This is a genomic window from Escherichia sp. 20412-1, from assembly GCF_003027595.1.
Classification (GTDB): domain Bacteria; phylum Pseudomonadota; class Gammaproteobacteria; order Enterobacterales; family Enterobacteriaceae; genus Escherichia; species Escherichia marmotae.
In genome coordinates this window covers 1-57,671 of record NZ_PYQM01000017.1, presented here as the reverse complement: position 1 = coordinate 57,671, position 57,671 = coordinate 1, and the positions used below count along the sequence as shown (strand labels likewise).

Genomic DNA, 57,671 nt, shown 5'->3' with positions numbered 1-57,671 from the left:
CCCTTTAAGCTCTTTCATTATTCTTTCTCCAGTTCCTGTAGGACATTTTTAATAGAAATTTGCATGGTGTTATGCTCGGCCTCATTGGTGAATGAAGCAGCATGAGGTGTAATAGAATAATTTTTTAGTTCTTTAATTTTTGCTGAACGTTCCTTCAACTCAATATCTTCGCTGGCAAAGGCTATTTTCTGATTAATAAGTGCGCTATATAAAGATTCTTCATCAACCAATCCCCCCCTTGCTGTGTTAATTAAAATGGCCGAGGGTTTTATTTTATCGAATACCGTCTCGTTGATCAGATTACGAGTATTATCCAGTAACGGCAAATGTAGAGAAAGGATGTCGCTATGATGATAAATATCATCCAGTGATTTAAGCTCTATATAAGATGGAACTTTATTTTTATCGAGATAGGGATCATAGGCGGTGATAATCATTCCAAGAGAATGAGCAATATGGGCAACATGCTGACCAATTGCACCAAGCCCAATTAATCCCAGCGTTTTTTGATATAGCTCATGACCGACAAGCCTGACATCCTGACCATTTCTGGCTTGATTCTCGGTTTCGACATATTTTCGGCAACTGGAGAGCATCATCAGGATGGCCATCTCTGCAACGGAAATAGAATTGGCATTGAGAGCTTTGTGCACTACGATGCCTTTTCTATTCGCGTAATCGACATCTATATTGTCTAACCCTACACCATATTTCGATATAACCTTCAAGTTTTTGGCCTGATCAATCACTTCTCTGTCTAAAGGATCGTTGCCGGTAATAATGGCATCTGCATATTTAATTTTCTCGATGAGTTCTTCCTTGCTATATCGACCTCCACTGGTATTACATTCAACGTCATAACCTGCAGATTGTAGTTTTTCAATATAGACTTTGCCTTTATCAACAAAAGGTCTTGGCGTGATAGTTATCTTTTTCATTTTATAAAACTCCAAAGAAAGAAAACGCCAGGCTTAAAAACAGAATAGTTACCAGAATGCGTAAGAAATGTGGGCCACACTTTTGTATGTAAAAATAAATACCCAACACGGCAATAAGCGGAAACATGTTAGGTACAATTTTATCCAGCATATCCTGCAAGACGATGGTATTACCGCCACCGGTTGTAATGTGCAATGGCGTCTTAATTTTTACATATGTTGCTGAAAGCGCCCCCATCATCAACAACCCGAACATTCCTGCGCCTTCAATGATTCGATGAATGCTACCAGAATGCAGGATTTCCAGGATTGATTCTTTCCCTTTTTTATAGCCGATATTGAGTGCAAATCGACTGGCGAAAAACATGTAAACAACCTGGTAAATCAGGGGGAGAAGTGCGGCAATAACGTATCCCTGAATAACAAACGGGATACAGACACCAATAACAATGGGGCGCAATGTACCAAAGTCTAACGTGTCACCAATACCTGATACAGGCCCCATAAGACCCGTTTTTAAACCCGTAACGAGCTGCGTTGTTGCTTCACGTTGTTCTTCTGGTTCCTGGGCTGCTTTTTCCTCCAGCGCAATACTAATACCAGCGATAACCGATCCCCAGTTCGCCTGAGTGTTGAACATGGTTAAATGGCGTTGTAGGGCTTTAGCGAGATCTTTTTCATCGGGATATAATTTCGCTAATACTCCTGTCATTGCGTTACAAAATGCCAGCGCTTGCAAGCGTTCGAAATTCAAAGATGTTTCAGAGAACGCGTGCCATTTTAGCCAAACAATCTGAACATCTCTTTGCGTAATTGGTGAGGATGCTGAGTATCCTGACTCAATTGTATTATCCATTTTGCGTTCCTTTTGCATTTTGTGACTGCATATATAAGAGGACGGCACAGAGTCCAAAAATAGAGATGCCAATAGTATTCAAACCTGAATAGGTCACGAGGAAAAAGCCGATAATGAACAGAGGGATATATTGTTTTTTACCGATGACAATGATGGTTATTGCGAAACCGAGTGCAGGCAGAATATTACCGGCAATCGCCAGTCCATTCGTCGACCAGGCGGGAAGCAGGTTTACAAAAGAGGCAATGGCATCCGGGCCGTACAAACAGGCGATGAATACCGGTACAAAACGCATCGGAAAGGCTAACAGGAGAGGATATATTGTGGCTGCGCGTTGTATGCCTTTGATATCCCCTTTTTCTGCATAGCGGTCAGCCATGTGGACAAACGTAGTGTTCAGTGTTTTGCGCACGTTTTCCAGAACCACGCCCAGCAATCCCAGAGGAATAGCTAAAGAGATAGCAATTTCTGGTTTAATACCTGCGGTAAGTGCAATTGGGATTGCGATACACGAGGCTAAACCTTCATCGGCAGGAGGGTTTCCTCCCGGGGCAATACTCCCGATATAGATCATCTGTAAGGTGGCCCCAACAGATAAAGCGGTTGGCATATCATTAAAGATTAGTCCCATAATAGGCGCTATCGATAATGGCATACGCATAATAGAAAAACCGTACCATACCTTTGCCTGGGATATCCAATATACCAGGGCAATAATTGCTGCGGTAAAAATAGACATAAGTTCCTCTCCTTAATTAAGGTAACTTATTTTTGATTTTTTGTAGGCTGGCAGGATCTTCTTCAGGAATAGTTTGGAAATAAATTTTTATATTCTTATCTTCGATGATTTGAAGTTTGTCGGCATCTTCATGATTGAGTGATATTTGATTGAAAACTATTTTCCTTCCTGGAGTGTTTTCAACGCCGCCGACCTGTAATTCCTCTAGTATTAAACCACCTTGTATGGTTTGTAATGCAGAATCGATCGATTTGAAAAGTATTAATAGCTTTCCTTCATAGAAGTTATTGCTATTCCAGCGCTGTAATACATCTTCAATAGATGTCATTATTACTTCGACGCCACTTGGCGCTGCCATCTTATAGACTTCGGCAAGAAAAGGATCGCGTGATAAAGGGTCATCAATGACAATTATTTTATTAGCATCACTTCTTTTTAACCATTTTGTTATAACTTGTCCATGAATTAAACGGTAATCAATACGGGCATGTACTATACTCATAGTTTATCATCCTTTATTAAAGTAATAAGTTTGAACCATTTCTTTACCCGCATCATGTACATGTTGAACATATTCTTCAAAGGTAAGTATTTCGTCAGAATCCTGTAACATGTTGGCTTCGATTAACATAGCCAAATTGACACCGCTGATACAGCGAATGGGAAAATCTTTAGAAAGAAGGAGGGCAATATTTGATGGCGTTCCGCCATAGATATCTGTGAATATGAGCGTATCAATACCAGGCCTGAGTACCGCTTTTACTTGTAGCATAAGTGTTTCAGGTGACATTCCAGGCTGCAGAGAAAGCGACGTGGAATTTTTTGTTTTACCTACAATCATTTCGCTGCTGGATAATAAATAATTACCAGCTTCACCGTGTGTCAGAATTATAATATCGAACTGATTCAAATGATAAGTTCCTTTTATAGTTATGGCGCGGCTGATAAGAAATAAATATTCATAATTCGAATGTTATGTTTCTTATCATATTAAGGATGAATCCTTGGTCTAAGATTTTATATTAATTCGAATAAATTAAAATGTTAACAGGATCACAGATGGTAGCGTTGGCTAAAATTGCTAATAAACTTTTTGTAATAAATAAGAGGAAGGGTGGGTTATATTTTATTGTTTTAAATGATGATTAATGTTTTATTTATTCTTGAACTGAATATCTTATTTAAGATATGCCATAAATATAGCAAATAATATATTAATATACATTTCATGTATTTATAAATATCTAAGCGAAGATATGGTTCTCAATGATGGTAATTTTTGTTATGAATTTGTGGTGTTTCGTCTAAATTTCTCGTTCCAAAATCATAAAAATCGGGTATGTTTTAGCAGAGTATGCTGCTAAGGCACGGGTAGTCATACACAAAACGAAATAAAGTGCTGTACAACAACATCACAATACACGTAATAACCAGAAGAATGGGGATTCTCAGGATGAATATAAAGGGTAAAGCGTTACTGGCAGGATGTATCGCGCTGGCATTCAGCAATATGGCTCTGGCGGAAGATATCAAAGTCGCGGTTGTCGGAGCGATGTCTGACCCGGTAGCCCAGTATGGTGACCAGGAATTTACTGGCGCAGAGCAGGCAGTTGCGGATATTAACGCCAAAGGCGGCGTTAAAGGCAACAAACTGCAAATCGTAAAATATGACGATGCCTGTGACCCGAAACAGGCGGTAGCAGTGGCGAACAAAGTTGTTAACGACGGCATAAAATATGTGATTGGCCACCTCTGTTCTTCATCAACGCAGCCAGCGTCTGACATCTATGAAGATGAAGGTATTTTAATGATCACCCCAGCGGCAACCGCGCCAGAACTGACCGCGCGTGGCTATAAGTTGATTATGCGCACCACTGGCCTGGACTCTGACCAGGGACCAACAGCGGCGAAATATATTCTTGAGAAAGTGAAACCGCAGCGTATTGCTATCGTTCATGACAAACAGCAGTACGGTGAAGGTCTGGCGCGTGCGGTGCAGGACGGCCTGAAGAAAGGTAACGCTAACGTGGTGTTCTTTGACGGCATCACCGCCGGAGAAAAAGACTTCTCAACCCTGGTGGCGCGTCTGAAGAAAGAGAATATCGACTTCGTTTACTACGGCGGTTACCACCCGGAAATGGGGCAGATCCTGCGTCAGGCACGTGCGGCGGGGTTGAAAACCCAGTTTATGGGGCCGGAAGGTGTGGCTAACGTCTCGCTGTCTAATATCGCGGGCGAGTCAGCGGAAGGTCTGCTGGTGACCAAGCCGAAGAACTACGATCAGGTTCCGGCGAACAAACCAATTGTTGACGCGATCAAAGCGAAAAAACAGGATCCAAGCGGCGCATTCGTGTGGACCACCTACGCGGCACTGCAATCTTTACAGGCGGGTCTGAACCAGTCCGACGATCCGGCTGAGATCGCCAAATACCTGAAAGCGAACCCGGTTGATACGGTGATGGGGCCGCTGACCTGGGATGAGAAAGGCGATCTGAAAGGCTTCGAGTTCGGCGTGTTTGACTGGCACGCTAATGGCACGGCGACCGATGCGAAGTAATCATTAATCGGCAACCCAGGGTTGCCGTCAAATTGCTGATATCAAGTTCATTGCTTCATGCCGGATGCGGCGTAAACGCCTTATCCGGCCTACAAGATCTACAGAAATCAGTAAATTGAAATACACATTGTAGGCCTGATAAGCGTAGCGCATCAGGCAATCCCTCGTTTGTCATCACACCTGAATATTAATGCTTTTCCCAGCCGCCCGGTTGTTCCTTAAATCCCAACGCCTGCATAAACGCCGCCATCATGCTGCGATCTTCCACACCGGCATCCGCCATCCACCAGCATGAAACGCCAGGATTGTTACGTAACACCTCTTCCAGCAGATATTGCCCCACACCGCGTCGGCGGGTGACTTCCCGCACGCGTAGGGAATCCAGTGCCCCCTGAGTGCCGCTTAAGGTTACTCGCACGGCAGCAAGCAGGCGCTCGTTAAAACGCGCGGCGTAGATACGGTGGTTATCGTCAACCTGTAAAGACGCAGGGGAATACTCCGGCCAGATCTTTTGCAGGTCAATCCGGTCCTGGTCGCTAAAATTTTCTAATCGAATGATGGTCAGCTTCATAGGTAACCCGTACAAATCACAAAAGTGGAACCAGTGTAGCGAAATAATTTAATCGGAGGCTTTCTCTTTTTTATTTCTTTTGGCAGGTGATTAATTTTTTTTCAGCAATAATTACAAATTAAAAACATTAGAGAATGAAAATTGTCCAGCATAATCCCCTGAATGGTAGTGAATTATTCCGCCCTTTGTGTCGTTATTTTATGCTGACAACGGCGCTTTTTTCTGTTTATCTATCAATAAATTCAGAATATTATCTGTTCTTAATCGACTGAAAAATAGGGATTTTAATCGCTATTATCACAAAATACTGCGCTAAACCCTTAATCAGACAGGCAAAACAGCGCAGTATAAAAAAAGAACAACCAGATTTTTTAATACATAAAAACAAAGCAACACAACATTACGAGTGGGGATTTTGAATAATGAAACGGAATGCGAAAACTATCATCGCAGGGATGATTGCACTGGCAATATCACACACCGCGTTGGCCGACGATATTAAAGTTGCCGTTGTCGGCGCGATGTCTGGCCCGGTTGCCCAGTGGGGCGATATGGAATTTAACGGTGCTCGCCAGGCAATCAAAGACATTAACGCGAAAGGAGGAATTAAAGGCGATAAGCTGGTTGGCGTGGAATATGACGACGCCTGCGATCCGAAACAAGCCGTTGCGGTCGCCAACAAAATCGTTAACGACGGCATTAAATACGTTATTGGTCATCTCTGTTCCTCCTCTACCCAGCCGGCGTCGGACATCTATGAAGACGAAGGTATTCTGATGATCTCGCCGGGGGCGACCAACCCGGAACTGACTCAACGCGGTTATCAACACATCATGCGCACTGCCGGGCTGGACTCCTCCCAGGGGCCGACTGCCGCGAAATACATTGTTGAGACGGTGAAACCTGAGCGCATCGCCATTATTCACGACAAACAACAGTATGGCGAAGGGCTGGCGCGTTCGGTGCAGGACGCGTTGAAAGCGGCTAATGCCAATATCGTCTTCTTCGACGGCATTACTGCTGGCGAGAAAGATTTCTCCGCGCTGGTTGCCCGCCTGAAAAAAGAAAACATCGACTTCGTTTACTACGGCGGTTACTACCCGGAAATGGGGCAGATGCTGCGCCAGGCTCGTTCCGTCGGCCTGAAAACCCAGTTTATGGGGCCGGAAGGTGTCGGTAACGCGTCGCTGTCGAACATTGCCGGTGATGCTGCCGAAGGTATGTTGGTCACCATGCCAAAACGTTATGACCAGGACCCGGCAAACCAGGGCATTGTTGATGCGCTGAAAGCCGACAAGAAAGATCCAACCGGTCCCTATGTCTGGATCACCTACGCAGCGGTGCAATCTCTGGCGACTGCCCTTGAGCGTACCGGCAGCGATGAACCGTTGGCGTTGGTGAAAGATTTAAAAGCTAACGGTGCTAATACCGTGATTGGGCCGCTGAACTGGGATGAAAAAGGCGATCTGAAGGGATTTGATTTTGGTGTCTTCCAGTGGCACGCCGACGGTTCTTCCACGGCAGCCAAGTAATCATCCCACTGCCCGTGAAAAGCGGGCAGGTTTAGAAAGGTTACCTTATGTCTGAGCAGTTTTTGTATTTCTTGCAGCAGATGTTTAACGGCGTCACGCTGGGCAGTACTTACGCGCTGATTGCCATCGGCTACACCATGGTTTACGGCATTATCGGCATGATCAACTTCGCCCACGGCGAGGTTTATATGATCGGCAGCTACGTCTCGTTTATGATCATCGCTGCGCTGATGATGATGGGCATTGATACCGGCTGGCTGCTGGTGGCGGCGGGATTCGTCGGTGCAATAGTCATTGCCAGCGCTTACGGCTGGAGTATCGAACGGGTAGCGTATCGCCCGGTGCGTAACTCTAAACGTCTGATTGCCCTTATTTCCGCGATTGGCATGTCTATCTTCCTGCAAAACTACGTCAGCCTGACCGAAGGTTCGCGCGACGTGGCGCTGCCCAGCCTGTTTAACGGTCAGTGGATAGTGGGTCATAGCGAAAACTTCTCTGCGTCTATTACCACCATGCAGGCGGTGATCTGGATTGTCACCTTCCTCGCCATGCTGGCGCTGACGATTTTCATTCGCTATTCCCGTATGGGACGCGCGTGTCGTGCCTGCGCGGAAGATCTGAAAATGGCGAGTCTGCTTGGCATTAACACCGACCGGGTGATTGCGCTGACCTTTGTGATTGGCGCAGCGATGGCGGCGGTGGCAGGCGTTCTGCTCGGTCAGTTCTACGGCGTGATTAACCCCTATATTGGCTTTATGGCCGGGATGAAAGCCTTTACTGCTGCGGTACTCGGCGGGATTGGTAGCATTCCGGGGGCGATGATTGGCGGGCTGATCCTGGGGATTGCGGAGGCGCTCTCTTCTGCCTATCTGAGTACGGAATATAAAGATGTGGTTTCATTCGCCTTGCTGATTCTGGTGTTGCTGGTGATGCCGACCGGTATTCTGGGGCGTCCGGAGGTAGAGAAAGTATGAAACCGATGCATATTGCAATGGCGCTGCTCTCTGCCGCCATGTTCTTTGTCCTGGCGGGCGTCTTTATGGGCGTGCAACTGGAGCTGGACGGCACCAAACTGGTGGTCGACACGGCTTCGGATGTCCGTTGGGAATGGGTGTTTATCGGCACGGCGGTGGTCTTTTTCTTTCAGCTTGTGCGACCTGCTTTCCAGAAAGGGTTGAAAAGCGTTTCCGGGCCGAAGTTCATCCTGCCAGCGATTGATGGTTCCACGGTGAAACAGAAGCTGTTCCTCGTGGCGCTGCTGGTGATTGCGGTGGCGTGGCCGTTTATGGTGTCGCGAGGGACGGTGGATATCGCCACTCTGACCATGATCTATATTATCCTCGGCCTCGGGTTGAACGTGGTGGTAGGGCTTTCCGGCCTGCTGGTGCTCGGTTATGGCGGATTTTACGCCATTGGTGCTTACACCTTTGCGCTGCTCAATCACTATTATGGTCTTGGCTTCTGAACCTGTCTGCCGATTGCCGGTCTGATGGCAGCGGCGGCGGGCTTCCTGCTCGGTTTCCCGGTGTTGCGTCTGCGCGGTGATTATCTGGCGATCGTTACTCTCGGCTTCGGTGAAATTGTGCGTATTTTGCTGCTCAATAATACTGAAGTTACCGGCGGTCCGAACGGCATCAGCCAGATCCCTAAACCGACCTTTTTTGGCCTCGAGTTCAGTCGTACTGCCCGTGAAGGCGGCTGGGATACCTTCAGTAATTTCTTTGGCCTGAAATACGATCCGTCCGATCGCGTCATCTTTCTCTACCTGGTGGCCTTGTTGCTGGTGGTGTTTTCTTTATTCGTCATTAATCGCCTGCTGCGGATGCCGCTGGGTCGCGCATGGGAAGCGTTGCGTGAAGATGAAATCGCCTGTCGTTCGCTGGGTTTAAGCCCGCGCCGTATCAAGCTGACAGCCTTTACCATCAGCGCCGCGTTTGCGGGTTTCGCCGGAACGCTGTTTGCTGCGCGCCAGGGCTTTGTCAGCCCGGAATCCTTCACCTTTGCCGAATCGGCATTTGTGCTGGCAATTGTGGTGCTCGGTGGCATGGGGTCACAGTTTGCGGTGATTCTGGCGGCAGTTCTGCTGGTGGTGTCGCGCGAGTTGATGCGTGATTTCAACGAATACAGCATGTTGATGCTCGGTGGCCTGATGGTGCTGATGATGATCTGGCGTCCACAGGGCTTGCTGCCCATGACACGCCCGCAACTGAAGCTGAAGAACGGCGAAGCGAAAGGAGAGCAGGCATGAGTCAGCCATTATTATCTGTTAACGGCCTGATGATGCGCTTCGGCGGCCTGTTGGCGGTGAACAACGTCAATCTCGAGCTGTACCCGCAGGAAATCGTCTCGTTAATCGGCCCTAACGGTGCCGGAAAAACCACGGTCTTCAATTGCCTGACCGGATTCTACAAACCCACCGGCGGCACCATTTTACTGCGCGATCAGCATCTGGAAGGTTTGCCCGGCCAGCAAATTGCCCGCATGGGCGTGGTGCGCACCTTCCAGCATGTGCGTCTGTTCCGTGAAATGACAGTGATTGAAAACCTGCTGGTGGCGCAGCATCAGCAACTAAAAACCGGGCTGTTTTCCGGCCTGTTGAAAACGCCTTCTTTCCGTCGCGCCCAGAGTGAAGCGCTCGACCGCGCCGCAACCTGGCTTGAGCGCATTGGTTTGCTGGAACACGCCAACCGCCAGGCGAGCAACCTGGCCTATGGCGACCAGCGTCGTCTGGAGATTGCCCGCTGCATGGTGACGCAGCCGGAGATTTTAATGCTCGACGAACCGGCGGCAGGTCTTAACCCGAAAGAGACCAAAGAACTGGATGAGCTGATTGCCGAGCTGCGTAATCATCACAACACCACTATCTTGTTGATTGAGCACGATATGAAGCTGGTGATGGGGATTTCAGACAGAATCTACGTGGTTAATCAGGGGACGCCACTGGCAAATGGTACGCCGGAGCAGATCCGTAATAACCCGGACGTGATCCGTGCCTATTTAGGTGAGGCATAAGATGGAAAAAGTCATGTTGTCCTTTGACAAAGTCAGCGCCCACTACGGCAAAATCCAGGCGCTGCATGAGGTGAGCCTGCATATTAATCAGGGAGAGATTGTTACCTTGATTGGTGCGAACGGCGCAGGGAAAACCACCTTGCTCGGTACGTTATGCGGCGACCCGCGCGCCACCAGCGGACGAATTGTGTTTGATGATAAAGACATTACCGACTGGCAGACGGCGAAAATCATGCGTGAAGCAGTGGCGATTGTCCCGGAAGGGCGTCGTGTCTTCTCGCGGATGACGGTGGAAGAGAACCTGGCAATGGGCGGTTTCTTTGCCGAAAGAGATCAGTTTCAGGAGCGCATAAAGTGGGTCTATGAGCTGTTCCCGCGTCTGCATGAGCGCCGTATTCAGCGGGCGGGCACCATGTCCGGCGGTGAACAGCAGATGCTGGCGATTGGTCGTGCACTGATGAGCAATCCGCGTTTGCTGCTGCTTGATGAGCCATCGCTCGGACTGGCACCGATTATCATCCAACAAATCTTCGACACCATCGAGCAGTTGCGCGAGCAGGGAATGACCATCTTCCTCGTCGAACAGAACGCCAATCAGGCGCTGAAGCTGGCAGATCGCGGCTACGTGCTGGAAAACGGTCATGTGGTGCTCTCCGATACCGGCGACGCACTACTGGCGAACGAAGCGGTGAGAAGCGCGTATTTAGGCGGGTAATAACGCGTTGATTGATAAGGAGTCAAAAGACTCCTTTGAGACAGGTGACAAATGTAAAATTGCCTGATGCGCTGCGCTTATCAGGCCTATTGGGTGAGTTGCAATATATTGAATTTGCACGATCTTGTAGGCCGTATAAGGCGTTCACGCCGCATCCGGCATGAAACGATGAGCACATTATCTACAATCTGTAGAGTTTGACTCAGACCTTCTATTTTCCCGCTTATCCGTGCCCCATCTCCCATTTTCCCTCACCCGTACCGTCACCGCCTTGTCATCTTTCTGACACCTTACTATCTTAAAAATGTAACAAAATAGTTATTTTTCTGTAATTCGAGCATGTCATGTTACCCCGCGAGCATAAAACGCGTGAATTCGCGCATCCGGTACAACAAGAGAGATAATCAATGAAACCGTTACATTATACAGCTTCAGCACTGGCGCTCGGATTGGCGTTAATGGGGAATGCACAGGCCGTGACGACTATTCCGTTCTGGCATTCGATGGAAGGGGAACTGGGTAAAGAGGTGGATTCTCTGGCTCAACGTTTTAACGCCGAAAACCCGGATTACAAAATTGTACCGACCTACAAAGGCAACTACGAACAGAATTTAAGCGCGGGTATCGCAGCATTTCGTACCGGTAACGCGCCGGCTATTTTGCAGGTTTATGAAGTTGGCACCGCCACCATGATGGCGTCGAAAGCGATTAAACCGGTGTATGAAGTATTTAAAGATGCGGGGATTAACTTCGATGAGTCGCAGTTTGTGCCGACGGTTTCAGGCTACTACTCCGACAGCAAAACCGGACATTTACTCTCCCAACCGTTCAACAGCTCGACTCCCGTTCTCTATTACAACAAAGATGCTTTCAAAAAAGCAGGGTTAGACCCGGAGCAGCCGCCGAAAACCTGGCAGGATTTGGCTGACTATGCCGCAAAACTGAAAGCCTCCGGTATGAAGTGCGGCTACGCCAGCGGCTGGCAGGGCTGGATCCAACTGGAAAACTTTAGCGCCTGGAATGGCCTGCCATTTGCCAGCAAAAACAACGGGTTTGACGGCACAGATGCGGTGCTGGAGTTCAACAAGCCGGAGCAGGTGAAACATATCGCCATGCTGGAAGAGATGAACAAGAAGGGCGATTTTAGCTACGTCGGGCGTAAGGATGAATCCACCGAGAAGTTCTATAACGGTGATTGCGCGATGACGACCGCCTCTTCCGGTTCGCTTGCCAACATTCGAGAGTATGCCAAATTCAACTATGGCGTAGGCATGATGCCTTACGACGCCGATGCGAAAGATGCGCCACAAAACGCCATTATCGGCGGAGCCAGCCTGTGGGTGATGCAGGGCAAAGATAAGGATACTTACACCGGTGTGGCGAAGTTCCTCGACTTCCTCGCGAAGCCAGAAAACGCTGCTGAGTGGCATCAGAAAACCGGTTATCTGCCGATCACTAAAGCGGCTTATGACCTGACCCGTGAGCAGGGCTTTTACGAGAAAAACCCAGGAGCGGATACTGCGACGCGTCAGATGCTGAACAAGCCGCCGTTGCCGTATACCAAAGGACTGCGTCTGGGCAATATGCCGCAGATCCGCGTAATTGTGGATGAAGAGCTGGAGAGCGTGTGGACCGGTAAGAAGACGCCACAGCAGGCGCTGGATACCGCCGTTGAGCGTGGGAATCAGTTGCTGCGCCGCTTTGAGAAATCGACGAAGTCTTAATCAGTGTAATGTCGGATGCGTTTCGCTTATCTGACCTGGCATCGCGTGTAGGCCGGATAAGCGAAGCGCATCCGGCACAGTTCAGGAATTAACCGTAATGTCATCATCCCGTCCGGTGTTCCGCTCGCGCTGGCTGCCTTATTTGCTGGTCGCGCCGCAGCTCATCATCACCGTTATCTTTTTTATCTGGCCTGCGGGCGAAGCGTTGTGGTACTCGCTACAAAGCGTCGATCCGTTTGGTTTCTCCAGCCAGTTTGTCGGGCTGGATAACTTCGTCACGCTGTTCCATGACAGTTACTATCTCGACTCCTTCTGGACGACGATAAAATTTAGCACCTTTGTCACCGTCAGCGGTTTGCTGGTGTCGCTGTTCTTTGCGGCGCTGGTGGAGTACATCGTGCGCGGCAGCCGTTTCTATCAAACTTTAATGTTGTTGCCGTATGCCGTGGCTCCCGCCGTTGCCGCCGTATTGTGGATCTTCCTGTTTAACCCCGGTCGCGGGCTGATCACTCATTTTCTTGCTGAGTTCGGCTATGACTGGAACCACGCGCAAAACAGCGGCCAGGCGATGTTTCTGGTGGTGTTCGCCTCGGTGTGGAAGCAAATCAGCTACAACTTTCTGTTCTTCTATGCCGCGCTGCAATCCATTCCCCGTTCACTGATCGAAGCGGCGGCCATTGACGGCGCAGGCCCGATTCGCCGCTTCTTTAAGATCGCGTTACCGCTTATCGCTCCGGTGAGTTTCTTTCTGCTGGTGGTTAATCTGGTGTACGCCTTCTTCGACACCTTCCCGGTGATTGATGCCGCTACGTCCGGTGGGCCAGTACAGGCCACTACCACGCTGATTTATAAGATCTACCGCGAAGGCTTTACCGGACTGGATCTGGCTTCGTCTGCCGCGCAGTCGGTGGTGTTGATGTTCCTCGTCATCGTGTTGACGGTGGTGCAGTTCCGCTATGTTGAAAGCAAGGTGCGTTACCAATGATTGAGAACCGTCCGTGGCTGACGATATTCAGCCATACCATGCTGATCCTTGGGATTGCGGTGATCCTCTTCCCGCTGTACGTGGCGTTTGTCGCAGCGACGCTGGATAAACAGGAAGTCTACGCCGCGCCGATGACGCTGATCCCCGGCACGCATCTGCTGGAGAATATCCATAACATTTGGGTAAACGGAGTAGGCACGAATAGCGCGCCATTCTGGCGGATGTTGCTTAACAGTTTCGTGATGGCGTTCAGCATTACGCTGGGCAAAATTACCGTTTCGATGCTCTCGGCATTCGCCATCGTCTGGTTTCGTTTTCCGCTGCGTAACCTCTTCTTCTGGATGATTTTTATTACTCTGATGCTGCCGGTTGAAGTGCGTATTTTCCCGACGGTAGAAGTGATCGCCAATCTGAAGATGCTCGACAGCTACGCAGGTTTAACGCTGCCGCTGATGGCCTCAGCGACCGCTACGTTCCTGTTCCGGCAGTTCTTTATGACGCTGCCGGATGAGCTGGTGGAAGCGGCTCGTATCGACGGTGCGTCACCGATGCGCTTCTTTTGCGACATTGTCTTTCCGCTGTCAAAAACCAATCTGGCGGCGCTGTTTGTGATCACCTTTATCTACGGCTGGAACCAGTATCTGTGGCCGCTGCTGATTATTACCGATGTTGATCTCGGCACCACCGTGGCGGGGATTAAAGGGATGATCGCCACTGGCGAAGGCACGACAGAATGGAACTCGGTGATGGCTGCGATGTTGTTAACCCTGATCCCACCAGTATTGATTGTTTTAGTGATGCAGCGTGCCTTTGTGCGCGGCCTGGTCGATAGTGAGAAATAAGATGGCAGGACTGAAATTACAGGCAGTAACCAAAAGCTGGGATGGCAAAACCCAGGTCATTAAACCGCTGACGCTTGATGTGGCAGACGGTGAATTTATTGTGATGGTTGGGCCGTCTGGCTGCGGAAAATCCACGCTACTGCGCATGGTTGCCGGGCTGGAGCAGGTGACTGAGGGCGATATCTGGATCAACGAGCAGCGCGTAACCGAAATGGAGCCGAAAGATCGCGGGATTGCGATGGTGTTCCAGAACTACGCGCTTTATCCGCATATGAGCGTAGAGGAGAATATGGCGTGGGGGCTGAAAATTCGCGGTATGGGCAAGCAGCAAATTGCTGAACGTGTCAAAGAAGCAGCACGCATTCTCGAACTTGACGGTTTGCTTAAGCGCCGTCCACGCGAGCTTTCTGGCGGTCAGCGTCAGCGTGTGGCGATGGGGCGCGCGATTGTGCGCGATCCGGCGGTGTTCTTGTTTGATGAGCCGCTCTCTAACCTCGATGCCAAGCTGCGCGTACAGATGCGTCTTGAGTTGCAGCAGTTACACCGTCGTCTGAAAACGACATCACTCTACGTCACCCACGATCAGGTTGAAGCGATGACCCTCGCCCAGCGAGTGATGGTAATGAACGGCGGCGTTGCCGAACAGATTGGCACGCCGGTTGAAGTGTACGAAAAACCCGCCAGCCTGTTTGTGGCGAGTTTTATCGGCAGTCCGGCGATGAACCTGCTGACAGGTCGCGTGAATAACGAAGGTACGCACTTCGAGCTGGACGGCGGCATCGTACTACCGTTGAACGGTTATTATCGGCAGTATGCCGGGCGTAAAATGACCCTCGGTATCCGCCCGGAACATATTGCGTTAAGCTCGCAGGCAGAAGGCGGCGTGCCGCTGGTGATGGACACGCTGGAGATCCTCGGCGCTGATAATCTGGCGCACGGACGCTGGGGCGATCAGAAGCTGGTGGTACGACTGGCGCATCAGGAACGCCCGACGGCAGGCAGCATGTTGTGGCTGCATTTGCCGGAAAATCAGCTACATCTTTTTGATGGTGAAACAGGACAACGAGTATGAGTAACTGGCCTTATCCCCGCATTGTCGCCCACCGTGGCGGCGGTAAACTTGCCCCGGAAAACACCCTGGCGGCAATCGACGTGGGGGCAAAATACGGTCATAAGATGATCGAATTTGATGCGAAGTTATCGAAAGATGGTGAGATCTTCTTGCTCCATGATGACAACCTCGAACGTACCAGCAACGGCTGGGGCGTCGCGGGCGAACTGAACTGGCAGGATTTACTGCGCGTGGATGCAGGCAGTTGGTACAGCAAAGCGTTTAAAGGTGAGCCGCTGCCGTTGCTTTCGCAGGTGGCGGAACGCTGTCGCGAACACGGGATGATGGCGAATATCGAAATCAAACCCACCACCGGCACCGGGTCGTCGACGGGCAAAATGGTGGCACTGGCGGCACGCGAACTTTGGGCGGAGATGACCCCACCGCTGCTGTCATCGTTTGAGATTGATGCTTTAGAAGCCGCACAATTGGCAGCACCGGAACTGCCGCGCGGTTTGTTGCTTGATGAGTGGCGCGACGACTGGCGCGAACTGACTACGCGGCTGGGCTGCGTCTCTATTCATCTCAATCATAAGTTGCTCGATAAAGCGCGAGTGATGCAGTTGAAAGACGCTGGGTTGCGGATTCTGGTTTATACCGTCAACAGACCCCAGCGAGCGGCAGAGTTGCTGCGCTGGGGCGTGGATTGCATCTGTACTGATGTGATTGACGTGATCGGGCCAAATTTTACGGCCCAATAGTTTTCAACGGAAGGTCAGGCTGCGATGTGCTGGGTGGATTCAGCATGTCGCCGTTTCTCCTCTCTTGCAGCATATGCTGCTGATTCAACGAACTATCCGGATTACGGTTGCCGTTTAACATCCCGCCGTTGTTGTTGGGCTGCATTTGCTGCCGGGCGGGATTTAGCTCCCCCGGCTGTGACTGCAATACCCGCTGCGAGTTGCTGTTAATCTGATTTTCTAAATGCTGCTGTTGTAGTTGCGTCAGAGTTTTCAGTTGCTGATTCAGCATCCCTTTTTGTTGGATTTGCTGAGTCTGCATCTGGGTTTGCATCCGTTGCTGGCTGGGGATTTGATATCCCGGCTGGTTAGGATTATTCAGAGTATTAATGGGCTGTGCAAAGCCGACAAACGGCAGGAGTGCCGTCAAAAGCAGAAGTCGTTTCATCGCGTATCCTCCTCTGAAGATATCCTTTAAGTTTACTCGCTTCCCGGCAAAACGATGATTATTTCAGAGTTATACACCAGGCTTAAGTGGGGAAGGCCCCTCATACAACTGGAGAATAACGATGATAAAACCGACGTTTTTACGCCGGGCGGCGATTGCTACTTTACTTTCAGGATGTTGTTTTAGTGCGGCAGCCGCGCCACCTGCGCCGCCGCCCGTCTCGTATGGCGTGGAGGAGGATGTCTTCCATCCGGTGCGCGCGAAGCAGGGAATGGTGGCTTCTGTCGATGCCACTGCCACTCAGGTGGGGGTAGATATCCTCAAGGAGGGCGGGAATGCCGTGGATGCTGCCGTGGCGGTGGGATATGCGCTGGCGGTAACGCATCCGCAGGCGGGGAATCTGGGGGGCGGCGGTTTTATGCTGATCCGCACTAAAAATGGCAACACCACCGCTATCGACTTCCGCGAAATGGCACCTGCCAAAGCGACCCGCGATATGTTCCTCGATGACCAGGGCAACCCGGACAGTAAAAAATCACTCACTTCGCATCTGGCCTCCGGCACGCCTGGCACGGTAGCAGGTTTCTCGCTGGCGCTGGATAAATACGGCACCATGCCGCTGAACAAAGTGGTTCAGCCCGCGTTTAAACTGGCGCGTGATGGTTTTATCGTTAACGATGCGTTGGCTGACGATCTCAAAACCTATGGTAGCGAAGTGCTGCCGAATCACGAAAACAGCAAGGCTATCTTCTGGAAAGAGGGGGAGCCGCTGAAAAAGGGCGACAAGTTGGTGCAGGCGAACCTGGCAAAGAGCCTGGAGATGATTGCCGAAAATGGCCCGGACGCGTTTTACAAAGGCACAATAGCTGAGCAGATTGCCCAGGAGATGCAGAAAAACGGTGGTTTGATTACCAAAGAGGATTTGGCTGCGTATAAAGCGGTCGAACGCACACCGATTAGTGGCGATTATCGCGGGTATCAGGTTTACTCCATGCCACCGCCATCTTCTGGTGGGATTCATATCGTGCAGATCCTCAATATTCTGGAAAACTTCGATATGAAGAAATATGGCTTTGGTAGCGCTGATGCGATGCAAATCATGGCCGAAGCCGAGAAACATGCCTATGCCGATCGCTCGGAATACCTTGGCGATCCGGATTTTGTCAAAGTACCGTGGCAGGCGCTGACGAATAAGGCCTATGCCAAATCTATTGCCGATCAAATTGATATCAATAAAGCGAAGCCGTCCAGCGAAATTCGCCCCGGCAAGCTTGCACCTTATGAGAGTAATCAAACCACCCATTATTCAGTGGTGGATAAAGACGGTAACGCGGTGGCGGTGACCTATACGCTGAACACCACCTTCGGTACGGGCATTGTCGCGGGCGAGAGCGGTATTTTGCTTAATAACCAAATGGATGATTTCTCGGCCAAACCGGGCGTACCGAACGTGTACGGGCTGGTAGGCGGTGATGCCAATGCTGTAGGGCCGAACAAGCGCCCGCTGTCATCGATGTCACCAACCATTGTGGTGAAAGATGGCAAAACCTGGCTGGTCACTGGCAGCCCTGGCGGTAGCCGAATTATCACCACCGTGCTGCAAATGGTAGTGAACAGTATCGATTATGGAATGAACGTCGCTGAAGCGACTAATGCGCCGCGTTTCCACCATCAGTGGTTGCCGGACGAGTTGCGAGTGGAGAAAGGATTTAGCCCGGATACGCTCAAGCTACTGGAAGCAAAAGGCCAGAAAGTGGCGCTGAAAGAAGCGATGGGCAGCACGCAAAGCATTATGGTTGCTCCGGACGGTGAGTTGTACGGCGCATCTGATCCACGTTCGGTAGATGATTTAACGGCGGGGTATTAATATGTTAAGCCCTCTCCCGGTAGGTGAGGGCTTAAATGACAAACTTAGATTGCAAATTTTCTATTTCACCCGCGCCATATAATACACATCAATATATTCACCGTTTCGCAATGCGTACTTCTTGCCAGTTCCTTCAATCTCAAAGCCGTATTTTTTATAGACCTTAATTGCCGGGGCGTTGTCGACAAACACCGTTAGCTCAATGCGATCTACCCGCAACCAGTTGTCGCACATTTCAATCATCTCTTGCATCAGGGCACTGGCGACGCCGCGATTCTTCCAGCGGGAGTCGACGCAGATACCAAAATCGGCAACATGACTGCGACGCGGGCGTTGCTGTACGTCAATGGTAAGATGACCTACGACGTCTCCATCAATACAGGCGACGAGTTGCTTGATGCCGGGATGCCCGACGAGTCGCTCCTGCCACATATGAGCGGAAGGATGAGGCACCTGTAGCGTGTTGTAATACACCTCCGGCTGGGCGTGAATCTGCCGAATAGCCTCGTAATCGCGCGTTTCAGCGTGGCGTATCACTATCTCATTCATTCCTCTGTCCTCTTTGGTGTAAATGTCCCTTTCAACATCATTGACTTTCAAAAGCGAGTCAAATGCATTTTTTTGCAAAAAGTGTTGGACAAGTGCGAATGAGAATGATTATTATTGTCTCGCGATCAGGAAGACCCTCGCGGAGAACCTGAAAGCACGACATTGCTCACATTGCTTCCAGTATTACTTAGCCAGCCGGGTGCTGGCTTTTTTTTGCTTTCGTTTCAGCCAGGCTGACTTGCTATTTTGCCCACGGGAAGTGCTCGTGTTGAGACAAATGCAAAATTGCCTGATGCGCTACGCTTATCAGGCCTACAAACCGATGCCATTTTGTGTAGGCCGGATAAGGCGTTCACGCCGCATCCGGCATGATCAAAGTGCACTTTGCCAACAATCTGACGTACTGAAACACAGGCATAGGAACCACGTCCGCTTTGCGCTAAGGTGTCACTAACCACCTTAAAAAGGACGAAACTATGGTCATTAACTGCGCCTTCATTGGCTTCGGTAAAAGCACCACCCGTTACCATCTGCCGTATGTACTTAACCGCAAGGATAGCTGGCATGTCGCGCATATTTTTCGCCGCCATGCCAGGCCGGAAGAACAGGCTCCCATCTATTCCCATATTCATTTCACCAGCGATCTCGACGAAGTATTAAATGATCCCGACGTTAAGCTGGTTGTCGTCTGCACCCATGCTGACAGCCACTTCGAGTATGCGAAGCGCGCGCTGGAGGCCGGAAAAAATGTGCTGGTCGAAAAACCGTTCACCCCTACGCTTGCGCAAGCGAAAGAGCTGTTTGCGCTGGCAAAAAGTAAAGGGCTGACCGTCACGTCGTATCAGAATCGTCGCTTTGACTCCTGCTTCCTGACGGCGAAAAAAGCGATTGAAAGCGGCAAGCTGGGAGAGATTGTCGAAGTGGAAAGCCATTTTGACTACTACCGCCCGGTGGCAGAAACTAAACCCGGACTACCGCAAGATGGCGCGTTCTATGGTCTTGGCGTGCATACCCTCGACCAGATTATTTCACTGTTTGGTCGCCCGGATCATGTGGCTTACGATATTCGCAGCCTGCGTAATAAAGCCAATCCGGACGACACTTTCGAAGCGCAGTTGTTTTATGGTGATTTGAAAGCCATCGTCAAAACCAGCCATTTGGTGAAAATCGATTATCCGAAATTTATCGTTCACGGTAAGAAAGGTACATTTATTAAATACGGTATTGACCAGCAGGAAACCAGCCTGAAGGCTAATATTATGCCGGGCGAAGCGGGATTCGCGGCGGATGATTCGGTCGGTGTGCTGGAGTATGTCAATGACGAGGGCGTTACGGTAAGAGAGGAAATGAAGCCGGAAGTGGGAGATTACGGACGCGTCTACGATGCGCTGTATCAAACCATTACTACCGGTGCGCCAAATTACGTCAAGGAATCTGAAGTTCTTACTAATCTGGAAATCCTTGAGCGCGGTTTTGAGCAAGCTTCACCCTCCACGGTAACTCTCGCGAAGTAAGTTTTATGCCCCCTCAAATAGTTCAATTTTTTTGAACAGAGGGGTCAATTTTCACCCTCTATCATCCCGGACGGATCGGGTCCACACTAAGCCCATCAAATCATTCAGGGGGCGAATACAAATGATCTACTTACGCAAAGCAAATGAACGTGGCCATGCGAATCATGGCTGGCTGGACTCCTGGCACACTTTCTCTTTTGCCAACTATTACGATCCGAACTTTATGGGCTTCTCCGCGCTGCGTGTGATTAACGACGACGTGATTGAAGCAGGGCAGGGCTTCGGCACTCACCCACATAAAGATATGGAAATTTTGACCTATGTGCTGGAAGGTGCGGTTGAGCATCAGGACAGCATGGGGAACAAAGAACAGGTTCCGGCGGGCGAGTTTCAGATTATGAGTGCGGGTACGGGTATTCGTCACTCAGAGTACAACCCAAGTAGCACCGAGCGTCTGCATCTGTATCAGATCTGGATCATGCCGGAAGAAAACGGCATTACGCCGCGTTATGAACAGCGTCGCTTCGATGCCGTACAGGGCAAACAACTGGTGCTCTCGCCGGATGCGCGTGACGGTTCGTTGAAAGTGCATCAGGATATGGAGCTGTACCGCTGGGCGCTGGTGAAAGATGAACAGTCAATACATCAGATTGCCGCTGAACGCCGCGTCTGGATCCAGGTGGTGAAAGGCAACGTCACCATTAACGGCGTAAAAGCCTCGACCAGCGATGGCCTGGCAATTTGGGATGAGCAGGCGATATCCATCCACGCCGATAGCGACAGTGAAATTCTGCTGTTCGATTTACCGCCAGTCTAAATTTATCTCACAAACCTTCCCGAGGAATCGGGAAGGTTCTGATGCGTCCGTGGTAAACTAAAAGAATCTATCCCTTTTGTACCTTTCAGGACGATGAAAAAGAAAAGACCCGTACTTCAGGATGTGGCTGATCGTGTAGGCGTGACCAAAATGACGGTCAGTCGTTTTTTACGCAACCCGGAGCAAGTCTCCGTCGCCCTGCGCGGCAAGATCGCTGCCGCTCTTGATGAACTGGGTTATATTCCCAATCGCGCACCCGATATCCTCTCAAACGCCACCAGTCGGGCGATTGGCGTCCTGCTACCTTCTCTGACTAACCAGGTTTTTGCCGAAGTGTTACGCGGAATTGAAAGCGTTACCGACGCACACGGTTATCAAACCATGTTGGCTCACTACGGTTATAAACCGGAAATGGAGCAAGAACGCCTCGAATCGATGCTCTCGTGGAATATCGACGGGCTGATCCTCACCGAACGTACCCACACGCCGCGCACATTAAAGATGATTGAAGTGGCAGGTATTCCGGTGGTGGAACTGATGGACAGCCAGTCGCCGTGTCTCGATATCGCCGTCGGATTTAATAACTTTGAAGCGGCACGGCAGATGACCGCCGCTATCATTGCCCGTGGGCATCGTCATGTGGCTTATCTTGGTGCGCGCCTCGATGAACGTACTATCATCAAACAGAAGGGATATGAGCAGGCGATGCTGGATGCCGGCCTGGTGCCGTATAGCGTGATGGTCGAGCAATCCTCTTCTTACTCTTCTGGTATTGAACTGATTCGCCAGGCGCGGCGGGAATATCCGCAGTTAGATGGCGTGTTCTGTACCAACGATGACCTGGCCGTTGGCGCGGCATTTGAATGTCAGCGCCTGGGGCTGAAAATCCCTGATGATATGGCGATCGCCGGTTTCCACGGTCACGATATTGGTCAGGTGATGGAGCCACGGTTGGCGAGCGTGCTGACGCCGCGTGAGCGGATGGGCAGCATTGGCGCTGAGCGCCTGCTGGCGCGTATTCGTGGCGAAGCGGTGACACCGAAAATGTTAGATTTAGGTTTCACCTTGTCACCGGGCGGATCTATTTAAGCTCACAAATTTGAAGTAGCTCACACTTATACACTTAAGGCACGGATGGATATTGCTTCTGTTTTTGTCCGGCCGGACAATGTTACCGATAACAGTTACCCGTAACATTTTTAATTCTTGTACTGTGGGGGCACCACTTTGAGCACGACTAACCATGATCACCACATTTACGTTCTGATGGGCGTATCGGGCAGCGGCAAATCTGCGGTCGCCAGTGAAGTGGCGCATCAACTTCATGCCGCGTTTCTTGATGGCGATTTCCTCCATCCGCGTCGCAATATCGAAAAAATGGCGTCCGGTGAACCGTTGAATGATGATGATCGTAAACCGTGGTTACAGGCGCTGAACGACGCCGCGTTTGCCATGCAGCGTACCAATAAAGTGTCGCTGATCGTCTGTTCTGCACTGAAAAAGCACTATCGCGACCTGCTGCGTGAAGGTAATCCAAATCTCTCTTTCATCTACCTGAAAGGCGATTTTGATGTGATTGAAAGCCGCCTGAAAGCGCGCAAAGGCCATTTCTTTAAAACCCAAATGCTGGTGACGCAGTTTGAAACGCTGCAGGAACCGGGTGCGGACGAAACCGATGTACTGGTGGTAGATATCGATCAGCCGCTGGAAGGTGTTGTGGCAAGCACCATTGAGGTTATTAAAAAAGGCAAATAAGTAGTGACTACATTAACGCTTGTTTTAACAGCAGTAGGGTCTGTTTTACTGCTGCTGTTTTTAGTCATGAAGGCGCGTATGCATGCTTTCCTGGCTTTGATGGTGGTGTCTATGGGGGCTGGCCTTTTTTCCGGTATGCCGCTCGATAAAATCGCAGCGACGATGGAAAAAGGGATGGGAGGTACCCTTGGTTTCCTGGCGGTGGTTGTCGCCCTGGGAGCCATGTTTGGCAAGATCTTACATGAAACCGGCGCAGTCGATCAGATTGCCGTCAAAATGCTCAAATCCTTCGGTCACAGCCGCGCGCATTATGCCATTGGCCTTGCGGGTCTGGTCTGTGCGTTACCATTGTTCTTTGAAGTGGCGATTGTTCTGCTGATTAGCGTTGCATTCTCAATGGCGCGCCACACGGGCACAAACCTGGTAAAGCTGGTTATCCCGCTGTTTGCAGGCGTAGCAGCGGCAGCGGCGTTCTTGCTGCCGGGGCCAGCGCCAATGCTGCTGGCATCGCAGATGAATGCCGACTTTGGCTGGATGATCCTGATTGGCCTGTGTGCGGCAATTCCGGGGATGATTATTGCCGGCCCGCTGTGGGGTAATTTCATCAGCCGTTACGTTGAGCTGCATATTCCTGACGACATCAGTGAACCGCATCTTGGCGAAGGCAAAATGCCGTCCTTCGGATTCAGTTTGTCGCTGATCCTGCTGCCGTTAGTACTGGTTGGGCTGAAAACCATTGCTGCACGTTTTGTGCCAGAAGGGTCAACGGCTTATGAATGGTTTGAGTTTGTTGGCCATCCATTTACCGCGATTCTGGTTGCTTGTCTGGTGGCGATTTATGGTCTGGCGATGCGTCAGGGTATGCCGAAAGACAAAGTGATGGAGATTTGCGGTCACGCGCTGCAACCTGCGGGGATTATTCTGCTGGTGATTGGTGCGGGCGGTGTGTTCAAACAGGTGCTGGTTGACTCTGGCGTAGGTCCGGCGCTGGGCGAAGCGTTAACCGGGATGGGCCTGCCGATGCCGGTTATTGAACAACTGAATTACTCCGGTGCGCAAATGGCGGCGCTGTCGATTTGTATCGCTGGTGGTTCGATTGTAGTCAGCCATGTTAACGACGCCGGTTTCTGGTTGTTCGGTAAATTTACCGGCGCGACCGAAGCCGAAACGCTGAAAACCTGGACCATGATGGAAACCATTCTTGGTACTGTCGGTGCCATCGTCGGAATGATTGCGTTTCAGTTGTTGAGTTAATTACCGCGACAAATTACTGCGAGCTTGCTCGCAGTAATTCATTTCTCTTTTCCCCTCTCTTCATCTTTTTGATCTCTCTCGCAAAAACACTGGCTCATTATCCATTCTAATCACTGCGTTAACGGACGCAGGAGAAGATGATGGAGAAACACGGAGCTGAACTGCTGTTACAACGGATGTTAAGTAACGCCACCGCTACCTTCAGGGAAGGGCAATGGGAAGCTATAGATGCTGTGGTTAATCAGCGGCGAAAAATGCTGGTTGTGCGCAGCACCTGTTTGAACATTACCCCTTCATCCACATCCGAATACCGTCGAGGAACATCTGGGTTGCCATCATTACCAGAATCAACCCCATCAGGCGTTCCAGTGCGTTTACCCCTTTCTCGCCCAGCAGGCGCAAAAAGAGCGATGACTGTAGCAGGATGACAAATGTGCCGCCCCAGGCCAGCAACAGGGCAATCACCAGATGGCCCATCTGATTCGGGTACTGGTGTGACAGCAGCATCAGCGTGGCGAGGATAGTCGGCCCCGCCACCAGTGGAATTGCCAGCGGCACGATAAACGGCTCTTCACCTGCCGGAAGTCCACTACTGTTACCCGAGGCGCTGGGGAAAATCATCTTAATGGCAATCAGAAAAAGAATGATGCCGCCAGAAATAGAGACGGTTTCTGCCCGCAGGTTAAGAAATGCCAGAATTTTCTCGCCCGCAAACAGGAACACTAACATCAGCAATAGCGCGATGAGCAATTCTCGCACCATGATTGCCCGGCGTCTTTTCGGTTCAGTATGTTTTAGTACGGACATAAAAATAGGTAGGTTTCCGAGCGGATCCATAATCAGGATCAATAAAACTGCTGCAGAAATGATTTCATTCATAACTCAAGTTCCCTGATAATTGCGGTGGACTTTCTGCGTGCTGTTAAAGCAGGATAAGTCGCATTACTGATGGCTTCGCTATCATTGATTAATTTCACTTGCGACTTTGGCTGCTTTTTGTATGGTGAAAGATGTGCCATGAGGACACAGGCACATTTATACAGCACACATCTTTGCAGGAAAAAAACGCTTATGAAAAATGTTGGTTTTATCGGCTGGCGCGGTATGGTCGGCTCCGTTCTCATGCAACGCATGGTTGAAGAGCGCGATTTCGACGCCATTCGCCCTGTCTTCTTTTCGACTTCCCAGTCTGGCCAGGCTGCGCCGTCCTTTGGCGGCACCTCCGGCACACTTCAGGATGCTTTTGATCTGGAAGCGCTGAAGGCTCTCGATATCATCGTGACCTGTCAGGGCGGCGATTATACCAACGAAATCTATCCAAAGCTTCGTGAAAGCGGATGGCAAGGTTACTGGATTGACGCAGCATCGTCTCTGCGCATGAAAGATGACGCCATCATCATCCTTGACCCTGTTAATCAGGGCGTCATTACCGACGGATTAAATAAAGGCATCAGGACTTTTGTTGGCGGTAACTGTACTGTCAGCCTGATGTTGATGTCGTTGGGCGGTTTATTCGCTAATAATCTTGTTGATTGGGTTTCCGTTGCGACCTACCAGGCGGCTTCCGGCGGTGGTGCGCGACATATGCGTGAGTTATTAACCCAGATGGGTCAGTTGTATGGCCATGTGGCGGATGAACTTGCGACCCCCTCCTCTGCTATTCTCGAGATCGAACGCAAAGTTACGACGCTAACCCGCAGCGGCGAACTGCCAGTTGATAACTTTGGCGTGCCGCTGGCTGGTAGCCTGATTCCGTGGATCGACAAACAGCTCGATAATGGTCAGAGCCGCGAAGAGTGGAAAGGGCAGGCGGAAACTAACAAGATCCTCAACACATCTTCCGTGATCCCGGTAGATGGCTTATGTGTGCGTGTCGGGGCACTACGCTGCCACAGCCAGGCATTCACCATTAAATTGAAAAAGGATGTATCCATTCCGACCGTGGAAGAACTGCTGGCTGCGCACAATCCGTGGGCGAAAGTAGTACCAAACGATCGTGAAATCACGATGCGTGAGCTAACCCCAGCAGCCGTTACCGGCACGCTGACCACGCCTGTAGGCCGCCTGCGTAAACTGAATATGGGACCAGAATTCCTGTCAGCCTTTACCGTGGGTGATCAGTTGCTGTGGGGGGCCGCGGAGCCGCTGCGTCGGATGCTTCGTCAACTGGCGTAATCTTTATTCATTAAATTTGGGGCGCGATGCCGCCCCTTTTAGTGCGTAATACAGGAGTAAGCGCAGATGTTTCATGATTTACCGGGAGTTAGATAAAGCATTGGCTATTCTTTAAGGGTGGCAGAATACCTGGGTATTCACTGCCTTACCTGAAGGGAGGACGACGCAGAGAGGATGCACAGAGTGCTGCGTCGTTCAGGTCAAAAAAATGTCACAACCAGATGTCAAAAATCAGTTGGATGGGGTGACACAATAAAACAGGAAGACAAGCATGTCCGTTCGTATCGATAGAGACGTGATAAACGCGCTAATTGCAGGCCATTTTGCAGACCCATTTTCCGTACTGGGAATGCATAAAACTACAGCGGGACTGGAAGTCCGTGCCCTTTTACCTGATGCCACCGATGTGTGGGTGATTGAACCAAAAACCGGACGCAAAGTCGCTAAACTGGAGTGTCTTGACTCTCGTGGATTCTTTAGCGGCGTCATACCGCGGCGTAAGAATTTTTTCCGTTATCAGTTGGCTGTTGTCTGGCATGGTCAGCAGAACCTGATTGATGATCCTTACCGTTTTGGTCCTTTAATCCAGGAAATGGATGCCTGGCTGTTATCTGAAGGTACTCACCTGCGCCCATATGAAACCTTAGGCGCGCACGCTGATACTATGGATGGCGTTACCGGCACGCGTTTTTCTGTCTGGGCACCAAATGCCCGACGAGTCTCGGTCGTTGGGCAATTCAACTACTGGGATGGCCGCCGTCACCCAATGCGTCTGCGTAAAGAAAGCGGTATCTGGGAACTGTTTATCCCTGGCGCGCATAACGGTCAGCTCTATAAATACGAGATGATTGATGCTAACGGTAATCTCCGTCTGAAGTCTGATCCCTATGCTTTCGAAGCGCAGATGCGCCCGGAAACCGCTTCCCTTATTTGCGGACTGCCTGAAAAAGTCGTACAGACTGAAGAGCGCAAAAAAGCGAATCAGTTTGATGCGCCAATCTCTATCTATGAAGTTCACCTGGGCTCCTGGCGTCGTCACGCCGACAACAACTTCTGGCTAAGCTATCGCGAACTGGCTGATCAACTGGTGCCTTACGCCAAGTGGATGGGCTTTACCCACCTCGAACTGTTGCCGATTAATGAACATCCGTTCGATGGCAGTTGGGGCTATCAGCCGACGGGTCTGTATGCGCCAACTCGTCGTTTTGGTACTCGTGATGACTTCCGTTATTTCATTGATGCCGCACACGCAGCCGGTTTGAACGTTATTCTCGACTGGGTGCCGGGGCACTTCCCGACTGATGACTTTGCGCTTGCCGAATTTGACGGTACGAACCTGTATGAGCACAGCGATCCGCGTGAAGGCTACCACCAGGACTGGAATACCCTGATCTACAACTATGGACGTCGTGAAGTCAGCAATTTCCTCGTCGGTAACGCGCTGTACTGGGTTGAACGTTTTGGTATTGATGCGCTGCGTGTCGATGCAGTAGCGTCGATGATTTATCGTGATTACAGCCGTAAAGAGGGTGAGTGGATCCCCAACGAGTTTGGTGGACGCGAGAATCTGGAAGCGATTGAGTTCCTGCGCAATACCAACCGTATTATCGGTGAGCAAGTTCCTGGCGCGGTAACGATGGCGGAGGAGTCTACCGACTTCCCGAACGTTTCTCGTCCTCAGGATATTGGCGGCCTGGGCTTCTGGTACAAATGGAACCTGGGCTGGATGCACGACACCCTGGATTACATGAAGCTCGACCCGATTTATCGTCAATACCATCACGATAAACTCACCTTCGGGATGCTCTACAACTACACTGAAAACTTCGTCCTGCCGTTGTCGCACGACGAAGTGGTGCACGGCAAAAAATCGATTCTCGACAGAATGCCGGGTGATGCATGGCAGAAGTTTGCCAATTTGCGCGCCTACTATGCCTGGATGTGGGCGTTTCCGGGCAAAAAACTGCTGTTCATGGGTAATGAATTTGCCCAAGGGCGAGAGTGGAACCACGATGCCAGCCTCGACTGGCATCTGCTGGAAGGCGGTGACAACTGGCATCACGGTGTCCAGCGTCTGGTACGCGATCTGAACCACACTTATCGTCATCATAAAGCACTGCATGAGCTGGATTTCGACGCGTATGGCTTTGAATGGCTGGTGGTGGATGACCATGAACGCTCGGTGCTGATTTTTGTTCGCCGCGATAAAGAGGGGAATGAAATTATCGTTGCCAGTAACTTTACGCCGGTGCCGCGCTATGACTATCGCTTTGGCATTAATCAGCCGGGTAAATGGCGTGAAATCCTCAACACTGATTCCATGCACTACCACGGTAGTAATGCCGGCAATGGCGGCGCGGTACACAGCGATGAGATTGCCAGCCACGGTCGTCAGCATTCATTAAGCCTTACACTACCGCCGCTGGCCACTATCTGGCTGGTTCGGGAGGGAGAATGACACAACTTGCCATTGGCAAACCCGCTCCCCTTGGCGCGCATTACGACGGCCAGGGCGTCAACTTCACGCTCTTCTCCGCTCATGCCGAGCGGGTAGAGCTGTGTGTGTTTGACGCCCAGGACGTAGAACATCGGTATGACTTGCCAGGACGAAGTGGCGATATCTGGCACGGTTATCTGCCGGATGCGCGCCCGGGTTTGCGTTATGGTTATCGCGTTCATGGCCCATGGCAACCCGCCATGGGGCATCGCTTTAACCCGGCGAAGTTGTTGATTGATCCTTGCGCGCGGCAGATTGTCGGGGAATTTAAAGATAACCCGCTGCTGCACGCTGGCCATAGTGAACCTGACTATCGCGACAATGCTGCCATTGCGCCGAAATGTGTCGTGGTAGTGGACCACTATGATTGGGAAGATGATGCCCCGCCGTGCACGTCGTGGGGCAGCACTATCATTTATGAAGCCCATGTCAAAGGATTAACCTACTTGCACCCGGAGATCCCGGTAGAGATCCGCGGCACTTATAAAGCCCTGGGGCATCCGGTGATGATCAACTATTTAAAACGGTTGGGCATTACCGCACTGGAGCTGCTGCCGGTGGCGCAATTTGCCAGTGAGCCGCGTTTGCAACGCATGGGGCTAAGCAACTACTGGGGTTACAACCCGGTGGCGCTGTTTGCGCTGCATCCGGCGTATGCCTGCTCGCCAGAAACGGCGCTGGATGAGTTTCGTGATGCAGTCAAAGCCCTGCATAAAGCGGGCATTGAGGTCATTCTCGACATCGTGCTCAACCACAGTGCGGAACTGGATCTCGACGGTCCGGTATTCTCACTGCGCGGGATCGATAACCGTAGCTATTATTGGATAAGAGAAGACGGCGATTATCACAACTGGACCGGCTGTGGCAACACACTCAACTTGAGCCATCCGGCAGTGGTGGAATACGCCAGCGCCTGTCTACGCTATTGGGTGGAAACCTGTCACGTTGATGGCTTCCGTTTCGATCTCGCAACAGTCATGGGGCGAACGCCGGAGTTTCGTCAGGATGCGCCGCTGTTTATCGCTATCCAGAATTGCCCGGTGCTTTCGCAAGTGAAGCTGATTGCTGAACCGTGGGATATCGCACCCGGCGGCTATCAGGTGGGGAATTTCCCTCCGCTGTTTGCCGAGTGGAACGATCATTTCCGCGATGCCGCCCGCCGTTTCTGGCTGCATTATGATTTACCTCTGGGAGAGTTTGCCGGACGCTTTGCCGCATCCAGTGATGTTTTTAAACGTAATGGCCGTCTGCCGAGTGCTGCGATTAATCTGGTCACAGCACATGACGGTTTTACGCTTCGCGACTGCGTTTGTTTCAACCATAAGCACAATGAAGCAAATGGAGAAGAAAATCGCGACGGAACCAACAACAATTACAGTAACAATCATGGTAAAGAAGGATTAGGCGGTACTCTTGATCTGGTTGAACGGCGGCGCGACAGCATTCACGCCCTGTTAACAACGTTGTTGCTCTCCCAGGGTACGCCGATGTTACTGGCCGGTGACGAACATGGTCACAGCCAGCATGGCAATAACAATGCTTACTGTCAGGATAACCAACTAACGTGGTTGGACTGGTCGCAAGCAAGCAGTGGTTTAATCGCGTTTACCGCCGCGTTAATCCATCTGCGCAAGCGCATTCCTGCTTTGGTAGAGGATCGCTGGTGGGAAGAAGGCGACGGCAATGTCCGTTGGCTAAATCGATATGCTCAATCTTTAAGCTCGGATGAGTGGCAGAACGGGCCGAAGCAACTGCAAATTTTGCTTTCGGATCGTTTCTTGATCGCAATAAACGCCACGCTTGAGGTAACAGAGATTGTTTTACCTGCAGGGGAGTGGCATGCCATTCCCCCATTCGCTGGAGAGGATAACCCAGTGATTACGGCTGTCTGGCCGGGACCTGCACACGGATTGTGTGTGTTCCAGAGATGATAAAAAAGGAGTTAGTCATGATTAGTTTAGAGAAGAACGATCACTTAATGTTGGCACGCCAGCTGCCATTGAAGTCTGTTGCCTTGATTCTGGCGGGGGGACGCGGTACTCGCCTGAAGGATTTAACCAATAAGAGAGCAAAGCCTGCCGTACACTTCGGCGGCAAGTTCCGCATTATCGACTTTGCTCTGTCCAACTGCATCAACTCCGGTATCCGCCGTATGGGCGTGATCACCCAGTACCAGTCTCACACCCTGGTGCAGCACATTCAGCGCGGCTGGTCGTTCTTCAATGAAGAAATGAACGAGTTTGTCGATCTGCTGCCAGCGCAGCAGAGAATGAAAGGGGAAAACTGGTATCGCGGTACGGCTGATGCAGTTACCCAAAACCTCGACATTATTCGCCGTTATAAAGCGGAGTATGTAGTGATCCTGGCGGGTGACCATATCTACAAGCAGGACTATTCGCGAATGCTTATCGACCACGTCGAAAAAGGTGCGCGTTGTACCGTTGCTTGTATGCCAGTCCCAATTGAAGAAGCCTCTGCATTTGGTGTTATGGCAGTCGATGAAAACGATAAAATTATCGAATTTGTTGAGAAACCGGCTAACCCGCCGTCAATGCCAAACGATCCGAGCAAATCTTTGGCGAGTATGGGGATCTACGTCTTTGACGCCGACTACCTGTATGAACTGCTGGAAGAAGACGATCGCGATGAAAACTCCAGCCACGACTTTGGTAAAGATTTGATTCCAAAAATTACCGAAGAAGGCCTCGCCTATGCGCATCCATTCCCGCTCTCTTGTGTACAGTCCGACCCGGACGCCGAGCCGTACTGGCGCGATGTGGGGACGCTGGAAGCTTATTGGAAAGCGAACCTCGATCTGGCCTCTGTCGTGCCGGAACTGGATATGTACGATCGCAACTGGCCGATTCGTACCTACAATGAATCATTGCCGCCAGCGAAATTCGTTCAGGATCGCTCCGGTAGCCACGGGATGACCCTTAACTCCCTGGTTTCAGGCGGTTGTGTGATCTCTGGTTCGGTGGTGGTGCAGTCCGTTCTGTTCTCACGCGTTCGCGTGAATTCATTCTGCAACATTGATTCCGCCGTATTGCTACCAGAAGTATGGGTAGGTCGCTCGTGCCGTCTGCGTCGCTGTGTCATTGACCGCGCTTGTGTTATTCCGGAAGGCATGGTGATTGGTGAGGATGCAGAAGAGGATGCACGTCGTTTCTATCGTTCAGAAGAAGGCATCGTGCTGGTTACGCGCGAAATGCTACGGAAGTTAGGGTATAAACAGGAGCGATAATGCAGGTTTTACATGTATGTTCAGAGATGTTCCCGCTGCTTAAAACCGGCGGTCTGGCTGATGTTATTGGGGCATTACCCGCAGCACAAATCGCAGACGGCGTTGACGCTCGCGTACTGTTGCCTGCATTTCCCGATATTCGCCGCGGCGTGACCGATGCAAAGGTGGTATCTCGTCGTGATACCTTTGCCGGGCATTTCACGCTGCTGTTCGGGCATTACAACGGGGTTGGCATTTACCTGATTGATGCGCCACATCTCTACGATCGTCCCGGAAGCCCGTATCACGATACCAACTTATTTGCCTACACCGACAACGTATTGCGTTTTGCACTGCTGGGGTGGGTTGGGGCAGAGATGGCAAGCGGGCTTGACCCATTCTGGCGTCCCGATGTGGTGCATGCGCACGACTGGCATGCGGGCCTTGCGCCTGCGTATCTGGCGGCAAGTGGGCGTCCGACGAAGTCGGTGTTTACTGTGCACAATCTGGCCTATCAAGGCATGTTTTATGCACATCACATGAATGACATCCAATTGCCATGGTCATTCTTTAATGTTCACGGACTGGAGTTCAACGGGCAAATCTCTTTCCTGAAAGCCGGATTGTATTACGCTGACCACATTACCGCGGTTAGTCCGACCTACGCTCGTGAGATTACTGAACCTCAGTTTGCCTACGGTATGGAAGGTCTGCTCCAGCAACGTCATCGTGAAGGGCGGCTTTCCGGCATACTGAACGGCGTGGACGAGAAAATATGGAGTCCAGAGACGGACTTACTTTTAGCCTCGCGTTACACCCGCGATTCATTGGAGGATAAAGCGGAGAATAAGCGCCAGTTGCAAATCGCAATGGGGCTTAAGGTTGACGATAAAGTGCCGCTTTTTGCAGTGGTGAGCCGTCTGACCAGCCAGAAAGGTCTTGACCTGGTGCTGGAGGCCTTACCGGGCCTTCTGGAACAGGGTGGACAACTGGCGTTACTCGGCGCGGGCGATCCGGTGTTGCAGGAAGGTTTTCTTGCCGCAGCGGCGGAACATCCCGGGCAGGTTGGTGTACAGATTGGTTATCACGAAGCATTTTCGCATCGCATTATGGGCGGCGCGGACGTCATTCTGGTGCCCAGTCGTTTTGAACCGTGCGGCTTAACGCAACTTTATGGATTGAAGTACGGCACGCTGCCATTGGTGCGGCGTACCGGTGGGCTTGCTGATACGGTTTCTGACTGTTCTCTTGAGAACCTTGCAGATGGCGTCGCCAGTGGGTTTGTCTTTGAAGATAGTAATGCCTGGTCGTTGTTACGGGCTATTCGGCGCGCTTTTGTTCTGTGGTCCCGCCCTTCGCTGTGGCGGTTTGTGCAACGTCAGGCTATGGCAATGGATTTTAGCTGGCAGGTCGCGGCGAAGTCGTACCGTGAGCTTTACTATCGCTTGAAATAGTTTTCAGGAAACGCCTATATGAATGCTCCGTTTACATATTCATCGCCCACGCTTAGCGTAGAAGCTCTTAAGCACTCTATCGCTTATAAGCTGATGTTTACGATTGGAAAGGATCCGGTCGTAGCCAATAAACATGAATGGCTGAACGCAACGTTATTTGCTGTGCGCGATCGTCTCGTGGAGCGCTGGTTACGCTCGAATCGTGCCCAGCTATCGCAAGAAACTCGACAGGTTTACTACCTGTCGATGGAGTTTTTGATTGGCCGAACTCTCTCCAATGCCATGCTGTCGTTAGGTATTTATGACGATGTCCAGGGTGCGCTGGAGTCGATGGGATTAAATCTCGAAGAGTTGATTGATGAGGAAAATGACCCGGGCCTCGGTAACGGCGGCCTGGGGCGTCTGGCGGCCTGCTTCCTGGATTCACTGGCGACTTTAGGGTTGCCGGGACGCGGTTACGGAATCCGTTATGACTACGGTATGTTCAAACAGAACATCGTTAACGGCAGTCAGAAAGAGTCTCCGGACTACTGGCTGGAGTACGGCAATCCGTGGGAATTTAAACGCCACAATACGCGCTACAAAGTGCGTTTTGGCGGTCGTATTCAGCAAGAAGGCAAGAAAACGCGCTGGATTGAAACCGAAGAAATTTTGGCCGTGGCTTACGACCAAATCATCCCAGGTTATGATACTGACGCGACAAACACCTTGCGTCTGTGGAGCGCACAAGCCAGTAGCGAAATTAATCTCGGTAAATTTAACCAGGGCGATTACTTCGCGGCGGTGGAGGACAAAAACCACTCCGAGAACGTTTCCCGCGTGCTTTACCCGGATGATTCCACCTATTCCGGGCGTGAACTGCGTTTGCGTCAGGAGTATTTCCTGGTCTCCTCAACCATTCAGGACATTTTAAGTCGCCATTATCAGTTGCATAAAACCTACGATAATCTGGCGGATAAAATCGCGATTCATCTCAACGACACCCATCCGGTGCTGTCGATTCCTGAGCTGATGCGCCTGCTGATTGATGAGCACAAATTTAGCTGGGACGACGCTTTTGAAGTGTGCTGTGAGGTCTTCTCATACACCAACCACACGCTGATGAGCGAGGCGCTGGAAACCTGGCCGGTCGATATGCTGGGTAAAATTCTGCCGCGTCATTTGCAGATTATCTTTGAGATCAACGACTATTTCCTGAAAACCTTGCAGGAGCAGTATCCGAACGATACCGACTTGTTGGGACGGGCGTCGATCATTGATGAATCTAATGGGCGTCGTGTGCGGATGGCCTGGCTGGCTGTTGTGGTCAGTCACAAAGTTAACGGTGTGTCGGAGTTGCACTCTAATCTGATGGTGCAATCGCTGTTTGCCGACTTTGCGAAAATCTTCCCAGGACGTTTCACCAACGTCACCAACGGTGTGACGCCGCGTCGCTGGCTGGCGGTGGCGAACCCGTCGCTTTCAGCCGTACTGGACGAACACCTGGGGCGTAACTGGCGTACCGACCTGAGCCAATTAAACGAGCTACAACAGCACTGTGATTTCCCGATGGTCAATCATGCTGTTCATCAGGCGAAGCTGGATAACAAAAAGCGTCTGGCGGAGTACATCGCACAACAACTGAATGTGGTGGTGAATCCGAAAGCGCTGTTTGATGTGCAAATCAAACGTATTCACGAATACAAACGTCAATTGATGAATGTGTTACACGTTATCACCCGCTATAACCGTATCAAGGCCGATCCTGATGCGAAATGGGTTCCGCGTGTGAATATTTTTGCCGGTAAGGCAGCATCGGCCTATTACATGGCGAAGCACATTATCCATTTGATCAACGATGTAGCGACGGTGATCAACAACGATCCGCAGATTGGCGACAAGTTGAAAGTGGTGTTTATCCCGAACTACAGCGTCAGCCTGGCGCAGTTGATCATCCCGGCGGCCGATCTTTCCGAACAGATCTCACTGGCAGGGACAGAAGCTTCTGGCACCAGCAACATGAAGTTTGCACTTAACGGTGCGCTGACTATCGGAACGCTGGACGGCGCGAATGTTGAGATGCTGGATCATGTCGGTGCGGACAACATCTTTATCTTTGGTAACACAGCGGAAGAAGTGGAAGAACTGCGTCGTCAGGGCTACAAACCGCGTGAATACTACGAGAAAGATGAAGAACTGCATCAGGTGCTGACGCAAATCGGCAGCGGCGTGTTCAGTCCGGAAGATCCGGGCCGCTACCGCGATCTGGTTGATTCGCTGATCAACTTTGGCGATCACTACCAGGTACTGGCGGATTATCGCAGCTATGTCGATTGCCAGGATAAGGTTGACGAACTTTACGAGCGTCCGGAAGAGTGGACAGCCAAAGCGATGCTGAACATCGCCAATATGGGCTACTTCTCTTCTGATCGAACCATCAAAGAGTACGCCGATCTTATCTGGCATATTGATCCAGTGAGATTGTAATTTCGCAAAGTGATAACTGCCGTGTGTTCCATTTAAAACTATCGTTAATGGGCATACGGCATTTTTATATCAGATAAATAATATGTCATGACGATTTACACACAGCATCTATTAATAATAAATTATTAATAAAAAATTTCATCTGAGTACGCATTATATAATAAACACCATAAATAAATAACCAATAAATCATTCGTTATATTTATATATTTCACCACTCCTCAGCTATTCTGTTTAAAATAAAACCCTTTATTTTCAATCTACTGTATGTTTATATAAAGTCACTCATTGCGAGTATGGGATTTTTTAGTTACATTGCTAAACAGCACATATAATATTTTTAAGTCAATCTATCCCTTAATATAATCCCCCTGGGATTCACCAACGCCAGCTTTGCTCATCTTAATAATGTGACTTGTTAAAGCTGAATGTAATAATAATCGCCAATATTGCTTGGATTTTTTAACAAAAGGAAAGGTATAAATGAAATTCAATCTATCTAATTTATCCGTAGTTTTACTCGCATCAGGTATGCTGATGTCAACTGCGGTAACCGCTGCGCCAGGCGATGCATCACAATTTGGTGGTGCCGATACAGACTGGAGCACCGTTGATTATCCGAAACTTACCGATATGGATGACAACACCGATGCGATGGGCGGAAACATTCGTTTTACTGGTCGCGTGGTTAAAGCGACGTGTAAGATTGCAACAGAATCGAAACAGATTGAAGTGGTACTGCCAGTCGTACCTTCTAACGCTTTCACGGGCATCGATACTGAAGCAACGGGTGCCAGTAACCAGACTAACTTCAACATTAAACTAACCGATTGTAGCAATACGACCAGTCAAAATATTGAATTCCGTTTTACTGGTGCAGCGGACGGTGCCAACCAGACGCTTGCCAATGAAGTGGAAGGGGCTGCTGATGCTGATGGTACTGGCGAAGCGGGAGCAACTGGAGTAGGGATTCGTATTTATTCTAAAAACACGACAACTGATGGCCTGGTTAAACTGAATACACAATCTCCTCAGGGGAGTAGTTCTTCGGCGGCTTACGTGATTCCTGGCGATGCAACCGCCCATGATTTTATCGCTGCATTTACCGCGGGCTATGCTCAGAACGGTAGTACCGTTGCACCAGGTCTGGTGAAATCTACGGCAAGTTTCGTCGTGCTGTACGAATAATTACAACAATATAATTTCAGGTTACAGTTATTTGTAGCCTGAAATTAATACTACGTGTTTATTTATAATAAATATACACGAGTTAATAATTGCAGTTAATTTTCATCTACAAGGATGCAGTATGAGATGGATTTCAAAAAATAAATGTTTTGCAAATAGAAACATTAAACCTTCGCTGAAGACTCAATATGCCATAAGGGTCGGTGCTCTATTTTTACTGTCCGCCATATCTATCAACGCTATTGCAGCGGGGGGGGTCGGTCTTGGTTCTACGCGTCTGGTTTATCCATCTGACAGTCAGCAAATTACGTTAAGTGTGCAGAATGGTGGGTCCAATACCAGCTATTTAATTCAGTCATGGGTGGATGACAATCAAAGCGGTAAGAAAAGTCCAAACTTTGTGGTTACGCCTCCATTATTTATGTTGCCAACCCGAAAAGAAGCATCACTGCGGATAATGTTTATTGGTAAAACACAGTTACCGACTGACCGTGAAACACTATTCTGGATGAACGTGAAAGCGATTCCGCCGACGGATGAGAAGAATACCCAGAAAAACACATTACAACTGGCGTTACAAAACAGGATTAAATTATTTTACCGTCCGACTAACTTACCCGTTCAGGCTGGTAAAGCACGGGATATGTTGCGATTTAAATACGAAGGTAAACAACTGAAAATCATTAATCCTTCTCCCTATTATCTGACGGTGACAGGAATCAGGGTGCAAGGGGTAAAATTACCCAATACGTTTGTTCCCCCAAAAAGCGACATCACAGTATCTTCTCCGGTGACGTTAGCGGGCGAAATTACTTATCAAACTATCAATGATTACGGTGCCACAACGGCCAGGCAAAAGGGAACGATGCAATAAACCTGGAAGATTAAAACGTTAAAGCAACTCAGGTCAGGGACATGAACCTAAAGCTCAAAAAACTCGAACACTGGATGGCAAGGAACAAGCAGATGGGGCAGTGTATACCGCTTCTACTGACACTTTTGCCTGCGTATTCAGTGGCGGGTATGCGCTTTAACCCTGCCTTTCTGTCGGGTGATACTGAAGCTGTTGCTGATTTATCTCGTTTTGAGAAAGGGATGACTTATCTACCTGGTAGTTATGAGGTTGAAATATGGGTCAATGATTCGCCTTTGACATCACGTAAGGTCACTTTCAAAGCTGATGAGCAGAATCAGTTGATTCCCTGTTTTTCGCTCGATGAATTAGTCATTTTAGGAATCAACAAAAGTGCATTGCCGGAGCAGGCGCAAGATGAGGGGAATCATTGTCTCGATTTGCGTATATGGTTTGCAGAAGTTCAATATACACCTGAACTTGATGCGCAACGACTCAAACTGACTTTCCCGCAGGCAATATTAAAGCATGAGGCACGTGGCTATATTCCACCTGAAGAATGGGATAATGGTATCCCGGCAGTTCTTATTAATTATGATTTTTCTGGCAATAGTGATCGTGGCGACTACGTGTCTGATAGCTATTATTTAAATCTGCGTTCAGGTTTAAATTTAGGGGCGTGGCGTTTTCGTGATTACTCTACATGGAGTCGTTCAGGTAATTCACCGGGGAAAATTGCACATGTGAGTAGTACATTACAACGGGTAATTATTCCTTTCAAAAGTGAATTAACACTGGGTGATACTTGGTCTTCATCAGATGTTTTCGACAGCGTGAGTATTCGTGGTGCTAAACTTGAGTCCGACGAAAACATGCTGCCCGATAGCCAAAGTGGTTTTACCCCTACTGTGCGCGGCATTGCTAAAAGCAATGCTCAGGTAACGATTAAACAAAATGGCTATGTTATTTATCAGACTTATATTCCTCCCGGACCTTTTGAAATCAACGATCTGAACCCTACGTCTTCCGCAGGGGATTTGGAAGTTACGATCAAAGAGTCTGATAATTCCGAAACTATCTATACCATTCCTTACGCCGCTGTTCCCATCCTTCAACGCGAAGGCCATATAAAATATTCCGCGACGGCCGGTAAATATCGTACTAATAGCTACAATCAAAATAATCCATATATCTTTCAGGGCGATTTGATTTGGGGATTACCCTGGGATATTACTGCATATGGAGGAATACAATATTCTGATAATTATCGGGCAATAGCTCTCGGGCTGGGGTTCAACCTTGGTATGTTTGGAGCGACGTCATTCGATTTGACGCAAGCCAATAGCACGCTTGCCGATGGCAGTAAACATCAAGGGAAATCGTACCGTTTTCTATACTCAAAATCATTAGTGCAAACAGGTACGGCTTTTCAGATTATTGGTTATCGTTACTCGACGGAAGGATTTTATTCGTTGAGTGATACCACATATAAACAAATGTCGGGGACAGTTATCGATCCAGATACTCTTAATGAAAAAGACTATGTTTATAACTGGAATGATTTTTACAATTTGCGTTATAACAAAAGAGGAAAGTTTCAGGCAAATATATCGCAACCATTAGGTAAATATGGTTCTATGTATTTGGCGGCAAGTCAGCAAAGTTACTGGAATACGAATAATAAAGATACCTTATATCAGGTCGGCTATAATACGAGCGTGCATGGGGTTTATTTAAATGTTGCTTATAATTATAGCAAATCACCGGGTTCTGATGCTGACAGAATCTTATCCGTCAATGTCTCATTGCCGATCAGCAATTGGCTATCACCAGCCGTTGATGGGCGTAATGCATCAAATTCTATGACTGCGACTTATGGTTACAGTCAGGATAATAGCGGCCATGTGAATCAGTATGCTGGAGTATCAGGCTCACTGCTGGAGCAACATAATCTTAACTATAACATTCAACAAAATTTCGCCAATCAGAATAATGGTGGGAATGGATCGGTAGGTTTAAACTACCGTGGTGCTTATGGTTCACTAAATTCAGGATACAGCTACGATAATAATGGTAACCAGCAATTTAACTATGGTTTAAGTGGTGCCCTGGTTGTTCATGAAAATGGTCTCACGCTAAGCCAGCCGTTAGGTGAAACAAATATACTGATAAAAGCACCTGGGGCAAACAATGTAAATGTGGAACGTGGAACGGGAGTGAAGACAGACTGGCGTGGCTATGCTGTCGTACCTTATGCCACGGAATACCGGCGTAATAATATCTCTTTAGACCCTATGTCTATGAGTATGCATACAGAATTAGATGCTACCAGCATGGAAGTGATGCCCAGTAAAGGCGCTTTAGTTCGCGCTGAGTTTAATGCCCATGTCGGTATTCGTGGTTTATTTAATGTTCGCTATCGTAATAAACCTGTTCCATTTGGTGCGACAGCCAGTGTACCCACTGAGGGGACGACTCAGATTACAGGAATAGTTGGCGACAGTGGTCAGGTTTATCTCTCCGGTTTGCCTTTACAAGGCATAATAAATATACAGTGGGGAGACGGTTCTTATCAGCAATGTCAGGCAAGCTATCAATTACCGAAAAGCGAGATAGATAATGCTATTAGCTATGCAAATCTGGAGTGCCGCTAATGAATATATTACAGAAATTTATTTTATTAATTTTTACTTCATTATTCATGGTGGTGGTTTCATGTAATGCACTTGCTAACGATACCGTCGTGGTCACATTTACAGGTCAGTTATTAGCAAAAACATGTGATATTACAACTGGAAGTAAAGACCAGCCAGTAAGCATGGGAACTTATGACGCCAATGATTTTTTAAATGTGGGAGATGTTTCTGGCAGTCATACATTTACGATAAATCTGGAAGGATGTCCAACGGCAACCAGTACTATTTATAGTTCAGGAGTCAGTGCTAATGTGCGGTTTAGCGGGGATACAGACACCATCAATACCACCTTATTACGCCTTACTTCCAGTGCAGATAGTGCAACTGGAGTGGGCGTCGAAATTTTAGATAACGATGATAAAGTTATTGCAATTAATGATGAGTCAGGTTTCAAAGAATTAGTTTTAGATAATAATGGCGATGCCAGTTTAGACTTTAAACTCCGCTATAAGTCAACTCAGCAAAACGTACATGCGGGGCAGGCAAATGCACTGTTGTACTTTGATATAGACTATCAGTGAGGATAATATGACGCGCTATTGTAATTTAATTGCTTTGTTATTCTCTGTGATATCAATATCATCTATTGCTGATGATACAACGCATACAGGTGTTGTACGTATAGAAGGAATAATAACGGCAAAGACTTGCATTGTTGCCGATGAGTCTAAAAATTTTACGGTCAACATGCCAGATGTGCCCAGTTATAGGGTTAGAAATTCAGGAGATGTCACTGAAAAAATTGACTTCTCTATAAAATTAACCCGCTGTGGCAGTGATGTCAGTAATGCCAATATCAAATTTGATGGAACATCAGTAAGTGAAGATACCACCCTGTATAAACTGGATGAGGGATCTGTTGAGGGGTTAGCGCTGGCTATTTTTGATAACAACAGACAAAGTATTAGTAATGGTATAATAAGCACCAGTTATGCTCTTACGCCATTGGTAGATAACACATTGCATTTCTTTGCGGCTTATAAAGCCATAAAAAATGATGTACAACCAGGAGATGCGAATGCATCAGTTTCCTTTATCGTCACTTATGATTAATGTGCTGATATTCTTTTTAATATGTTGCACAAATGCGCAAGCAGGGGTTGTCGTTGGCAGTACCCGTTTTGTTTACCCAGAAAAGCAGTCATCAATATCGGTCGAGCTTAAAAATACTGCCAGTAAAGATATGTTGGTTAAAATTTCCGTGACACCTGATGATGGACGTCAGTTAAAAGGGACAGTGGAATCCCAGCCTTTACTTCCAGATAAGATATTTATTGCGACGCCACCATTATTAGTACTTAAACAAGATAAACATACCAAAATAAGAATTAATCACGTGGGTGGCCAGTTACCTGCAGATCGTGAGAGTTTATTTATACTGAATATTGCAGCGTTACCTGCTCAGGAACCAAACTCACAGCTTAAGAACGAAAATCAACTCCAGGTAGCCGTACGCAATAGGATGAAAATATTTTATCGCCCGGAGACATTATCAGGTAATCCACTTGACGCTTATAAACAGTTACGTTGGTCGCGAAACAATGAAACTGTCACCATTTTTAACCCTACCCCCTGGTATGTGACACTCTATAATTTATCTATTGATGGTAAAAGCATAAATGGTGGCATGGTCGCACCATTTAGCCATCGTCAACAGAATTGGTGTTTGCGGCAAGGATATTGTGAGGTTAACTGGCAAACGTTGGATCTTTATAATAATGCCTTACCTGTATGTAACGTGAAATTAAATGTTTTGCAAAATAATGTTATGGGTGCAGTAGCGATACATGGATAACTGGAGAAGCAGAATGTTAACTTATTCCTGGGGAAATATAAAAGTAATTTGTATATTGTTTTTTCTTTTAATCAGTAGTTGCTATAACATCGTGTATGCAGAAGATATGGGACGGGATCGTGCTTTTTGTTATCCTGGAAAGCCTGGTAATAATACTACTCCTGCGACATTTTCTTATAATTTTGGTACTGTTACTGTCTCAGATGTTAATAATAATGCTCCCGGGAAAATATTACCAGTGCAGAACTGGAAAATAGGGACTTATAAAGCGTATTGCAATTCCCTGGATGATTACGAGGTTTATTTTACAGCCACATCTGGCATAGATCCATCAGGTGCGTCTGGTGATCATCAGGGAAGCGATATATTTATCCCCTTGACTCATGAGATATCGGTTTCAACACATATAAAACTCTATAAGAGAAATGAAACAATGACAGATAAGACAGTTCCTTTTGAAAACTATAGCACCAATTATCCAGCAGACAGAAGTAAACCATCGAGTTGGTCATCCGGAACAGAAGGCTATATAAAAATCAGACTTGATAAAAAAATAATATCCGACATCTCAATAAATAACGTGCTGCTGGTTTCTTTGTATGTCAGCCAGTTCCCAACGGAGCACGGACCAGTTCCTGTATTTAATGCTTATATTGGTAACTTAAATATTGAGGTTCCACAAGGTTGCACAATTAATGAGGGCACCAGTTTTACCGTTAATATGCCGGATGTCTGGGCCAGTGAGCTAAGTCGGGCTGGTGCTGGAGTGAAGCCAACGGGCGTTTCCCCGGTTGCAACCACTATTCCGATAAACTGTACAAATAAAGATATTGATGCCGTAATGACGCTGGTTTTTGATGGCAATATTTCATCAACGAGAGATGTTAATGGTCGGCAAAGCATTATTCAGGCGGAGGATAACCCAGACGTTGGCATTATGATTATGGATAGCCAACAGGAGTCCGTAGACTTGAATGAGCTGGCTGCGCATGTTGGCGTGCCATTTAAGTTAGTTGAAAACCGGGCTGCGTCAGCTCAGACGGCAGACGTGACTTTTCTGTCTCTCCCCGTCAGTACCACAGGGCGGCTACCTGCTGCGGGTCGTTATAACGCCCTGGCTATTTTGCGGGTGGAATATCAGTAATGTGTGTGAGTACAGAATCGGATTAGCCCGCTTTTAGCCATCGGTGCAAAATAAAGCGCAGTAACAGCAAGGATGAATAATATGCAAAACGGAAAATGGATTTTGACCTCGCTGGTAATGACTTTTTTCGGCATCCCCATACTGACGCAATTTTTGGCAGCGGTTGTTGCCATGCTGGGGGTCGGACTTACCGCCATTCTTGAGGTTTGCAATTTACTCTTCACGCCAACAATTTACCTTCTGCTTAACATTTTTATGTTGGCGCTGGGCGCGATAATGCTATTTTTCTCGGGGCGAGTATGGGCGGGCGATAGCGCTCCAGAAAAAAGAGAAATAGCCGCCTGGCGACAATGCTTTTTTCTGTTACCGGCACTATTAATCCTGGTTGGCTGGATAATCACGCTACATCTGGCAGATTATCAATTTCGCCAGATGGGAGCAGATTGGTTGGCAAACCTTATGCTTCCCTGGCTGGGCGTTTTGTTAGTCTCATTAGTTGGTGGTGAGTTCTGGTGGATAGTCATAATTCCCGTTGGGGCGCATATCAGTTTTTCGCTGGGATACGCCTGGCCAACCAGACATTCTTTAACCGGCACATCCGGGCTACGTTGCCGTAATTCTCTCCTGTTTATCCTTCTCATGCTTGGTTTTGTCGCTGGTTATCAGGCTTATTTATATAAACAGCTCAATCCCGGCGTTGGTGTACGCGAAAATATTGATACCTGGGCCTGGCGACCCGATAAACTCAATAATCAACTTACAGCGCTGCGTGGTAAACCACAAATCCAGTTTACGCAAAACTGGCCGCGACTCGATGTCGCTACGGCAGCGTACCCAATTTATGCCTCTGCATTTTATGCGTTAAGCGTAATACCGGAAGATTTACACACCCGGGAATATTTGGCGAACTCTCGCACGCCGGAGGCGTATAACAAAATCGTTAAGGGAGACGCTGATATTATTTTTGTGGCTCAACCTTCCGGTGGGCAGAAAAAACGTGCAGAGGAATCAGGTGTTACTTTGATGCACACACCTTTTGCTCGCGAAGCATTTGTTTTCATCGTCAATGCGGATAACCCGGTTAATTCCCTGACTGAACAACAAGTGCGTGACATCTTCAGTGGCGCAATTACCAACTGGCGCACGGTTGGCGGTAATGATCAGGAGATCCAGACCTGGCAACGCCCGGAAGACTCGGGTAGTCAGACGGTGATGCAATCACAGGTCATGAAAAATATCCGCATGATCTCTCCGCAGGAAACAGAAGTAGCAAGTGTGATGGAAGGAATGATTAAAGTCGTTGCCGAATACCGTAATACAAACAACGCAATTGGTTACACCTTCCGCTATTACGCCACGCAAATGAATGCTGATAAGAATATAAAATTATTAGCGATTAACGGCATTGCGCCGACTGCGGAAAACATTCGCAACGGCAAATATCCGTACATCGTCGATGCGTTCATGGTGACGCGGGAAAATACAACGTCAGAAACACAAAAACTGGTGGAGTGGTTTTTAACGCCACAAGGGCAGAGCCTGGTAGAAGATGTGGGATATGTGCCGATGTATAAAACGTTATCAGATATTAAATAATAAAGTAAACAGGGGGCAGATATGGATATGAAGATTTTATTACCTATCAGCAGTTGCTTACTCTTTCTTCCTGAGAGTAATGCTGCACACCAGAGTATTTCACCGCCTTTCCTGCATTACACATTAGTTTGTGAAAGAGAGCAAATTAACCCCGGAATTAATTTGTCTGAGTATTATTCAGAAAATGAATTTGACTTGTACCAATATTATGCTTTTCGTTGCCCGGATATAGAGAATCAAGTCAGAGGACCATCAGTTTCTGTTTTATTGAGAGTGAGCGCGAAAAGTCCGTTTGAGGACAGGTTAAATATTTCAACATCATATGCAGTTTACCCTGATTATAATATCGATAAATTAATTTACTGGAGTGATGATGGCAACAGGGAGAAATCAACGCTAAACGACTCTGTTAATGTTACTCAATAAAATATGAAACAAAAAATAGAAAAAGCTTTAACGGTTTTGCTTATGATTTACGCCGGATCCGCAGTTGCCGAAGGCAAAGTGAACGATTTATGCCACATAGGTAATCGTGTAGATAAACTAGAGATTATAAATTATCCGCAGGGATACACTTCGCCAGTTTCAATTGATGAGGGACGGCTGAATGAAATTTATAAATACAAGGTTGAAATCACTGAGCTTGATGATAAAGAAAGTAAAAAAATTGTTGAGCTATTACAGATGGATTATGCTGAACAAGAGGAAAATGTTACTAATCTGAGGTGGCGCGTGAATATCACTTCATATCAAAATAAAAAATGTGATATCTATTTTGATGGTTTTGGTTTATGTGGAAAAATTAACGGTGAGAATGTCTGCTTCAGGCATAATGAAATGATACGATGGATAGAGTCCCATATTTCTGTGTTTCTACATAGCGTTAATGAATGAGCGTTATGAAATAATGGATTTATCAACAACCCCCTGACATTCTCAATAGCCTTGCACAGTTTTTTATTGCACGGATTTTGAATAGATATCATCTAGAGGATAGGTTTATCCTGACAGTTTAAACTGTCCGTTAATAATAAAGGACAACCAAATGGAATTAGTGCGCTTTGTTCATGCCGGATGCGGCGTGAACGCCTTATCCGGCCTACAAAACCATGTAAATTCAATATATTGCATAAACCACGTAGGCCTGATAAGCGTAGCGCATCAGGCCGCTTTTGCGTTTGTCATCAGTCTCAGGTCAGATTGAAATCTGACCTAGCCTGCTTACGTTAAATCATGACGCTAGCGATAACCTCTGCTGCGTATACTCCACCAACCACTGACTCATGCGAGATTGTTGTTCTGCATTCAGCCACATGCCTTGTTTCGTGCGACGCCACAGAGCGTCATCGGCGCGGCGGACCCATTCGTGGTCAACCAGATATTTAAGCTCCGCTTCGTAAAACTCATGACCGAAATCTTCCCCGAGATCGTTTATCGCCTCCGCATTGCCGAGCAGCAGTTCGCTGTTGCTGCCGTAAGTACGTGCGTAATGACGTGCCAGCGATTCAGTCAGGAACGGATAGCGGCGGCGCAGGCGGGCTGCGTAGTCGTCGCGGTCGCCTTCGATGGCTCCACCAGGTAATACGCTCTCTTTCGTCCACGCCGGGCCAATACCCTGATAATACGGCGTCAGTTTTTCCAGCGCGTGTTCCGCCAGTTTACGATAGGTCGTCAGCTTGCCGCCAAATACCGACAGCAGCGGTGCTTTGCCGTTTTCATCATGGATATCGAGCGTGTAATCACGAGTGATTGCCTGCGGTGAGTCGGATTCATCATCACACAGCGGACGCACGCCGGAGTAAGTCCAGACGATATCGTCACGGCTTAACTGTTTTTTAAAGTGCGCGTTATACACTTTCAGCAGGTAATTTATTTCGCTCTCTTCAATCTTCACTGCTTTCGGATCGCCTTTGTATTCCACATCGGTGGTACCGATGATGGAAAACTCATCCATCCACGGGATCACGAACACAATACGTTTATCTTCGTTTTGCAGAATGTACGCTTGTTTCTGGGTATGCACACGCGGCACCACAATATGGCTGCCTTTGATCAGGCGAATGCCATAAGGTGAAGGCAGATGCATTCCTTCGTCGAAGAACTGTTTCACCCACGGACCGGTGGCGTTAACCAGGCCGCGAGCCTGCCATGTATATTTTTTGCCGGTATCGATATCTTCCGCTTCCACAATCCACAAACCGTTTTCGCGGCGGGCAGACGTGGCACGAGTACGGGTAAGCACTTCGCCGCCTTTACGCACGACCATCTGGGCGTTGGCTAATACCAGACGGGCGTCGTCGACCCAACAGTCGGAATATTCGAATCCGCGCGTAATTTCCGGTTTTAATACTGAATTTGCGCCAAAACGCAAACCGGTTGATCCCGGCAGGCTGGTTCGTTTACCCAAATGATCGTACATAAACAGACCAATGCGAATCATCCACGCGGGACGCAGATGCGGGCGATGCGGCAGGCGAAAACGCATTGGGAAAGCGATATGCGGGGCCATTTTCAGCAACACTTCACGTTCTGCCAGCGCCTCGCTGACCAGACGGAATTCATAGTGTTCAAGGTAACGCAGGCCACCGTGAATGAGTTTTGAACTGGCGGAAGATGTCGCACAAGCGAGATCCTGCGCTTCCAGCATTAGCACGGATAAACCGCGTCCAGCGGCGTCTGCCGCGATACCAGCACCATTGATGCCGCCACCTATCACAATCAGATCTTTGGTTTCCATGCTGCCCTCATTCACTTTCGTTAAAGCTCATAAATGTTCGTTATCGAACATAATAGCAAACAAACGCGCTTTGAGTAACATTGAAAAAACATTTTAGAGTGATATGCATAACATTATGGCGTTTATCTGCCGCTCCGACGTAAACTGTGCGATAAATTTGCCCACTTGTTTGTAAAGAAAGAGAGACGCATGGATCAGTTCGAATGTATTAACGTTGCCGACGCGCACCAGAAGTTGCAGGAAAAAGAGGCGGTGCTGGTCGATATTCGCGATCCACAAAGTTTCGCAATGGGGCATGCGGCGCAGGCTTTCCATCTAACCAATGACACGCTGGGTGCGTTCATGCGCGAAAATGACTTCGATACCCCGGTAATGGTGATGTGTTACCACGGTAATAGCAGCAAAGGCGCGGCGCAGTATCTGCTGCAACAGGGTTATGATGTGGTTTACAGTATCGATGGTGGCTTTGAAGCCTGGCAGCGTCAGTTTCCCGCAGAGGTGGCTTACGGCGCGTAACGCTTTATACTGTCCCCTTTTGTGTGGAATAAGCGACAGCAACGATGTTGATGATTACCTCTTTTGCTAACCCCCGCGTGGCGCAGGCATTTGTTGATTACATGGCGACACAGGGCGTTATCCTCACGATTCAACAACATAACCAAAGCGATGTCTGGCTGGCGGATGAATCCCAGGCCGAACGCGTGCGGGCAGAGCTGGCGCGTTTTCTCGAAAACCCGGCAGACCCGCGTTATCTCGCCGCCAGTTGGCAGTCAGGTCATACCGGTAGTGGCCTGCACTATCGCCGTTTTCCTTTCTTTGCCACTTTGCGTGAACGTGCAGGCCCGGTCACCTGGGTAGTGATGATTGCCTGCGTGCTGGTGTTTATCGCCATGCAAATTCTTGGCGATCAGGAAGTGATGTTATGGCTGGCCTGGCCATTCGATCCGACGCTGAAATTTGAGTTCTGGCGCTACTTCACGCATGCGTTAATGCACTTCTCGCTGATGCATATCCTCTTTAACCTGCTCTGGTGGTGGTATCTCGGTGGCGCAGTGGAAAAACGCCTCGGTAGCGGTAAGCTGATAGTCATTACTCTCATCAGCGCCCTGCTAAGCGGCTATGTGCAGCAAAAGTTCAGTGGGCCGTGGTTTGGCGGGCTTTCCGGTGTGGTTTATGCACTGATGGGCTACGTCTGGCTACGCGGCGAGCGCGATCCACAAAGCGGTATTTACCTGCAACGTGGGTTAATCATCTTTGCGCTGATCTGGATTGTTGCCGGATGGTTTGATTTGTTTGGGATGTCGATGGCGAATGGAGCACACATCGCCGGGTTAGCCGTGGGTTTAGCGATGGCTTTTGTTGATTCGCTCAATGCGCGAAAACGAAAATAATTCCAGGGATTTATAAATGAAACAAACACAACGACACAACGGTATTATCGAACTGGTTAAGCAGCAGGGCTATGTCAGCACCGAAGAGCTGGTAGAGCATTTTTCCGTCAGCCCGCAGACTATTCGCCGTGACCTCAATGAACTGGCGGAACAGAACCTGATCCTGCGCCATCATGGCGGCGCGGCGCTGCCTTCCAGTTCGGTTAACACGCCATGGCATGATCGCAAAGCTACCCAGACCGAAGAAAAAGAGCGTATCGCTCGTAAAGTGGCCGAGCAGATCCCCAACGGTTCGACGCTGTTTATTGATATCGGCACCACGCCGGAAGCGGTGGCGCACGCGCTGCTCAATCACAGCAATTTGCGCATTGTCACCAACAATCTCAATGTCGCTAATACGCTGATGGTGAAAGAAGATTTCCGCATTATTCTCGCCGGTGGTGAATTGCGTAGCCGCGATGGCGGGATCATTGGCGAAGCGACCCTGGATTTTATCTCTCAGTTCCGCCTCGATTTCGGCATTCTTGGGATCAGCGGCATTGACAGCGACGGCTCGTTACTGGAGTTCGATTACCATGAAGTTCGCACCAAACGCGCCATTATTGAGAACTCGCGCCACGTTATGCTGGTTGTCGATCACTCAAAATTTGGCCGTAATGCGATGGTAAACATGGGCAGCATCAGCATGGTCGATGCCGTTTACACCGACACCATGCCGCCTGCGGGGGTGATGCAGGTGCTGACGGACCATCATATTCAACTGGAACTGTGCTGAGTCAGTACCGATTCCCACGTCAGACCAAAACGCGCCAGGTATTTGCGTAGCCGATCCGCGTCATTAACGCTGGCTCTGCCCTGGCGCGAAACGTCAAAAAGTTCACGTCCGGCGGCGGAAAGCGATTTTGCCTGGCGACAAATGGCAATCACGTTTTCCAGTTGCATTCGGTCGAAGAGATCGATGTTCTCCACCTCTGCGCCCAGCAACGTCGTAAGTGCCGAAGGGCGACTCTCCTGCCAGTTATAGCGCAGACGGCGAATCTCATCTTCCACAGCTTCCAGAGTGATGCGTCCGCTATTGGCAAACGTCGCCATACGCGTAACACTGGCAGAAAGTTCGCGAAAATTACCGCGCCATGTTGCCTGGGGGGATGTCGCAAAAGCCAGCCATGCGCGCCGCGCTTCGGTGTTAAAACGCACGCTATCGCCGGTGAGTGAGGCGTGGCGCTCCACTTCATAATCCAGGTTAGGCTCAATATCCTCCTGACGCTGGCGTAGTCCTGGCAGAGTGAAGGTCCAGAGATTTATCCGCGCATACAGGTCTTCACGAAATCTCCCTTCAGCGACCAACTGGCGCAAATCGCGCACCGTTCCGGCGATAAGCTGAAAATCGCTACTCACCTGGCGATCGCTGCCAAACGGATAAAAAGTTTTCTCTTCAATGGCTTTCAGCAACATGGCTTGTTCATCTGCGCCCAGTTCGCCAATTTCATCAAGAAACAACATGCCGCCGTTGGCGCTGCGTAATAACCCTTCCCGCGCGTCTCTCGCGCCGGTGAACGCACCTTTCACATGACCAAACAGCGCCGACATGGCGGTATCACCGCGCAGCGTGGCGCAGTTCACTTCAACAAACGCGCCGCTAAACTGATGCCGTGCCTGTTTTAATTCGAAGATGCGTCGTGCCAGAAACGACTTGCCCGCGCCGGTCGGGCCATTAAGCAGGATTGGCGCGCGGGATTTAATCGCTACTTTTTCGATCTGTTCAATCATGCGGTTGAAGTGTGGGTTACGCGTGGCGATGCCCGACTTAAGAAAATCGAGCGTTTGCTGGCGTTCTTCGGCAAAGCGGCTGGCGATAGCGTTATAACGGCTTAAATCGAGATCGATAATCGTCACTGCGCCTGCGCTATCCGGCTGTTCTTTCTTACGCGGCGGGGAAGTTTGCGCCAGTCGGGCGGGCAGGTAACGCGCTTCTGCCAGCAAAAACCAGCAAATTTGCGCTACGTGGGTGCCAGTGGTGATGTGAATTAAATAGTCTTCTTTATCAGGTTGAAAAGCGTAACCACGGGCGAAATCATGCAGGCAGGCGTAGACCTCTTCGAAATCCCACGGATTATGGAGTTCCACTTCTACACCTACAACCTGCGTTTCTGGTGAAATGCTGGCGATATCGCGTTTAAGCGTTTCAAACAGCGAGCGTGAGCGGGCGTCGTGTAATAATTCCAGTCGATCAATCACCAATGATTCTTGCTGGCATAAACAGAGTGTCGGCCGCCATTTCGACCAGCGTTGGCTACCGCGCCCGGCATAATCCAGTACGGTTCCGACAAAACCAAAAGCCACTGTTTTACGCATCTTAGATATCCTTATAAAAGACGATATTTCATTATCGGTTAAGTGGCTTTATAGAAAATCTCCGTATACGGACTTTGTACTTTTAATTAAATAAAAACAATTAATTATAGATTTAATCTGCTGATTTAATTTTCTGGCACGACGGTTGCAATTATCAGGACAGCAAACAACGAAACGAGAAAAAGAAAATGAATTACGAATTACTGACCACTGAAAATGCCCCGGTAAAAATGTGGACCAAAGGCGTGCCGGTAGAAGACGATGCGCGCCAGCAACTGATAAATACGGCGAAGATGCCGTTTATTTTCAAGCATATTGCGGTGATGCCCGATGTGCACCTGGGGAAAGGTTCCACCATTGGTAGCGTGATCCCGACCAAAGGGGCGATTATTCCGGCGGCGGTGGGCGTGGATATCGGCTGTGGAATGAACGCACTGCGTACCGCGTTAACGGCGGCAGACTTGCCTGAAAACCTGGCGGAGCTGCGTCAGGCAATTGAAACTGCCGTGCCACACGGGCGTACTACCGGGCGTTGTAAACGTGATAAAGGTGCATGGGAAAATCCGCCTGTTAACGTCGATGTTAAATGGGCCGGGTTGGAAGCCGGTTATCAGTGGTTAACGCAAAAATACTCGCGTTTCCTGAATACCAATAACTATAAACACCTGGGAACGCTGGGAACGGGTAACCACTTTATTGAAATCTGCCTTGATGAGGCGGATCGGGTGTGGATTATGCTGCACTCCGGTTCACGCGGAATTGGTAACGCCATCGGAACTTACTTTATCGACCTGGCGCAAAAAGAGATGCAGGAACAGCTTGAAACGTTGCCGTCACGTGATCTCGCGTACTTCCTTGAAGGAACGGAATATTTTGACGATTACCTGAAAGCAGTGGCCTGGGCGCAGCTTTTTGCCAGCCTCAACCGTGATGCGATGATGGAAAACGTGGTATCGGCGTTGCAGAGCATTACGCATAAAACGGTGAGACAGCCGCAAACGCTGGCAATGGAAGAGATCAACTGCCACCACAACTATGTGCAAAAAGAGCTGCACTTTGGCGAAGAGATCTATGTGACGCGGAAAGGCGCGGTGTCTGCGCGTGCCGGGCAGTACGGAATTATTCCTGGGTCGATGGGGGCGAAAAGCTTTATCGTGCGTGGGCTGGGAAATGAAGAGTCTTTCTGCTCATGCAGCCACGGTGCTGGTCGCGTGATGAGCCGTACCAAAGCGAAAAAACTGTTTAGTGTGGAAGATCAGATCCGTGCTACAGCGCATGTGGAATGCCGTAAAGATGCCGAGGTGATCGACGAAATCCCAATGGCGTATAAGGACATTGATGCAGTAATGGCAGCACAAAGCGATCTGGTGGAAGTCGTCTACACCCTGCGTCAGGTGGTGTGCGTAAAAGGATAAATGATGAAAAGGATGATTGCGCTGGATGGTGCACAGGGCGAAGGCGGCGGGCAGATCCTGCGCTCGGCGTTAAGTCTGTCGATGATAACCGGTAAGCCGTTTACCATCACAGGCATTCGTGCCGGACGGGCGAAACCGGGGCTGTTGCGCCAGCATCTGACCGCGGTAAAGGCGGCGACGGAAATTTGCGGAGCTATAGTAGACGGCGCGGAACTGGGTTCGCAGCGCCTGGTCTTCCGGCCCGGTAATGTGCGTGGCGGCGATTATCGCTTTGCTATCGGCAGTGCCGGAAGCTGCATGCTGGTGCTACAAACGGTGCTGCCTGCGCTGTGGTTTGCCGATGGACCTTCTCGCGTAGAAGTCAGCGGTGGCACCGAAAACCCGTCGGCGCCGCCCGCGGGTTTTATCTGCCGCGTGCTGGAACCTCTGCTGGCACAAATGGGGATTCATCAGCAAACCACGCTGTTACGCCACGGTTTTTACCCTGCCGGAGGCGGTGTGGTGGTAGCGGAAGTCACGCCCGTGGCATCACTAAACGCGTTACAACTGGGCGAGCGGGGCACCGTTATGCGATTACGCGGCGAAGTATTATTAGCTGGTGTGCCGCGGCATGTCGGAGAACGTGAACTCGTTGCGCTGGCAGCCAGTTTTTCGCTGTATGAGCAGAATATCCATCTCTTGCCGCGTGAGCAGGGACCGGGAAATACCGTCTCGCTAGAAGTGGAAAGCGAAAATATTACCGAACGCTTTTTTGCCGTCGGTGAAAAGCGCGTCAGTGCCGAAGTGGTAGCAGCGCAGTTGGTTAAAGAAGTGAAACGTTACCTGACAAGTCCGGCGGCAGTAGGTGAATATCTCGCAGATCAACTGGTGTTGCCCATGGCGTTGGCGGGTGCGGGGGCGTTTACGGTCGCGCATCCCTCATGCCATCTGCTGACCAATATCGCGGTGGTGGAACGGTTCTTACCTGTGCGGTTTACTCTGACTGAAACAGACGATGTAACGCGAGTTAGCGTTGAATAATGCAGGGATGTAAGTCGGAGCAGGAATGTTATCTGACCAAACTTACACCCCATATCCCATCATCTTCAGCAGTTTCTGTGCGTGCTGTACCGCAGCCTGACGGTGGGCAACGCCGAGTTTCTGATACAGATTGCGGATATGCGTTTTGATGGTGGTCGCTGCCACTTCCAGTTCGCCCGCAATTTGTTCATTGCTGTAACCGGAGTAAATCAGCCCCAGCACCTGCCATTCGCGTTGGGTCAGCGGGCTGGTACGGATAAGTTCCGGCACTTCCGGGTGATTTAGCAGACGTTCGACAAAGGTCTCGTCAAAGTGAGCGAACTTATGCCGGTGATGTTGGTTTATTTCCCGCAAAATACGCTGCGCGCGGTGCTGTTCCAGTTCCGGCAGCGTATTGAGCTGAATCAGTTGGCGTAACTGCTGCGCCATGGCTTCGCCTTCGATGACAAAGTGACTGATAAATCCTGTGCGATTCGCCAGTTTTAATGCGTCCAGCAATACGCGCTGGGCGTCACTTTTCCGCCCTGCCTGCCAGTACAACTGATTGAGTAAAAGCAGGTTGCGGTTCAGGTCGCTCATCAACCGCAGACTGCGGGCGTTTTCGTTGAGTTCCTCGAGGACAATTTCCGCAGGTTCAAACTCGCCCAGCAAGATTTGTGCACGGGCAATGTTGCGCCATTGACCTTGCAGGAAGTGGTTATTGGCAAACTCCGGCTTCGCAGTATGGCGCAACCAGTTTGCTGCGGCGGCTTTATCGCCGGTCATCTGCCAGTAAATAACGCGAACTTTGTTGGCGTTAGAGATCCAGTCGCTGTGATATTTGCCATTCCCCAGCAGGTTTTCCAGGCGGTTAAGTTGGCTACGGGCGTTATCCAGATCGCCACGAGCCAGCGAACATTGAATTAACATTGCCAGACACTGGAGCTGTTGCTGTGGCTGATAAGACGATAAGACTTCAATTCCACTACGCGCCGAGGCTTCGGCTTCATCCAGCCGTGCCCATGCCCATAACAGTTGCGCGCGGATACGTACTAAAAATTCATGCATCGGCAACTGTTCCAGATGCTGTTCGTTAATCAACTGGAACGCTTTTTCCTGCGTTTCCCACGCAGTTTGCAGGAATCCTTGAGCAAACAGAATTTCGCTTTGCTGAATCAGACTCCACAAGGCGTAGTGCCAGACATCGTGCTGACGCGCCATCTGCTCAGTTTGTTGCATTAATGCCAGCGAGCGGGTCAGCTCACCTTTACAGTGCAACACTTCGCCAAGCACAGAGGTCGCAACAATGCGGCTATAGAACCAACCCGGAGGCAGATCTTCCAGAGCCAGTTTTGCCAGTCGTTCGGCTTCTTCCGGATTACCGTCGTTAATGGCCACCTGGGCGCGCAGGGCGTTGAACTCTGCATGCATGGTGCCTTCTCTGATGTCCTGGAGCTCGTGTTCGGCTCGCGCCAGCAGGGTGTTCACTTCGCCGTAGCGATGTTGGCTTTGCATCAACCAGGCCTGCAATAACACCAACTGTGGATTTTCCAGCAGACTGTCCCACGGCAGGGCTTTGAGTGACTCTTCCAGCAGCGACAGTTCACTATGGTTGAACAGGCTCCAGGCGTGATTAAGCAAAATATCGCGCAACATCAAAGCATCGCCTGCCGCCAGCGCATGATGAATAGCTTCGCTGGGAAAGCCTTGTGCCATCCAGCTTTCTGCGGCGGCACGGTGGATTTCTGGCAGCTCCGCCGCCAGCTCCCACTGGCAGCGTTGGCGCAGGAAGTTACCAAACAGCGGGTGATAGCAGAACCATTCGCCAGTATCATCCATCCGTTGCAAAAACAGCCCCTGGCGCTCAATTTCTTCAAGACGCATTTGCCCGTTTTCTTCGCCGGTCACGCGGGTGATTAGCGCATCATTCATTGAGCGCAAAATGGCGCTTTTTAGCAGGAAATGGCGTGTCGCCAGATCAACGTTATCTAGCACTTCATCGACCAGATAATCAGAAAGATGGCTGGCATTGATGCCCGCCAGACGGCGCGCTGATTTATGGGCCGAGTGGGTATTTTGCCGCGCAGAGAGCGCGATTAGCTGCAACGCCGTCGCCCAACCGGACACATCATCGCAAATCCGACCGCTTTCGGTCGCTTCAATCGGTGATGACAGACGACAATCAAAAAACTGCTTGGCTTCCTGATGGGTAAACGCCAGTTGCTGGCTGCCAATTTCTAATAGTTGTTCACGTACGCGCAGATTGGCAATGCCCAATTGCGGAAGATTGCGTGACAGCACCACCAGGGTGAGATTTTCTGGTTGATGGCGAATGAAGAAGCGCATGGATTCGTGGATAACCGGATTGGTGATCAGATGGTAATCGTCTATCACCAGGAAAAGTGGGCTATGCCATTCCGCCAGTTCAATGAAGAGCTGGGCAAACAGTGACGTCAGGCTGGCATACTGCCGTTTTTGCGTCATTGTTTCACTGATGACGCAGTGCCCGCTGGTTGCCTGTTGCACGGCGGCAATCAGATAGCTGGCGAAACGTTCTTGCTGGTTATCGCCGTCATCAAGCGAGTACCAGCCCAAATCGTTTTTTCCTGCCGCCCATTGGGATATGAGTGTTGTCTTTCCGTAACCCGCAGGACTTGTGATCAGCACCAGCCTGAAGTTGTTCGCGCCGGAAAGTTTAGCCAGCAGGCGCTCACGAACCACAGTATGGTCGAGTCGAACCGGACGACTTAATTTTGACGGAATCAGCATAGTTAATCACTTCACTGTGGAAATTGAGGAAATATTATTTTTTTTGCGCTTCGTAATTAATAGTTATAAGTTCGGCCAGAAACCTGTGCAATGCAAGCGATGACAATTTTTTATGTGTCTGAATTTGCACTCTGTCACAATTCCAAACGTTTATTAATGCCTCATCTTAAAACAACGCAAATGCAGTGTGGATATTGGATCCTAGGGTGTTTTCCCTTAATCCAAAAGGTTCATTAAAGCAATGAAACCTCCTTAATTCCTGATGAAAGGTCTCTCTGGAAAGATGATCTTAATAAATCTATTAAGAATGAGATGCCCTTTGATGGATTAGACTAGCCCCCAGAATCTCCAGACAACCAATATCACTTAAATAAGTGATAGTCTTAATACTAGTTTTTAGACTAGTCATTGGAGAACAGATGATTGATGTCTTAGGACCGGAGAAACGCAGA

At 49.3% G+C, this 57,671-nt stretch carries 50 protein-coding genes and 1 pseudogene (1 of these 51 running past the window's edge); 38 read left to right on the top strand and 13 right to left on the bottom strand.

Features of this window, described 5'->3' with window-relative positions:
* The 6 genes in view from dapA to C7B16_RS13385 are tightly spaced (at most 16 nt apart) and all read right to left on the bottom strand, a layout consistent with a single transcriptional unit that may run on beyond the window.
* Positions 1 to 18 carry the 5' portion of a 4-hydroxy-tetrahydrodipicolinate synthase gene (gene dapA, locus C7B16_RS13410; RefSeq protein WP_001517269.1) on the bottom strand. The gene continues 867 nt to the left of window position 1, outside the view, so the window shows 18 of its 885 coding nt (coding positions 1-18); the start codon lies at positions 16 to 18; its stop codon lies off the left edge, out of view.
* Positions 18 to 938 carry a phosphoglycerate dehydrogenase gene (locus C7B16_RS13405; RefSeq protein WP_016249310.1) on the bottom strand — a complete coding sequence of 307 codons (921 nt, stop codon included), beginning with the start codon at positions 936 to 938 and terminating at the stop codon, positions 18 to 20. The genes dapA and C7B16_RS13405 overlap by 1 nt, the downstream gene beginning before the upstream one ends.
* 1 nt (position 939) lies before the next feature.
* Positions 940 to 1,794: a PTS system mannose/fructose/sorbose family transporter subunit IID gene (locus tag C7B16_RS13400; RefSeq protein WP_107179806.1), complete on the bottom strand. Its 855-nt coding sequence runs from the start codon at positions 1,792 to 1,794 to the stop codon at positions 940 to 942.
* Positions 1,787 to 2,533, bottom strand: coding sequence for a PTS mannose/fructose/sorbose/N-acetylgalactosamine transporter subunit IIC (locus C7B16_RS13395; protein WP_000021881.1), 747 nt, complete (start codon positions 2,531 to 2,533; stop codon positions 1,787 to 1,789). The genes C7B16_RS13400 and C7B16_RS13395 overlap by 8 nt, the downstream gene beginning before the upstream one ends.
* A gap of 16 nt (positions 2,534 to 2,549) precedes the next feature.
* Entirely contained in the window at positions 2,550 to 3,035 is a 486-nt protein-coding gene (locus C7B16_RS13390; RefSeq protein WP_105270040.1) for a PTS system mannose/fructose/N-acetylgalactosamine-transporter subunit IIB, read from the bottom strand.
* 6 nt (positions 3,036 to 3,041) lie between these two features.
* On the bottom strand, positions 3,042 to 3,443 hold the full coding sequence (locus C7B16_RS13385) for a PTS sugar transporter subunit IIA (protein ID WP_001071222.1): 402 nt from the start codon (positions 3,441 to 3,443) through the stop codon (positions 3,042 to 3,044).
* 543 nt (positions 3,444 to 3,986) lie between these two features.
* On the opposite strand from C7B16_RS13385, the gene livJ reads away from it, so the two are divergent.
* On the top strand, positions 3,987 to 5,090 hold the full coding sequence (gene livJ / locus C7B16_RS13380) for a branched chain amino acid ABC transporter substrate-binding protein LivJ (RefSeq protein ID WP_107179805.1): 1,104 nt from the start codon (positions 3,987 to 3,989) through the stop codon (positions 5,088 to 5,090).
* A gap of 187 nt (positions 5,091 to 5,277) precedes the next feature.
* On the opposite strand, the gene panM is transcribed toward livJ, so the two are convergent.
* Positions 5,278 to 5,661, bottom strand: a complete 384-nt coding sequence (gene panM / locus C7B16_RS13375) for an aspartate 1-decarboxylase autocleavage activator PanM (RefSeq protein ID WP_105224495.1) — start codon at positions 5,659 to 5,661, stop codon at positions 5,278 to 5,280.
* 422 nt (positions 5,662 to 6,083) lie between these two features.
* On the opposite strand from panM, the gene livK reads away from it, so the two are divergent.
* The 10 genes and pseudogenes from livK to ugpQ all read left to right on the top strand — a co-directional run bounded on the left by livK (position 6,084) and on the right by ugpQ (position 16,283).
* Positions 6,084 to 7,193, top strand: a complete 1,110-nt coding sequence (livK, locus tag C7B16_RS13370; RefSeq protein WP_001517262.1) for a high-affinity branched-chain amino acid ABC transporter substrate-binding protein LivK — start codon at positions 6,084 to 6,086, stop codon at positions 7,191 to 7,193.
* A 47-nt stretch (positions 7,194 to 7,240) separates the two neighbouring features.
* Entirely contained in the window at positions 7,241 to 8,167 is a 927-nt protein-coding gene (livH, locus tag C7B16_RS13365; protein WP_001295106.1) for a high-affinity branched-chain amino acid ABC transporter permease LivH, read from the top strand.
* Positions 8,164 to 9,441: pseudogene (livM, locus tag C7B16_RS13360) on the top strand (branched chain amino acid ABC transporter permease LivM). Before livH ends, livM begins: the two are co-directional and overlap by 4 nt.
* Complete coding sequence (gene livG / locus C7B16_RS13355) at positions 9,438 to 10,205, top strand: high-affinity branched-chain amino acid ABC transporter ATP-binding protein LivG (protein ID WP_000082101.1); 768 nt, start codon at positions 9,438 to 9,440, stop codon at positions 10,203 to 10,205. Before livM ends, livG begins: the two are co-directional and overlap by 4 nt.
* 1 nt (position 10,206) lies before the next feature.
* Positions 10,207 to 10,920: a high-affinity branched-chain amino acid ABC transporter ATP-binding protein LivF gene (gene livF, locus C7B16_RS13350; RefSeq protein WP_000416891.1), complete on the top strand. Its 714-nt coding sequence runs from the start codon at positions 10,207 to 10,209 to the stop codon at positions 10,918 to 10,920.
* A 407-nt stretch (positions 10,921 to 11,327) separates the two neighbouring features.
* Positions 11,328 to 12,644 carry a sn-glycerol-3-phosphate ABC transporter substrate-binding protein UgpB gene (gene ugpB, locus C7B16_RS13345; protein ID WP_000803211.1) on the top strand — a complete coding sequence of 439 codons (1,317 nt, stop codon included), beginning with the start codon at positions 11,328 to 11,330 and terminating at the stop codon, positions 12,642 to 12,644.
* 97 nt (positions 12,645 to 12,741) lie between these two features.
* Positions 12,742 to 13,629, top strand: coding sequence for a sn-glycerol-3-phosphate ABC transporter permease UgpA (gene ugpA / locus C7B16_RS13340; RefSeq protein ID WP_000099289.1), 888 nt, complete (start codon positions 12,742 to 12,744; stop codon positions 13,627 to 13,629).
* Positions 13,626 to 14,471 (top strand): sn-glycerol-3-phosphate ABC transporter permease UgpE, encoded by an 846-nt coding sequence (ugpE, locus tag C7B16_RS13335; RefSeq protein ID WP_000572182.1) that lies wholly within the window; start codon positions 13,626 to 13,628, stop codon positions 14,469 to 14,471. The genes ugpA and ugpE overlap by 4 nt, the downstream gene beginning before the upstream one ends.
* 1 nt (position 14,472) lies before the next feature.
* Positions 14,473 to 15,543: a sn-glycerol 3-phosphate ABC transporter ATP binding protein UgpC gene (gene ugpC, locus C7B16_RS13330; RefSeq protein WP_000907767.1), complete on the top strand. Its 1,071-nt coding sequence runs from the start codon at positions 14,473 to 14,475 to the stop codon at positions 15,541 to 15,543.
* A complete protein-coding gene (gene ugpQ / locus C7B16_RS13325; protein WP_107179804.1) occupies positions 15,540 to 16,283 on the top strand; it encodes a glycerophosphodiester phosphodiesterase in 744 nt (247 codons plus the stop codon). Before ugpC ends, ugpQ begins: the two co-directional genes overlap by 4 nt.
* Here the strand turns inward: ugpQ and C7B16_RS13320 are convergent.
* Positions 16,270 to 16,710: a DUF2756 family protein gene (locus C7B16_RS13320; protein WP_107179803.1), complete on the bottom strand. Its 441-nt coding sequence runs from the start codon at positions 16,708 to 16,710 to the stop codon at positions 16,270 to 16,272. The two genes, ugpQ and C7B16_RS13320, sit on opposite strands and share 14 nt — an antisense overlap.
* 121 nt (positions 16,711 to 16,831) lie before the next feature.
* Here C7B16_RS13320 and ggt point away from each other — a divergent pair, with 121 nt between their 5' ends.
* Positions 16,832 to 18,577, top strand: coding sequence for a gamma-glutamyltransferase (gene ggt, locus C7B16_RS13315; protein ID WP_000595054.1), 1,746 nt, complete (start codon positions 16,832 to 16,834; stop codon positions 18,575 to 18,577).
* Between the two features lie 60 nt (positions 18,578 to 18,637).
* On the opposite strand, the gene yhhY is transcribed toward ggt, so the two are convergent.
* Entirely contained in the window at positions 18,638 to 19,126 is a 489-nt protein-coding gene (gene yhhY, locus C7B16_RS13310) for an N-acetyltransferase (protein ID WP_061090564.1), read from the bottom strand.
* Positions 19,127 to 19,602: 476 nt separating this feature from the next.
* On the opposite strand from yhhY, the gene C7B16_RS13305 reads away from it, so the two are divergent.
* From C7B16_RS13305 to gntU, 5 genes are all read left to right on the top strand, one after another.
* The gene (locus tag C7B16_RS13305; protein ID WP_107179802.1) at positions 19,603 to 20,640 is read left to right on the top strand and encodes an oxidoreductase; all 1,038 of its coding nucleotides are present in this window, start codon (positions 19,603 to 19,605) and stop codon (positions 20,638 to 20,640) included.
* A gap of 121 nt (positions 20,641 to 20,761) precedes the next feature.
* Positions 20,762 to 21,457, top strand: a complete 696-nt coding sequence (yhhW, locus tag C7B16_RS13300; RefSeq protein WP_016249303.1) for a quercetin 2,3-dioxygenase — start codon at positions 20,762 to 20,764, stop codon at positions 21,455 to 21,457.
* A 93-nt stretch (positions 21,458 to 21,550) separates the two neighbouring features.
* Positions 21,551 to 22,546: a gluconate operon transcriptional repressor GntR gene (gene gntR, locus C7B16_RS13295; RefSeq protein WP_000730265.1), complete on the top strand. Its 996-nt coding sequence runs from the start codon at positions 21,551 to 21,553 to the stop codon at positions 22,544 to 22,546.
* Positions 22,547 to 22,684: 138 nt separating this feature from the next.
* Positions 22,685 to 23,212, top strand: a complete 528-nt coding sequence (gene gntK, locus C7B16_RS13290) for a gluconokinase (RefSeq protein ID WP_000108330.1) — start codon at positions 22,685 to 22,687, stop codon at positions 23,210 to 23,212.
* Between the two features lie 3 nt (positions 23,213 to 23,215).
* Positions 23,216 to 24,466 (top strand): gluconate transporter, encoded by a 1,251-nt coding sequence (gntU, locus tag C7B16_RS13285; RefSeq protein WP_107179801.1) that lies wholly within the window; start codon positions 23,216 to 23,218, stop codon positions 24,464 to 24,466.
* Between the two features lie 285 nt (positions 24,467 to 24,751).
* Here the strand turns inward: gntU and yhgN are convergent, their stop codons facing one another.
* Positions 24,752 to 25,345, bottom strand: a complete 594-nt coding sequence (gene yhgN, locus C7B16_RS13280) for an NAAT family transporter YhgN (protein WP_001002535.1) — start codon at positions 25,343 to 25,345, stop codon at positions 24,752 to 24,754.
* Between the two features lie 192 nt (positions 25,346 to 25,537).
* On the opposite strand from yhgN, the gene asd reads away from it, so the two are divergent.
* The 16 genes from asd to C7B16_RS13200 all read left to right on the top strand — a co-directional run bounded on the left by asd (position 25,538) and on the right by C7B16_RS13200 (position 46,447).
* A complete protein-coding gene (gene asd, locus C7B16_RS13275) occupies positions 25,538 to 26,641 on the top strand; it encodes an aspartate-semialdehyde dehydrogenase (protein WP_001517255.1) in 1,104 nt (367 codons plus the stop codon).
* 271 nt (positions 26,642 to 26,912) lie between these two features.
* Positions 26,913 to 29,099, top strand: coding sequence for a 1,4-alpha-glucan branching enzyme (glgB, locus tag C7B16_RS13270; protein ID WP_000116221.1), 2,187 nt, complete (start codon positions 26,913 to 26,915; stop codon positions 29,097 to 29,099).
* Complete coding sequence (glgX, locus tag C7B16_RS13265) at positions 29,096 to 31,069, top strand: glycogen debranching protein GlgX (protein ID WP_107179800.1); 1,974 nt, start codon at positions 29,096 to 29,098, stop codon at positions 31,067 to 31,069. Before glgB ends, glgX begins: the two co-directional genes overlap by 4 nt.
* A gap of 17 nt (positions 31,070 to 31,086) precedes the next feature.
* Positions 31,087 to 32,382, top strand: a complete 1,296-nt coding sequence (gene glgC, locus C7B16_RS13260; RefSeq protein WP_000624233.1) for a glucose-1-phosphate adenylyltransferase — start codon at positions 31,087 to 31,089, stop codon at positions 32,380 to 32,382.
* Positions 32,382 to 33,815: a glycogen synthase GlgA gene (glgA, locus tag C7B16_RS13255; RefSeq protein ID WP_107179799.1), complete on the top strand. Its 1,434-nt coding sequence runs from the start codon at positions 32,382 to 32,384 to the stop codon at positions 33,813 to 33,815. Before glgC ends, glgA begins: the two co-directional genes overlap by 1 nt.
* 18 nt (positions 33,816 to 33,833) lie before the next feature.
* The gene (gene glgP, locus C7B16_RS13250) at positions 33,834 to 36,281 is read left to right on the top strand and encodes a glycogen phosphorylase (RefSeq protein ID WP_000993434.1); all 2,448 of its coding nucleotides are present in this window, start codon (positions 33,834 to 33,836) and stop codon (positions 36,279 to 36,281) included.
* A 483-nt stretch (positions 36,282 to 36,764) separates the two neighbouring features.
* Positions 36,765 to 37,469 (top strand): fimbrial protein, encoded by a 705-nt coding sequence (locus C7B16_RS13245; RefSeq protein WP_001517251.1) that lies wholly within the window; start codon positions 36,765 to 36,767, stop codon positions 37,467 to 37,469.
* 121 nt (positions 37,470 to 37,590) lie between these two features.
* Positions 37,591 to 38,343, top strand: a complete 753-nt coding sequence (locus tag C7B16_RS13240; protein ID WP_105288582.1) for a fimbria/pilus periplasmic chaperone — start codon at positions 37,591 to 37,593, stop codon at positions 38,341 to 38,343.
* Between the two features lie 41 nt (positions 38,344 to 38,384).
* Positions 38,385 to 40,976: a fimbrial biogenesis usher protein gene (locus C7B16_RS13235; RefSeq protein WP_107179798.1), complete on the top strand. Its 2,592-nt coding sequence runs from the start codon at positions 38,385 to 38,387 to the stop codon at positions 40,974 to 40,976.
* Complete coding sequence (locus C7B16_RS13230) at positions 40,976 to 41,539, top strand: fimbrial protein (RefSeq protein WP_016249296.1); 564 nt, start codon at positions 40,976 to 40,978, stop codon at positions 41,537 to 41,539. Before C7B16_RS13235 ends, C7B16_RS13230 begins: the two co-directional genes overlap by 1 nt.
* Before the next feature lie 7 nt (positions 41,540 to 41,546).
* The gene (locus C7B16_RS13225; RefSeq protein ID WP_000199134.1) at positions 41,547 to 42,071 is read left to right on the top strand and encodes a fimbrial protein; all 525 of its coding nucleotides are present in this window, start codon (positions 41,547 to 41,549) and stop codon (positions 42,069 to 42,071) included.
* A complete protein-coding gene (locus tag C7B16_RS13220; RefSeq protein ID WP_016249295.1) occupies positions 42,037 to 42,813 on the top strand; it encodes a molecular chaperone in 777 nt (258 codons plus the stop codon). The genes C7B16_RS13225 and C7B16_RS13220 overlap by 35 nt, the downstream gene beginning before the upstream one ends.
* Positions 42,814 to 42,826: 13 nt before the next feature.
* A complete protein-coding gene (locus C7B16_RS13215; RefSeq protein WP_122984280.1) occupies positions 42,827 to 43,957 on the top strand; it encodes a fimbrial protein in 1,131 nt (376 codons plus the stop codon).
* 81 nt (positions 43,958 to 44,038) lie between these two features.
* A complete protein-coding gene (locus C7B16_RS13210; RefSeq protein ID WP_143192604.1) occupies positions 44,039 to 45,553 on the top strand; it encodes a PstS family phosphate ABC transporter substrate-binding protein in 1,515 nt (504 codons plus the stop codon).
* Between the two features lie 21 nt (positions 45,554 to 45,574).
* On the top strand, positions 45,575 to 45,979 hold the full coding sequence (locus C7B16_RS13205) for a hypothetical protein (protein ID WP_105224501.1): 405 nt from the start codon (positions 45,575 to 45,577) through the stop codon (positions 45,977 to 45,979).
* Between the two features lie 3 nt (positions 45,980 to 45,982).
* Positions 45,983 to 46,447, top strand: a complete 465-nt coding sequence (locus C7B16_RS13200; protein WP_010381141.1) for a hypothetical protein — start codon at positions 45,983 to 45,985, stop codon at positions 46,445 to 46,447.
* A gap of 337 nt (positions 46,448 to 46,784) precedes the next feature.
* Here C7B16_RS13200 and glpD read toward each other — a convergent pair whose 3' ends face one another.
* Complete coding sequence (glpD, locus tag C7B16_RS13195) at positions 46,785 to 48,290, bottom strand: glycerol-3-phosphate dehydrogenase (protein WP_085449348.1); 1,506 nt, start codon at positions 48,288 to 48,290, stop codon at positions 46,785 to 46,787.
* 189 nt (positions 48,291 to 48,479) lie between these two features.
* On the opposite strand from glpD, the gene glpE reads away from it, so the two are divergent.
* The 3 genes from glpE to C7B16_RS13180 are packed head-to-tail and all read left to right on the top strand — an operon-like array spanning position 48,480 to position 50,456.
* Positions 48,480 to 48,806 carry a thiosulfate sulfurtransferase GlpE gene (gene glpE / locus C7B16_RS13190; RefSeq protein ID WP_001517242.1) on the top strand — a complete coding sequence of 109 codons (327 nt, stop codon included), beginning with the start codon at positions 48,480 to 48,482 and terminating at the stop codon, positions 48,804 to 48,806.
* Positions 48,807 to 48,850: 44 nt separating this feature from the next.
* On the top strand, positions 48,851 to 49,681 hold the full coding sequence (gene glpG, locus C7B16_RS13185; protein WP_001517241.1) for a rhomboid family intramembrane serine protease GlpG: 831 nt from the start codon (positions 48,851 to 48,853) through the stop codon (positions 49,679 to 49,681).
* Between the two features lie 16 nt (positions 49,682 to 49,697).
* Positions 49,698 to 50,456 carry a DeoR/GlpR family transcriptional regulator gene (locus tag C7B16_RS13180; protein ID WP_000815101.1) on the top strand — a complete coding sequence of 253 codons (759 nt, stop codon included), beginning with the start codon at positions 49,698 to 49,700 and terminating at the stop codon, positions 50,454 to 50,456.
* Here C7B16_RS13180 and rtcR read toward each other — a convergent pair.
* Positions 50,438 to 52,036 (bottom strand): DNA-binding transcriptional regulator RtcR, encoded by a 1,599-nt coding sequence (gene rtcR, locus C7B16_RS13175; protein ID WP_001232910.1) that lies wholly within the window; start codon positions 52,034 to 52,036, stop codon positions 50,438 to 50,440. The two genes, C7B16_RS13180 and rtcR, sit on opposite strands and share 19 nt — an antisense overlap.
* A 188-nt stretch (positions 52,037 to 52,224) precedes the next feature.
* On the opposite strand from rtcR, the gene rtcB reads away from it, so the two are divergent.
* Both rtcB and rtcA read left to right on the top strand, forming a co-directional pair.
* On the top strand, positions 52,225 to 53,451 hold the full coding sequence (rtcB, locus tag C7B16_RS13170) for an RNA-splicing ligase RtcB (RefSeq protein WP_105224504.1): 1,227 nt from the start codon (positions 52,225 to 52,227) through the stop codon (positions 53,449 to 53,451).
* Between the two features lie 3 nt (positions 53,452 to 53,454).
* On the top strand, positions 53,455 to 54,471 hold the full coding sequence (gene rtcA, locus C7B16_RS13165; RefSeq protein ID WP_107179812.1) for an RNA 3'-terminal phosphate cyclase: 1,017 nt from the start codon (positions 53,455 to 53,457) through the stop codon (positions 54,469 to 54,471).
* Between the two features lie 42 nt (positions 54,472 to 54,513).
* On the opposite strand, the gene malT is transcribed toward rtcA, so the two are convergent.
* On the bottom strand, positions 54,514 to 57,219 hold the full coding sequence (gene malT / locus C7B16_RS13160; RefSeq protein ID WP_000907051.1) for an HTH-type transcriptional regulator MalT: 2,706 nt from the start codon (positions 57,217 to 57,219) through the stop codon (positions 54,514 to 54,516).
* Positions 57,220 to 57,671 lie beyond the last annotated feature (452 nt).

Coding starts and splice junctions, on each gene's coding strand:
- C7B16_RS13240 (WP_105288582.1), top strand. CDS start 37,591: ATGAGATGGATTTCAAAAAATAAATGTTTTGCAAATAGAAACATTAAA.
- C7B16_RS13215 (WP_122984280.1), top strand. CDS start 42,827: ATGTTAACTTATTCCTGGGGAAATATAAAAGTAATTTGTATATTGTTT.
- yhhY (WP_061090564.1), bottom strand. CDS start 19,126: ATGAATGAGATAGTGATACGCCACGCTGAAACGCGCGATTACGAGGCT.
- ggt (WP_000595054.1), top strand. CDS start 16,832: ATGATAAAACCGACGTTTTTACGCCGGGCGGCGATTGCTACTTTACTT.
- C7B16_RS13220 (WP_016249295.1), top strand. CDS start 42,037: ATGCATCAGTTTCCTTTATCGTCACTTATGATTAATGTGCTGATATTC.
- livF (WP_000416891.1), top strand. CDS start 10,207: ATGGAAAAAGTCATGTTGTCCTTTGACAAAGTCAGCGCCCACTACGGC.
- rtcB (WP_105224504.1), top strand. CDS start 52,225: ATGAATTACGAATTACTGACCACTGAAAATGCCCCGGTAAAAATGTGG.
- ugpE (WP_000572182.1), top strand. CDS start 13,626: ATGATTGAGAACCGTCCGTGGCTGACGATATTCAGCCATACCATGCTG.
- C7B16_RS13180 (WP_000815101.1), top strand. CDS start 49,698: ATGAAACAAACACAACGACACAACGGTATTATCGAACTGGTTAAGCAG.
- glgA (WP_107179799.1), top strand. CDS start 32,382: ATGCAGGTTTTACATGTATGTTCAGAGATGTTCCCGCTGCTTAAAACC.
- C7B16_RS13205 (WP_105224501.1), top strand. CDS start 45,575: ATGGATATGAAGATTTTATTACCTATCAGCAGTTGCTTACTCTTTCTT.
- C7B16_RS13225 (WP_000199134.1), top strand. CDS start 41,547: ATGACGCGCTATTGTAATTTAATTGCTTTGTTATTCTCTGTGATATCA.
- glpD (WP_085449348.1), bottom strand. CDS start 48,290: ATGGAAACCAAAGATCTGATTGTGATAGGTGGCGGCATCAATGGTGCT.
- ugpQ (WP_107179804.1), top strand. CDS start 15,540: ATGAGTAACTGGCCTTATCCCCGCATTGTCGCCCACCGTGGCGGCGGT.
- C7B16_RS13245 (WP_001517251.1), top strand. CDS start 36,765: ATGAAATTCAATCTATCTAATTTATCCGTAGTTTTACTCGCATCAGGT.
- ugpC (WP_000907767.1), top strand. CDS start 14,473: ATGGCAGGACTGAAATTACAGGCAGTAACCAAAAGCTGGGATGGCAAA.
- asd (WP_001517255.1), top strand. CDS start 25,538: ATGAAAAATGTTGGTTTTATCGGCTGGCGCGGTATGGTCGGCTCCGTT.
- C7B16_RS13395 (WP_000021881.1), bottom strand. CDS start 2,533: ATGTCTATTTTTACCGCAGCAATTATTGCCCTGGTATATTGGATATCC.
- yhhW (WP_016249303.1), top strand. CDS start 20,762: ATGATCTACTTACGCAAAGCAAATGAACGTGGCCATGCGAATCATGGC.
- C7B16_RS13305 (WP_107179802.1), top strand. CDS start 19,603: ATGGTCATTAACTGCGCCTTCATTGGCTTCGGTAAAAGCACCACCCGT.
- ugpA (WP_000099289.1), top strand. CDS start 12,742: ATGTCATCATCCCGTCCGGTGTTCCGCTCGCGCTGGCTGCCTTATTTG.
- C7B16_RS13390 (WP_105270040.1), bottom strand. CDS start 3,035: ATGAGTATAGTACATGCCCGTATTGATTACCGTTTAATTCATGGACAA.
- glgB (WP_000116221.1), top strand. CDS start 26,913: ATGTCCGTTCGTATCGATAGAGACGTGATAAACGCGCTAATTGCAGGC.
- C7B16_RS13230 (WP_016249296.1), top strand. CDS start 40,976: ATGAATATATTACAGAAATTTATTTTATTAATTTTTACTTCATTATTC.
- C7B16_RS13320 (WP_107179803.1), bottom strand. CDS start 16,710: ATGAAACGACTTCTGCTTTTGACGGCACTCCTGCCGTTTGTCGGCTTT.
- malT (WP_000907051.1), bottom strand. CDS start 57,219: ATGCTGATTCCGTCAAAATTAAGTCGTCCGGTTCGACTCGACCATACT.
- glgC (WP_000624233.1), top strand. CDS start 31,087: ATGATTAGTTTAGAGAAGAACGATCACTTAATGTTGGCACGCCAGCTG.
- livG (WP_000082101.1), top strand. CDS start 9,438: ATGAGTCAGCCATTATTATCTGTTAACGGCCTGATGATGCGCTTCGGC.
- ugpB (WP_000803211.1), top strand. CDS start 11,328: ATGAAACCGTTACATTATACAGCTTCAGCACTGGCGCTCGGATTGGCG.
- C7B16_RS13400 (WP_107179806.1), bottom strand. CDS start 1,794: ATGGATAATACAATTGAGTCAGGATACTCAGCATCCTCACCAATTACG.
- livK (WP_001517262.1), top strand. CDS start 6,084: ATGAAACGGAATGCGAAAACTATCATCGCAGGGATGATTGCACTGGCA.
- panM (WP_105224495.1), bottom strand. CDS start 5,661: ATGAAGCTGACCATCATTCGATTAGAAAATTTTAGCGACCAGGACCGG.
- livJ (WP_107179805.1), top strand. CDS start 3,987: ATGAATATAAAGGGTAAAGCGTTACTGGCAGGATGTATCGCGCTGGCA.
- rtcA (WP_107179812.1), top strand. CDS start 53,455: ATGAAAAGGATGATTGCGCTGGATGGTGCACAGGGCGAAGGCGGCGGG.
- glgP (WP_000993434.1), top strand. CDS start 33,834: ATGAATGCTCCGTTTACATATTCATCGCCCACGCTTAGCGTAGAAGCT.
- C7B16_RS13235 (WP_107179798.1), top strand. CDS start 38,385: ATGAACCTAAAGCTCAAAAAACTCGAACACTGGATGGCAAGGAACAAG.
- C7B16_RS13200 (WP_010381141.1), top strand. CDS start 45,983: ATGAAACAAAAAATAGAAAAAGCTTTAACGGTTTTGCTTATGATTTAC.
- C7B16_RS13210 (WP_143192604.1), top strand. CDS start 44,039: ATGCAAAACGGAAAATGGATTTTGACCTCGCTGGTAATGACTTTTTTC.
- yhgN (WP_001002535.1), bottom strand. CDS start 25,345: ATGAATGAAATCATTTCTGCAGCAGTTTTATTGATCCTGATTATGGAT.
- glgX (WP_107179800.1), top strand. CDS start 29,096: ATGACACAACTTGCCATTGGCAAACCCGCTCCCCTTGGCGCGCATTAC.
- rtcR (WP_001232910.1), bottom strand. CDS start 52,036: ATGCGTAAAACAGTGGCTTTTGGTTTTGTCGGAACCGTACTGGATTAT.
- glpE (WP_001517242.1), top strand. CDS start 48,480: ATGGATCAGTTCGAATGTATTAACGTTGCCGACGCGCACCAGAAGTTG.
- glpG (WP_001517241.1), top strand. CDS start 48,851: ATGTTGATGATTACCTCTTTTGCTAACCCCCGCGTGGCGCAGGCATTT.
- C7B16_RS13405 (WP_016249310.1), bottom strand. CDS start 938: ATGAAAAAGATAACTATCACGCCAAGACCTTTTGTTGATAAAGGCAAA.
- gntR (WP_000730265.1), top strand. CDS start 21,551: ATGAAAAAGAAAAGACCCGTACTTCAGGATGTGGCTGATCGTGTAGGC.
- livH (WP_001295106.1), top strand. CDS start 7,241: ATGTCTGAGCAGTTTTTGTATTTCTTGCAGCAGATGTTTAACGGCGTC.